Origin of the sequence: Aerococcus agrisoli (assembly GCF_003797145.1) — a bacterium.
In the GTDB taxonomy this organism is placed as follows: domain Bacteria; phylum Bacillota; class Bacilli; order Lactobacillales; family Aerococcaceae; genus Aerococcus; species Aerococcus agrisoli.
Map to the genome: position 1 here is coordinate 1 of NZ_RKMG01000004.1, position 57671 is coordinate 57671.

General features: G+C 37.6%; 54 protein-coding genes and 1 pseudogene (1 of these 55 running past the window's edge). 49 read left to right on the top strand and 6 right to left on the bottom strand.

From position 1 onward, the window contains the following. Positions 1-166 precede the first annotated feature (166 nt). From sppA to EF384_RS01940, 6 genes are all read left to right on the top strand, one after another. Complete coding sequence (gene sppA, locus EF384_RS01915) at positions 167-1192, top strand: signal peptide peptidase SppA (RefSeq protein WP_123779304.1); 1026 nt, start codon at positions 167-169, stop codon at positions 1190-1192. A 1-nt stretch (position 1193) separates the two neighbouring features. After that, positions 1194-1841 (top strand): RDD family protein, encoded by a 648-nt coding sequence (locus EF384_RS01920; protein WP_123779305.1) that lies wholly within the window; start codon positions 1194-1196, stop codon positions 1839-1841. Positions 1842-2073: 232 nt separating this feature from the next. Continuing rightward, positions 2074-2583: a bifunctional pyr operon transcriptional regulator/uracil phosphoribosyltransferase PyrR gene (gene pyrR, locus EF384_RS01925; RefSeq protein ID WP_123779306.1), complete on the top strand. Its 510-nt coding sequence runs from the start codon at positions 2074-2076 to the stop codon at positions 2581-2583. Positions 2584-2739: 156 nt separating this feature from the next. Next, positions 2740-3651 (top strand): aspartate carbamoyltransferase catalytic subunit, encoded by a 912-nt coding sequence (locus tag EF384_RS01930; RefSeq protein ID WP_123779307.1) that lies wholly within the window; start codon positions 2740-2742, stop codon positions 3649-3651. Then, positions 3626-4897, top strand: coding sequence for a dihydroorotase (gene pyrC / locus EF384_RS01935; RefSeq protein WP_123779386.1), 1272 nt, complete (start codon positions 3626-3628; stop codon positions 4895-4897). Before EF384_RS01930 ends, pyrC begins: the two co-directional genes overlap by 26 nt. Before the next feature lie 50 nt (positions 4898-4947). After that, positions 4948-5871, top strand: coding sequence for a dihydroorotate dehydrogenase (locus tag EF384_RS01940; RefSeq protein ID WP_123779308.1), 924 nt, complete (start codon positions 4948-4950; stop codon positions 5869-5871). A 69-nt stretch (positions 5872-5940) separates the two neighbouring features. On the opposite strand, the gene EF384_RS01945 is transcribed toward EF384_RS01940, so the two are convergent. Further along, positions 5941-6771, bottom strand: a complete 831-nt coding sequence (locus EF384_RS01945) for a pyruvate, water dikinase regulatory protein (protein ID WP_123779309.1) — start codon at positions 6769-6771, stop codon at positions 5941-5943. Positions 6772-6961: 190 nt separating this feature from the next. Between EF384_RS01945 and EF384_RS01950 the strand changes: the two genes are divergently transcribed. The 8 genes from EF384_RS01950 (at position 6962) to EF384_RS01985 (ending at position 13376) form a co-directional block, all read left to right on the top strand. Then, positions 6962-7939 carry a ring-cleaving dioxygenase gene (locus EF384_RS01950; RefSeq protein WP_199729698.1) on the top strand — a complete coding sequence of 326 codons (978 nt, stop codon included), beginning with the start codon at positions 6962-6964 and terminating at the stop codon, positions 7937-7939. A 40-nt stretch (positions 7940-7979) separates the two neighbouring features. Then, positions 7980-8411 (top strand): Fur family transcriptional regulator, encoded by a 432-nt coding sequence (locus tag EF384_RS01955; RefSeq protein WP_123779311.1) that lies wholly within the window; start codon positions 7980-7982, stop codon positions 8409-8411. 187 nt (positions 8412-8598) lie between these two features. Continuing rightward, positions 8599-9351 (top strand): formate/nitrite transporter family protein, encoded by a 753-nt coding sequence (locus EF384_RS01960; RefSeq protein WP_123779312.1) that lies wholly within the window; start codon positions 8599-8601, stop codon positions 9349-9351. Positions 9352-9487: 136 nt separating this feature from the next. Continuing rightward, entirely contained in the window at positions 9488-9661 is a 174-nt protein-coding gene (gene rpsU / locus EF384_RS01965; protein ID WP_003142732.1) for a 30S ribosomal protein S21, read from the top strand. Positions 9662-9692: 31 nt separating this feature from the next. Continuing rightward, positions 9693-10136, top strand: a complete 444-nt coding sequence (locus EF384_RS01970) for a GatB/YqeY domain-containing protein (RefSeq protein ID WP_123779313.1) — start codon at positions 9693-9695, stop codon at positions 10134-10136. A gap of 388 nt (positions 10137-10524) precedes the next feature. Next, on the top strand, positions 10525-11724 hold the full coding sequence (locus EF384_RS01975) for an ABC transporter substrate-binding protein (protein ID WP_123779314.1): 1200 nt from the start codon (positions 10525-10527) through the stop codon (positions 11722-11724). Between the two features lie 52 nt (positions 11725-11776). Continuing rightward, positions 11777-12565 (top strand): SDR family NAD(P)-dependent oxidoreductase, encoded by a 789-nt coding sequence (locus EF384_RS01980; protein ID WP_123779315.1) that lies wholly within the window; start codon positions 11777-11779, stop codon positions 12563-12565. 43 nt (positions 12566-12608) lie between these two features. After that, entirely contained in the window at positions 12609-13376 is a 768-nt protein-coding gene (locus EF384_RS01985) for a 2-keto-4-pentenoate hydratase (RefSeq protein WP_123779316.1), read from the top strand. Positions 13377-13569: 193 nt separating this feature from the next. Here EF384_RS01985 and EF384_RS01990 read toward each other — a convergent pair whose 3' ends face one another. Continuing rightward, entirely contained in the window at positions 13570-14523 is a 954-nt protein-coding gene (locus tag EF384_RS01990; protein WP_123779317.1) for an NAD(P)-dependent oxidoreductase, read from the bottom strand. A 153-nt stretch (positions 14524-14676) separates the two neighbouring features. Here EF384_RS01990 and EF384_RS01995 point away from each other — a divergent pair, with 153 nt between their 5' ends. From EF384_RS01995 to EF384_RS02050, 12 genes are all read left to right on the top strand, one after another. Then, positions 14677-15636, top strand: coding sequence for a PhoH family protein (locus EF384_RS01995; protein WP_123779318.1), 960 nt, complete (start codon positions 14677-14679; stop codon positions 15634-15636). 87 nt (positions 15637-15723) lie between these two features. Then, positions 15724-16143: an rRNA maturation RNase YbeY gene (ybeY, locus tag EF384_RS02000; RefSeq protein WP_233570012.1), complete on the top strand. Its 420-nt coding sequence runs from the start codon at positions 15724-15726 to the stop codon at positions 16141-16143. Beyond that, positions 16124-16534, top strand: coding sequence for a diacylglycerol kinase family protein (locus EF384_RS02005; protein ID WP_233570007.1), 411 nt, complete (start codon positions 16124-16126; stop codon positions 16532-16534). Before ybeY ends, EF384_RS02005 begins: the two co-directional genes overlap by 20 nt. 80 nt (positions 16535-16614) lie before the next feature. After that, positions 16615-17559 carry a GTPase Era gene (gene era / locus EF384_RS02010; protein WP_233570013.1) on the top strand — a complete coding sequence of 315 codons (945 nt, stop codon included), beginning with the start codon at positions 16615-16617 and terminating at the stop codon, positions 17557-17559. Positions 17560-17586: 27 nt separating this feature from the next. After that, a complete protein-coding gene (gene recO / locus EF384_RS02015; protein WP_123779322.1) occupies positions 17587-18387 on the top strand; it encodes a DNA repair protein RecO in 801 nt (266 codons plus the stop codon). 256 nt (positions 18388-18643) lie between these two features. Then, positions 18644-19570: a glycine--tRNA ligase subunit alpha gene (glyQ, locus tag EF384_RS02020; RefSeq protein WP_199445740.1), complete on the top strand. Its 927-nt coding sequence runs from the start codon at positions 18644-18646 to the stop codon at positions 19568-19570. Further along, positions 19570-21648 (top strand): glycine--tRNA ligase subunit beta, encoded by a 2079-nt coding sequence (glyS, locus tag EF384_RS02025; protein ID WP_123779323.1) that lies wholly within the window; start codon positions 19570-19572, stop codon positions 21646-21648. The genes glyQ and glyS overlap by 1 nt, the downstream gene beginning before the upstream one ends. Positions 21649-21681: 33 nt before the next feature. Then, positions 21682-23007, top strand: coding sequence for a GTPase ObgE (obgE, locus tag EF384_RS02030; RefSeq protein ID WP_123779324.1), 1326 nt, complete (start codon positions 21682-21684; stop codon positions 23005-23007). Between the two features lie 105 nt (positions 23008-23112). Continuing rightward, positions 23113-24033 (top strand): ribonuclease Z, encoded by a 921-nt coding sequence (gene rnz / locus EF384_RS02035; protein ID WP_123779325.1) that lies wholly within the window; start codon positions 23113-23115, stop codon positions 24031-24033. Positions 24034-24061: 28 nt separating this feature from the next. Beyond that, complete coding sequence (locus EF384_RS02040) at positions 24062-24859, top strand: SDR family NAD(P)-dependent oxidoreductase (RefSeq protein ID WP_123779326.1); 798 nt, start codon at positions 24062-24064, stop codon at positions 24857-24859. Between the two features lie 31 nt (positions 24860-24890). Then, positions 24891-27236, top strand: a complete 2346-nt coding sequence (recJ, locus tag EF384_RS02045) for a single-stranded-DNA-specific exonuclease RecJ (protein ID WP_233570009.1) — start codon at positions 24891-24893, stop codon at positions 27234-27236. Beyond that, the gene (locus EF384_RS02050) at positions 27236-27748 is read left to right on the top strand and encodes an adenine phosphoribosyltransferase (RefSeq protein ID WP_123779327.1); all 513 of its coding nucleotides are present in this window, start codon (positions 27236-27238) and stop codon (positions 27746-27748) included. Before recJ ends, EF384_RS02050 begins: the two co-directional genes overlap by 1 nt. A 201-nt stretch (positions 27749-27949) precedes the next feature. Here EF384_RS02050 and lexA read toward each other — a convergent pair whose 3' ends face one another. Further along, positions 27950-28561, bottom strand: coding sequence for a transcriptional repressor LexA (gene lexA / locus EF384_RS02055; RefSeq protein WP_123779328.1), 612 nt, complete (start codon positions 28559-28561; stop codon positions 27950-27952). 192 nt (positions 28562-28753) lie between these two features. Between lexA and EF384_RS02060 the strand changes: the two genes are divergently transcribed. Genes EF384_RS02060 through EF384_RS02070 form a run of 3 tightly spaced genes read left to right on the top strand, consistent with a single transcriptional unit; the run spans position 28754 to position 31184 of the window. Further along, positions 28754-29677, top strand: a complete 924-nt coding sequence (locus EF384_RS02060) for a diacylglycerol/lipid kinase family protein (protein WP_123779329.1) — start codon at positions 28754-28756, stop codon at positions 29675-29677. 41 nt (positions 29678-29718) lie between these two features. After that, positions 29719-29985, top strand: a complete 267-nt coding sequence (locus EF384_RS02065) for a DUF2087 domain-containing protein (RefSeq protein WP_123779330.1) — start codon at positions 29719-29721, stop codon at positions 29983-29985. Further along, a complete protein-coding gene (locus tag EF384_RS02070) occupies positions 29982-31184 on the top strand; it encodes an MFS transporter (RefSeq protein WP_123779331.1) in 1203 nt (400 codons plus the stop codon). The genes EF384_RS02065 and EF384_RS02070 overlap by 4 nt, the downstream gene beginning before the upstream one ends. A gap of 85 nt (positions 31185-31269) precedes the next feature. Here EF384_RS02070 and EF384_RS02075 read toward each other — a convergent pair whose 3' ends face one another. Both EF384_RS02075 and EF384_RS02080 read right to left on the bottom strand, forming a co-directional pair. Beyond that, on the bottom strand, positions 31270-31935 hold the full coding sequence (locus tag EF384_RS02075; RefSeq protein WP_123779332.1) for an HAD family hydrolase: 666 nt from the start codon (positions 31933-31935) through the stop codon (positions 31270-31272). A 94-nt stretch (positions 31936-32029) separates the two neighbouring features. Next, positions 32030-33685 (bottom strand): NFACT RNA binding domain-containing protein, encoded by a 1656-nt coding sequence (locus EF384_RS02080; protein ID WP_123779333.1) that lies wholly within the window; start codon positions 33683-33685, stop codon positions 32030-32032. 448 nt (positions 33686-34133) lie between these two features. On the opposite strand from EF384_RS02080, the gene trpX reads away from it, so the two are divergent. From trpX to EF384_RS02095, 3 genes are read left to right on the top strand one after another with little or no spacing between them, the layout of a single operon-like run. After that, on the top strand, positions 34134-35201 hold the full coding sequence (trpX, locus tag EF384_RS02085) for a tryptophan ABC transporter substrate-binding protein (protein WP_123779334.1): 1068 nt from the start codon (positions 34134-34136) through the stop codon (positions 35199-35201). A 14-nt stretch (positions 35202-35215) separates the two neighbouring features. Continuing rightward, a complete protein-coding gene (locus EF384_RS02090; protein WP_123779335.1) occupies positions 35216-36106 on the top strand; it encodes an ABC transporter permease in 891 nt (296 codons plus the stop codon). After that, the gene (locus tag EF384_RS02095; RefSeq protein ID WP_123779336.1) at positions 36106-36900 is read left to right on the top strand and encodes an ABC transporter ATP-binding protein; all 795 of its coding nucleotides are present in this window, start codon (positions 36106-36108) and stop codon (positions 36898-36900) included. The genes EF384_RS02090 and EF384_RS02095 overlap by 1 nt, the downstream gene beginning before the upstream one ends. Before the next feature lie 70 nt (positions 36901-36970). Here EF384_RS02095 and nrdH read toward each other — a convergent pair whose 3' ends face one another. Continuing rightward, positions 36971-37192, bottom strand: a complete 222-nt coding sequence (gene nrdH, locus EF384_RS02100) for a glutaredoxin-like protein NrdH (RefSeq protein ID WP_123779337.1) — start codon at positions 37190-37192, stop codon at positions 36971-36973. A gap of 330 nt (positions 37193-37522) precedes the next feature. Here nrdH and EF384_RS02105 point away from each other — a divergent pair, with 330 nt between their 5' ends. The 17 genes and pseudogenes from EF384_RS02105 to EF384_RS02185 form a co-directional block, all read left to right on the top strand. Next, positions 37523-39148 carry a peptide ABC transporter substrate-binding protein gene (locus tag EF384_RS02105; protein WP_158607399.1) on the top strand — a complete coding sequence of 542 codons (1626 nt, stop codon included), beginning with the start codon at positions 37523-37525 and terminating at the stop codon, positions 39146-39148. Between the two features lie 155 nt (positions 39149-39303). Beyond that, on the top strand, positions 39304-40647 hold the full coding sequence (gene gdhA / locus EF384_RS02110; protein ID WP_123779339.1) for an NADP-specific glutamate dehydrogenase: 1344 nt from the start codon (positions 39304-39306) through the stop codon (positions 40645-40647). Between the two features lie 137 nt (positions 40648-40784). Next, positions 40785-41675: an NAD(P)H-hydrate dehydratase gene (locus tag EF384_RS02115; RefSeq protein WP_123779340.1), complete on the top strand. Its 891-nt coding sequence runs from the start codon at positions 40785-40787 to the stop codon at positions 41673-41675. Beyond that, the gene (locus tag EF384_RS02120; RefSeq protein ID WP_123779341.1) at positions 41672-42139 is read left to right on the top strand and encodes an NUDIX domain-containing protein; all 468 of its coding nucleotides are present in this window, start codon (positions 41672-41674) and stop codon (positions 42137-42139) included. Before EF384_RS02115 ends, EF384_RS02120 begins: the two co-directional genes overlap by 4 nt. 415 nt (positions 42140-42554) lie before the next feature. Then, complete coding sequence (locus EF384_RS02125) at positions 42555-43325, top strand: DeoR/GlpR family DNA-binding transcription regulator (RefSeq protein ID WP_123779342.1); 771 nt, start codon at positions 42555-42557, stop codon at positions 43323-43325. Next, positions 43322-44236, top strand: coding sequence for a 1-phosphofructokinase (gene pfkB, locus EF384_RS02130; RefSeq protein ID WP_123779343.1), 915 nt, complete (start codon positions 43322-43324; stop codon positions 44234-44236). Before EF384_RS02125 ends, pfkB begins: the two co-directional genes overlap by 4 nt. Before the next feature lie 24 nt (positions 44237-44260). After that, positions 44261-46186, top strand: coding sequence for a PTS fructose transporter subunit IIABC (locus EF384_RS02135; protein ID WP_123779344.1), 1926 nt, complete (start codon positions 44261-44263; stop codon positions 46184-46186). Positions 46187-46420: 234 nt separating this feature from the next. After that, entirely contained in the window at positions 46421-47923 is a 1503-nt protein-coding gene (locus tag EF384_RS02140) for an MFS transporter (protein ID WP_123779345.1), read from the top strand. 167 nt (positions 47924-48090) lie between these two features. Then, positions 48091-49809: an ABC transporter ATP-binding protein gene (locus EF384_RS02145; RefSeq protein WP_123779346.1), complete on the top strand. Its 1719-nt coding sequence runs from the start codon at positions 48091-48093 to the stop codon at positions 49807-49809. After that, the gene (locus EF384_RS02150) at positions 49802-51538 is read left to right on the top strand and encodes an ABC transporter ATP-binding protein (protein ID WP_123779347.1); all 1737 of its coding nucleotides are present in this window, start codon (positions 49802-49804) and stop codon (positions 51536-51538) included. The genes EF384_RS02145 and EF384_RS02150 overlap by 8 nt, the downstream gene beginning before the upstream one ends. Positions 51539-51853: 315 nt before the next feature. Continuing rightward, positions 51854-52654, top strand: coding sequence for a transporter substrate-binding domain-containing protein (locus EF384_RS02155; RefSeq protein ID WP_123779348.1), 801 nt, complete (start codon positions 51854-51856; stop codon positions 52652-52654). Between the two features lie 33 nt (positions 52655-52687). Next, on the top strand, positions 52688-54022 hold the full coding sequence (locus EF384_RS02160) for an MmgE/PrpD family protein (RefSeq protein ID WP_123779349.1): 1335 nt from the start codon (positions 52688-52690) through the stop codon (positions 54020-54022). Then, on the top strand, positions 54022-55386 hold the full coding sequence (gene purB / locus EF384_RS02165) for an adenylosuccinate lyase (protein WP_123779388.1): 1365 nt from the start codon (positions 54022-54024) through the stop codon (positions 55384-55386). The genes EF384_RS02160 and purB overlap by 1 nt, the downstream gene beginning before the upstream one ends. Further along, the gene (locus EF384_RS02170) at positions 55386-55892 is read left to right on the top strand and encodes a GNAT family N-acetyltransferase (protein ID WP_123779350.1); all 507 of its coding nucleotides are present in this window, start codon (positions 55386-55388) and stop codon (positions 55890-55892) included. The genes purB and EF384_RS02170 overlap by 1 nt, the downstream gene beginning before the upstream one ends. A gap of 16 nt (positions 55893-55908) precedes the next feature. Next, positions 55909-56586, top strand: a complete 678-nt coding sequence (locus EF384_RS02175; RefSeq protein WP_233570010.1) for an amino acid ABC transporter permease — start codon at positions 55909-55911, stop codon at positions 56584-56586. A 12-nt stretch (positions 56587-56598) separates the two neighbouring features. Then, positions 56599-57351 carry an amino acid ABC transporter ATP-binding protein gene (locus EF384_RS02180; RefSeq protein ID WP_123779352.1) on the top strand — a complete coding sequence of 251 codons (753 nt, stop codon included), beginning with the start codon at positions 56599-56601 and terminating at the stop codon, positions 57349-57351. Positions 57352-57551: 200 nt separating this feature from the next. Further along, positions 57552-57671, top strand: a pseudogene (locus EF384_RS02185) (DUF554 domain-containing protein); it runs 616 nt beyond the window's last position.

Consider the following 57671-nt stretch of genomic DNA (forward strand, 5'->3'; position numbering starts at 1 on the left):
TAGAGGTATGAATTATTCAGGACAACAATTGATTTCGACTAATTCTTTTTCAATTAAATAATTAGCAACACTTCATGTTGCTATCTTTTATAAATAGTAAATACATATTGGTATGGTAAAATATACACATATATGTATTTACTATTTTTTTGATGGAGGATGAATAATGAATAAAAAATCATGGATCATTGCCATTGTTGCAGTGATTATCCTGGTACTTGGTGTATTGGGTACCAATTTAAGCCAACAATCCAGTTTGAACGCTTTAATGACAAGTGGTAGTAATCCTTTAACAACAGTACAAAACACGATTGAAACGGGCGATGTAAACCGTCAAATTGCTGTGTTGAATGTTGATGGTACGATTATGGACAATAGCGGATCTGGATCTTTTAGCGAAGGTATGGATTATCAAGGTATTTTGGATGCAATTGAAACAATCAAAGCTGATGACACAGTAAAAGCATTGATGCTAAATGTAGATTCACCAGGTGGTGGGGTATATGAAAGTGTGGAATTGTATAACGCATTAGCTGACCTAAAAGAAACACGTGAAATTCCTATTTATGTATCAATGGGTCAAACAGCTGCAAGTGGTGGGTATATGATTTCAATGGTTGCTGACCAAATCTATGCAGACGTTGAAACCACAACGGGCTCTATCGGTGTCATCATGCAAATCCCTAACTTTTCCGGCTTTATGGAAGAACATGGATTGTCAATGGATACATATAAATCTGGTGCCTTAAAAGATATTGGATCTTCTTACCGTGAAGCATCTGATGAAGAAAAAGATGTATTAAATGATTTAATTACTGAAAAATATAATCGCTTTGTTGAAATTGTGGCCCAAGGTCGTGGTCTTTCAACGGATGAAGTGAAAAAATTAGCGGATGGTCGTATTTATACGGGTCAACAAGCCGTTGATAATGGGCTTGTCGATGCAATTGGATACGAAGATGATGCTTTAGCTGCTTTAAAATCAGACAATAACTTGGAAGGTGCAAGTGTTGTAGACTACACACCATCTTCAGCAACAAGCTGGGTGAATGATTTTGTCGGTATGTTATCAAAAAATAACTTATTTACTGGTAGTGAAGACACAAATATCGCTGATGAAATGACACAAATTTTAGACGTACTTGAATCTACGTCAACACCTCAATTCTATTACATGTACGGAGGTGAATAATATGTTTGGTCGTAAAAAGAAAGAAGCACCAGAATCAGTTGAACTGCCAAAATTGAATAGTCAGGTCTATGAAGGTTCAATTGAAAATGCCTTTGCGGCGGAGCGTACCCAACGCAAAATGAAAAGTTTGCAAGCATCACCACAAGAAATTTTTGCGAACTATCGTCGTAATTTAAAAATGGACATTACAGATGGCTATGCGCGTAATTTATATGCCGGTTTTTGGATGCGCTTGTTTGCTTTCATCATCGACATGATTATGGTATATGCGTTGCAATCCTTAGTAGCAGGCCTTTTAAATGTCCTAACGCAAGGGCAATATGCCTTGTTAGATGCTGGCATTTTATATTTGGTCAAACAAGTGGTGCTTATTTTACACTTCACGCTAGCTAGCTATTTCACAAATGGACAAACGATTGGTAAAGGTTTGCTAGGCTTACAATTAGTGAAAGATAACCAATATAAATTATCATTTATGACATGTTTTGTACGTGAAGGGTTAGGGAAAGTAATTTTAGCAACATTACCATTCCTTGGTTTGATGGTTGTATTTTCTAGTAAACGTCAAAACTTCATGGATTATTTTACAGATACAAATGTAATTTCATTAAATCAGTTTGCAATGTTATACGAAGAAAACGTGATTTAATCAATGTTTTATAAAGGAGCAAGGTAGGATGAATATATTCTGCCTTGCTTTTTTCTTGAAGAGTATTATAATGATTTTAATGAAAACCTTTAACTTGCGTCCAGAGAGGCGAAAAAGGCACAATACGTTTTTGGTCACGAATACTGTGGCTAGGACTGTTTCTTTTTTGCGCGCGCAAGATAGGGACAGTCCTTTTTTGTTTGTTGCAGAGAAAATTTATGGAGGTATCCCCATGGTAAAAGTGATTATGAATGAAAAAGAAATTAGCCGCGCATTAACACGTTTAGCCCACGAAATTATTGAACGTTATAAAGGTATTGAAAACTTAGTACTAGTTGGTATTGAAACACGTGGTGTACCATTAGCAAATCGCTTAGGTGCCAAAATTGGTGAAATCGAAGGTGTTATTCCTGTTGAAGCAATTAACATTGAAGCATACCGTGATGACGCAGAAGGAACAGCTGCGCCCGTTGCGAAAAGTGATGTGGATTTAACAGGCAAAAAAGTCATTCTTGTAGATGATGTACTTTATACAGGTCGTACAACACGTGCTGCACTTGACGCATGTGTTGATTTGGGTCGCCCAGCTGAAATTGCGTTAGCAGTTTTAGTAGACCGAGGTCATAGAGAGTTTCCGATTAAGGCTGATTTTGTTGGTAAAAATATTCCAACTGCCAAAGAAGAAGAAGTTAAAGTGTCATTGAACGAAATTGATGGCGCAGACGAAGTATTAATAAAATAATAGTAGACGATTACTTTAAGTTGGTCCGAGAGACTGCAAGTGATTTTCCTATTTTCTAAGCCTATTTAAAGTAGGCATAGATGATAACCATATGGGAGAAGTGCATGTAGGTCCTCGGACATACATGCACTTTTTTTGATGAAAGTAGGGGAATACATGCGACATTTTTTGACAGTGGAACAATTTACTAATGAAGAGTTTATGATGCTTGTGAAACGAGCATCGGATTTCAAACATGGTCGCGATACGTTTAGAAGTGATCGTACCGTGGTGAATATGTTCTTCGAAAATTCAACACGCACAAAAATGAGTTTTGAAATGGCTGAGCATAAAATTGGCATGCATCAAATGAATTTTGATGTGACCACATCTTCAGTTAATAAAGGAGAATCATTGTACGATTCAGTTTTAACCATGCAGGCAATCGGCGCAGATGTCGTGGTGATTCGACATCCGGATGCCAATTATCCTGATCAATTGGTAAACTTAGATGTGCAAGTTGTCAACGCCGGTTCTGGTACGGGTCAACATCCTTCCCAATCTTTACTAGATATTATGACGATTTATGAAGAGTTTGGGGATTTTCGTGGTCTAAAAGTAGCGATTATCGGGGATATCTTATATTCACGTGTGGCTGTTTCCAATATGATGATGCTGAATCAATTAGGGGCAGAAGTTATTTTCGCCGGACCAGATCAATATTTTGATAAACGTGACGAGAAATACGGCGAGTGGATGTCAGTAGATGATGCTGTGAAAACAGCGGACGTTGTCATGATGCTACGGGTTCAATTAGAACGTCACCCCAATGGCGACAAACCATTTGAAAAAGATGAATATCATCGTCTATATGGTTTAACGCGCGAACGCTATTTAACGATGAAAGACACGGCTATTATTATGCATCCGGCACCAGTAAACCGTGACGTTGAAATTGCGGATGAATTAGTTGAAAGTGAAAAGAGTCGTATTGTACAGCAAATGTCCAATGGGGTTTATGCACGTATTGCAATTTTGGAATGGGTTTTGAAAGGAAGATATGATGAGCTTAGTAGTCAAAAATGGTAAAACGGTAGTAGAAGGCAATCAACTGAAAGCAATTAATCTAAAAATTGAAGACGGTAAAATTGTCGCAGTGAGCGATCAAGATGATATTGAAGTTGCTGATGGCGACCAAGTAATTGATTTAGCTGGGAAATTGGTTAGCCCATCTTTAACAGATGTCCATGTTCATTTTAGAGAACCTGGTTTTGAGGGGAAAGAAACGATTTTAACAGGAAGTAAAGCAGCTGCTCGTGGTGGCTATACGCGTGTCGCTGCGATGCCAAACTTGAATCCAGCACCAGATACACCCGAAAAATTCCAAGCTGTACAAGACATCATTGACCAAGATGCTGTGATTGAAGTACTGCAATATGCCCCAATCACATCTGAATTAAAATCAGACGAATTAGTTGATATGGCACATATCGATGCATTTGCATTTACCAACGATGGGTTTGGCGTGCAAACAGCGGGTACCATGTACTTAGCTATGCAAGAAGCAGCACGCGTAGGTAAACCAATCGTTGCCCACACGGAAGATGAAAGTTTACTATTTGGCGGTGTGATGCACGAAGGCATTAAAAACAAAGAATTAGGTTTGCCAGGTATTTTGAGTGTTACAGAGAGTAGTCAAATTGCGCGTGATATCCACTTAGCTGAAGCAACTGGTGTCCACTACCACATCTGTCATGTATCCACTGAAGCGTCTGTTGCAGCGATTCGTGACGGGAAAGCGCGTGGTATCCATGTTACTGCCGAAGTAGCACCACATCATTTGATATTAAATGAACTAGACATTACCAATGATGATGCCAAATTTAAAATGAACCCACCGCTACGTGGTGAAAAAGATCAAGCAGCATTGTTAGAAGGTCTGTTGGACGGGACAATCGATATGATTGCAACTGACCACGCACCGCATACGGCTGAAGAAAAATCCAAAGGTTTCCTTCATTCACCATTCGGTATCGTAGGGATTGAAACAGCCTTCGCTTTAATGTATACCCATTTTGTGAAAACAGGTATTTTGACCTTAGAAACACTAATTGAAAAAATGGCGATTACCCCAACAAGCGTATTTGGTTTCGACACACCAACACTAGCAGTCGGCGCAGACGCGAATATCGCTGTTTTTGACCTAGATACTGCCTATACAATTGATCCAAAAGATTACTTATCTAAGTCAACGAATACACCATTTAATGGAGAAACAGTTTATGGTATGTGTGCTTTAACCATTTACCAAGGACAAGTAGTATACCAAGCCTAATTCAAGCAAGGTAGCATTATAGCAAACGGCCCGTTTTCAAGGAGGAAATTATGTCACGATTAAGCGTACAATTACCAGGATTATTACTAAAAAACCCAATCATGCCTGCATCAGGTTGCTTTGGTTTTGGGGAAGAATTTGCAGATAAATATGATTTGAGCATTTTAGGTGCGTTAGTAGATAAATCAACTACCTTAGAGCCTCGTGTTGGTAATCCATCTCCAAGATACTTCCACTCAGGAGAACGCATTTTAAACTCTGTAGGTTTGAAAAATCCAGGTGTTGAAGCGGTTTTAGCGGAAAAATTACCATATTTGGCCCAATTTGATGTACCGATTATTCAAAGTGTTGCAGGGTCAACAGTGGAAGACTACGAAGCAGCCGTGGCTGCTTTGTCCAAAGCAGAGAATGTAAAAGCTATTGAACTAAATATTTCGTGTCCAAATGTGAAACAAGGTGGGCTACAATTTGGGACAGATCCTGAAATTGCCGCTGACTTAACGCGTCGTTGTAAAGCTGTAACTGATTTACCGCTTTACGTGAAATTGACACCAAACGTAACGGATATCGTGGCGGTTGCTAAAGCAGTTGAAGCTGCTGGTGCCGATGCATTGGTATTGATCAATACCATCACTGGGCAAACATTCGACCTTGAAACACGTAAACCAGTTTTAGGTGGTGTAACAGGTGGTTTATCAGGAGCCTCAGTGAAATTTGTAGCCCTTCGCATGGTTCGCCAAGTTGCGAGCGCCGTTGAAATTCCAGTCATTGGCGTTGGTGGGATTGAAACAGTAGATGATGTATTAGAAATGATGATTGCTGGTGCAACTGCTGTTCAAATTGGATCTGCAAACTATGCAAATCCTATGGTATGTAAAGAAGTCATTGAAGCTTTACCAGTACGCATGGATGAGTTGAATATGATATCAATCGAAGACTTAATTGCTGAAATGAAAGCAGAAATTCGTGGTTAATGAGATAAACAAAAAGGGCTGTTTCCAAGTATGATTTGGAAACAACCCTTTTTTTCTTTGTATGAAGCTTTACGCGTTAGTTTGTTTAGAATTAAAGAACATCATGATTAGTGTGGCTGTTTCTTCAATTGAACGGTCAGCAACGTTAATAACGGGGCAGTTTAATTTTTCATATAAGTCATTTGCGTATGCCAATTCTTTTTCAATACGAGCATCATCAGTATATGTTGATGCATTTTCAATGCCATATGAACGCATGCGTTCACGTCTAAATTTGTTTAAGACGTTTACATCATTAGTTAGACCAATAATTTTTGAACGGTCGATTTCAAAAATAATATCTGGTACACGTGATTCAGGGACTAATGGTAAGTTCGCCACTTTATATCCCATATTCGCTAAGTACATCGATAGAGGTGTTTTAGAGGTACGAGAAATGCCCAGAAGCACAATATCAGCATCGACAAAACGTTTTGGATGTTGACCATCATCATTTTGAACCGCAAATTCTAAGGCTTCAATACGCTTGTAATACACATCATCTAATTGATGACGAATACCTGGTTTACCAGAAGGTTGCACACCTGTTTGGTCGACAATATGAGACATAATGCGATCAAGCACATTGACATAAAAAATGCCGGCAGTTTCGCAATATTCTAAAGCTAAACGATTTAAATCCTTATCAATAAATGAGGCGATGATACTCGCATTCTCCAAGCGCGCCTGTTTTAATATCGGTAACAACATATCATCATGTTGCACGAAAGGAAAATTTGTCACAGAAAAATCAACACTAGGGAATTGCACTGAAACACTTTGAAAAATGTCGTTTACCAATGAGCCCACGGCATCAGATATTAGATAATATTTAGGTTTTTGATTCTTTTCTCCAGTCAAAAAGACTACCTCCAAATGGCACTTAGGTCCAGTATTTACTGAATATTTTACCATAAACAGAAAAAAATACACTATTTGATCAAATTAGTTTGGATTCGTAATAATATTGTGCTATACTGATATTACGAATTCGAAATATAAAAAATAAATATAAAAATCATATACAAACAAATCAAAAGGAGCGATTATTATGTCAATGGATTTATTAGGTATTCACCACGTAACAGCAATTACCTCTAACGCAGAAAAAAATTATCAATTTTATGCAGGTGTTCTAGGGATGCGCTTAGTTAAAAAAACAGTTAACCAAGATGATATTCACACATACCATACTTTCTTCGCGGATGATGAAGGGAATGCAGGTACAGATTTAACTTTCTTCGATTTCCCAGGTGTCCCAAGTGGTTACTATGGTACAAACTCAATCTCTCGTATTGGTTTACGTGTACCAAATGATGCAGCACTTGAATATTATGAAGCACGTTTAAACGACTTTGGTGTTAAAACTGAAGCTATTCGTGAAATTTATGGTAAAAAAGTACTTCGTTTTGAAGACTTTGATGGTCAACGATTACAAATTTTCTCAGATGAAAATAACAAAGGTGTAGCACCAGGTAAGGCATGGAAAAATGGTCCAGTTCCAGAAGATAAAGCTATCTATGGATTAGGTCCAATTGAAATTACAGTTTCATATTACGATGATTTTGCACAAATTCTTGAACAAGTTTACGGTATGGAAAAAGTATCTGATGATGGACAAGAAGCATTGTTTGAAGTTGGTGAAGGTGGAAACGGTGGCCAAGTGATTTTACGTAAAGATATTGTTTCTGGACGTGGCTTACAAGGTTTTGGTGAAGTTCACCATGTATCATTCCGTGTCGCTGATCATGAAGCTATTGCAGCATGGTTTGATAAATATAGCGAAATTGGCATTCCAAACTCAGGTCTTGTTGACCGTTTCTTCTTTGAAGCCTTATACGCACGTATTGGTGACATTCTTATTGAATTATCTACAGATGGTCCTGGTTTTATGGGTGATGAACCATACGAAACATTAGGTGAATCATTATCATTACCACCATTCTTAGAAGACCAACGTGCAAGTATCGAATCACAAATTAAAATGTTTGATACAACACAACCAAATGATTATGGCTTTAAATCGTAATCAATCCGTGTTAGAATAGGGTGGAATTGGAGTGATCACTATGAGTTTTGTAGATAAATCCATGCAAGTCCTACATGAAGCCGGTTATAAATATACGAAAAAAAGGGCAGACATGTTGAATGTATTTGATCAAGAAGGCGACTACTTTTTAAATGCAAAAGAAATTCAACAACGTTTAGAAACACAATATCCAGGTATCTCGTTCGATACGATTTACCGTAATTTAAAATTATTTGAAGAGTATCATTTCTTGGAAACGTCAGAAATCAGTGGAGAAATGGTTTTCCGAAAACACTGTAATCCAAATATGGGACACCACCATCATTTTATTTGCATCAATTGTGGTAAAACACAAGCGATTCAATCATGTCCTGTATCATTTTTCCAAGAGCAACTACCTGGTTGCCAAATCATGAATCACACAATTGAACTACAAGGTTTGTGTGCAGATTGTCAAAATAAAGCTTCATAAGATAGCGTAAGGACCTAAATGAATGTTTAGGTCCTTTTTTATATGCTTCAACTTAAAATAAACGAACAATAAATACTAAATTACGATATTTGTTAATAAATTGATTTTATTATGTTCAAAAGTTCTTTGTTGTACTATACTTAATTTGTTGGTTTACGAACGATGTACAAAAGTAAGGAGAGAAAGCATGGATATATTAGCTGGAGATCTATTCGCATTAACTGCCGACAAAGGGTTAAAGAAAACACAGACAAGTTTATGGCACACTTTTTTATTAAGTTGTCTCGCGGGTATATACATTGGTTTGGGATATATTGCTTATTTAAAAGTTGTGTCTTCTGTAGATGGACCTTATACGTCATTAATTGGTGCTAGTTTATTTCCTTTAGGGCTAACTTTAGTGATCGTTGCGGGTGCTCAATTATTTACGGGTAATTGTATGGACGTATTTATGGCATATATTTCGAAACAAATTTCTTTAAAAGCCTTAATAAAAAACTGGGCACTTGTCTTTTTTGGTAATTTTGTCGGTTCATTTTTGTTAGCATTTATTTATGGCGAAGGCTTAGGCTTTACTCAATCATTACTAGCAAGTGGTGAACTTGAAACAATCATCAATGGCAAAATTTCTGCAACACCATTACAAATGATCATTTCTGGTATTTTCTGTAATATCCTCGTTTGTTTAGGCGTGTGGTTGGCCAATTCTAGTAAATCGAATGGCCACAAAATGTTGTTATTATGGATGCCCGTAACTATTTTCGTTTATTTAGGTTTGCAACATAGTGTAGCCAACATGTTCCTATTATCAGCAGGTTTATTTGCAGGTGTGAATAGCATAAGTGAACTAGTGATAAACCTTGTTCTTGTAGGGCTTGGTAACATCATTGGTGGCGCATTTGTAGTAGGTGGCATTTACGGGCAAGTCTATCAAAAATAGACCTGCATTTTCTTGCTTGATTGTGAAAATAGCTATTGGATTTGTTTGACTTTTAGTCAATGATGACGTATAATTCATTAGAACGTTTTTTCAAGTATGAAAGAACGATTTGTAGTAACGAGGGGAGGGAAATGTCATGTCAAAAACTGTAGTTCGTAAAAACGAATCACTTGACGACGCTCTTCGTCGCTTCAAACGTTCAGTTTCAAAATCTGGCACAATACAAGAAGCACGTAAACGTGAATTCTACGAAAAACCTTCAGTAAAACGTAAGAAAAAATCTGAAGCTGCTCGTAAACGTAAATTCTAATCGTTAAGTGTTGCTATAAAGGAGGCGAATCATGGCTTTATTAGATCAACTAAATACCGATATGAAGGTAGCCATGAAAGCTAAAGATAAATTTAAGTTATCTGTGATCCGCATGCTAAAATCAGCTGTTCAAAACGCTGAAATAAGCAAGGGTAGCTCTTTGTCTGAAGAAGAAGAAATTGAACTTTTGGCTCGTGAGTTGAAGCAACGAAAAGAGTCGGAAGCAGAATTCCGTCAAGCAGACCATAGTGATTTAGCAGATGACGCGCTTGCTGAAATTGCAATCATTACTGAATATTTGCCTGAACAATTATCAGAAGAAGAATTAGATGCGGGTGTTAAACAAGTTATTGACGAAGTTGGCGCTACATCTATGAAAGATTTTGGTAAAGTAATGCAAACAGCTGTAGCCAAATTTAAAGGCCAAGCTGATGGTAATGCAATACAAACAGTAGCTAAAAAATACTTGAGCTAATTAAGTAAAGAAAAGAAGTCCAAATGGGCTTCTTTTTTTGTTGTTTATTAAAATTAGAAAATAATGATAAAAACATTAAAATTATCCTTGCTATTTTAAACTAACTTTGTTAAATTATAAATAGATTAGAAAAGGAGGAGATACTGATGATGAAAGAAAACCATAAAGACATGCAAATGATGGATAGCTCTTTGATCATTGTAGCTCCTCACGACCAATTATTATTAATTATTATTAGCTAATAGGATTCTTCCAATCTGGAGAGTCCTTTTCCTCGTGTAACGGGCTCTAGCTAATAAGCGACAGCCTTGTTGATGGGTTGTCGCTTTTTTTATTTTAATAAATGGTTTGTTGTTTGTTACTGGGGTTTGAAAAAAGGGGATAATCTATGAAACGTGTAATGAAACGTATGGGACTTGTATTAACATCAGCATTAACATTAGGTGCTTGTGCAAGCGCAACAACTGCAACTAATGCTGCTACAAGTGACGATGCTGAGACAGTAAATATCGGTGGACTATGGGCTTTATCTGGGTCAACAGCATCGTATGGTGTGGTCCAAGACAATGCCGTGAAATTAGCTATTGACCAACGTAATGCAGCTGGTGGTATTGATGGCAAGGAAGTTACCTATACGAATTATGACGACAAAGGTACGGGAGAGGAGTCAGCAGCCGGTACGACGTATTTAGCTGAGAATGGCGCTTCTGTTATTATCGGACCAGCAACGGCAGCTGAAACCTTTGCTGCGCAACCCCAAGCGGAAAATATGAAAGTCCCTATGGTTTCACCATCAATCACAACTGATGGCGCAGAAATTAATGATGCTACTGGTGAAGTATGGGAATGGTTCTTCAAAACTTGTTATGCAGTTACGGATCAAGGGACCTCGTTAGCACAATTCACAGATGACCAAGGTTATGAAACGGTAGCTCTTTTAACAGATAACTCAACAGACCATGGTCAAAACTTAAGCCAAGTCTTCAGTGAAAATGTTCAAGCGGATATTGTGATTGATGAAGATTATGTATCTGGTGATACTGACTTCAAATCAATTCTAGCCAATGTACAAGCGGAAGACCCGGATGCCATTTTCATTGCTGGTTACTATCAAGAAGCTGGTCCAATTATTAAACAAGCACGTGAAATGGGCATCGATGCACCAATCATTGGTGGTACAGGTATTGGTAACCAAGCACTAGTTGATTTGGCGGGTGCTGAAAACGTAACAGATGTGTACTATTCTGCCATGTATGTATATTCAGAAGATGCTGACCAAGATGTGAAAGATTTCGTTGAGTCTTATCGTGAAGCGTATGGTACAGAGCCAGACCAATTCTCAGCATTAGCATATGATGCAGCAAATCTAGTAATGGATGCAATTGATCGCGCCGATTCAAATGATCCAGACGCTATCCGTGCAGCAATTGCTGAAACAACTGATTTTGATGGTATCTGCTATGACTACACAATGAATGCTGATCATACCGTTGATGCACCAGCCTTTATCCAAGAATTACAAAATGGTGAACCAACTGAGACAGCAATCATGATTTCTCCTGAAGGTGAAGTTACTGAAGTAAACTAATGATTTTAATCGTTAATGAAATGGAAGCACTTATATGAAAGAAGGATTTTAAATGGAATTAGGACTAAATGGTAAAGTAGCAATTGTCACAGGTGCAAGTCGTGGTATTGGTTTTGAAACAGCCAAAACACTTGCAAGCGAGGGTGCTCACGTAGTGATTACCGCTCGTCGAGAAGATCGTTTGAAGGAAGCGCAGGCGGCTATTGAAGCTGCAACAGGAAAAAAAGTAGATTATGCCGTAGCGGATGTTACGGATTTACCAGCCGCTGAGCAAGCTGTTGCAAAAACAGTGGAAAAATACGGTACCGTGGATATCTTGGTCAATAATGCTGGTGGTCACCGTGCAGGTTCTTTTGAAGATGTGGACAATGATGCTTGGCGTTTTGACTTAGAGATTAAATTAATCGGTGTGGCGAACTTTACTCGTGCGGTTTTACCGCACATGCGTAATCAACGTTCAGGGTCGATTGTCAGTGTAGTATCTAATTCAGGTAAGACACCAGGACCCAAATCTATTCCTACATCTCCGGCTCGTGCTGCAGGTTTAGCTGTAATTAAGGAATTAAGTAAAGAATATGGAGAATTTAATATACGTGCCAATGCGGTATGTATTGGTTATATTCGCAGTGAACAAGTTGAAAAAATGTGGCAAAATGATCCAGCCAAACCAACTTGGGAAGAATTTTCAAAACAAAAAGCTGAAGCGACACATACACCAATGGGACGTGTGGGGGAAACGGATGAAGCAGCGCGTGTGATTACTTTCCTTGCTTCAGATGCAGCTTCTTATGTTTCTGGTACGGCTGTAAATATCGATGGTGGGGCCTCTGATGCAATGTAGATGGAAAATCTTTTAAATATACTATGAAAGGAAAGGGTTGGTTATGTTTGATGTAGAAATAAGGAAATCGGCAGAGATGTTATTTGATGCCTATAAGGAAAGTAAACCAATTGCTTATGGTAGGTTGCCAATTATTACGGAGCAAGATGGCTATGATGTGCAAGATGCAGTGAATTATCTAAAGTTTCGTCACGGTGAAAAAGTAGCCGGTTATAAAATTAGTTTGTCTGGTAAATTACAGCGTGCATTTTTTAACACAGATACACCGCTGTATGGTGAAATGACGGATGCTAGTGTAGTAAAAGGTGAAATTTCATTACAGGATTATATCGAACCCTTGTTGGAATTTGAACTTGTCTTTCTGGTAGATGAAACGATTCATGTAACAGATAGTGCCGAGACAATCATGCGCAAATGTCGTATTGCGGCTGGTTTTGAAATTCCAGATAGCCGCTTTGCTGATTGGTATGGGAATATTTCTAAGTTTGAATTGGAAGCCGATGGCGCTGCAAATGCGGCCCTTGTTTATGGCGAAGGGCGTTCATGTAGTTACGATGATATCGATAATCTTTTTGGTCAGGTAACACACAATGGTGAGGCCTACGCTGAGGGATCATCTATTGAAATTATGGGCCATCCCGTAAATGCGGTACAATGGTTAGCTGAAATATTAGATGAACGTGGTAAGGAAATTCAAGCGGGTATGTTTGTATCTTCGGGTGCTGTAAATATGCCCAAAGTAATTACACCAGGGCAATATGTAGGCCAGTTTGAGGGTTTACCAAGTGTATCATTACAAGTAAATGCATAAAAAAAGAAACAGGGACAAAAGGATAAAATCTTCGTTCACGGCATAGGAACTACACTTACAGTCCTCATATCGTGTATGAATAAATATTTTGAACATAGCAAAAGACGAGAACATTTCTTTTATGATTTGTTCTCGTCTTTTATATTGTATTTTGTCCCAGTCATTTTTTTGTTTGTTGTCATATAACGGTTTTTTAATAGCCCTTTTCTTTGGATACTAGGTTTACAGGTAGTTCATTTTTTGCTAGATAATCCGTAATGTTGGCATGGAAAATTTTGTAAGTTTCATCAGCAAAGTGTTCTACTTGTCCCGTCATGTGAGGGGTAACATCGATTTTTTCATGTTGCCAGAATGGATGGTCACTTGCTAGAGGTTCAACATCAAAGACATCTAATGCTGCATATGATAAGAATTCTTGATCAAGGGCAGCAATTAAATCCTCATCTACCACAGCATTACCACGTCCTACATTGATAAAGATGGGTTGGGCAGTTTGGCGTGAGAAGAAATCTAGGCTGAAAATATTATTGGTTGCATCAGTAGCTGGTAATACGTTGACAATAATATCTGCGTCAGTACTTTCAGCTAAGGCGGTATCTGTATCGACTGTAGTATCGAAATATTCGACGGCACGACCAGAGGTATTCACCCCGATGGTCACCATTCCGAAGGCTTTTGCAAGACGTGCAATTTCACGACCAATATTACCAGCACCGAATACAATGATTTTTTTATCAGTTAGTGAACGATGATTTGCTTCTGCTTGCCAGGTACTAGATGCTTGACGGGTTTTATATAAAAGTAAATGGCGATACTGGTTTAGGATATAGCCAAATACAGTTTCAGTAATTGGTATCGCATGAATACCACTCATATTGGTGATACGGATATTGTCATCGGATAAAATTTCACTAGGCAATTGATTCACGCCTGCAAATTGTACTTGAATCCATCGAAGGCTATCATATCCTTGTGTTAAAAATTGGTCTGCAAATTCATTTTTCCAACCATACAAGATTTCAATATTTGGAAAATCTTCATCTGTAAGGTCGCTAGCTAGGCGTACAGTGTATTCCTCTGCTAATGCTGAGATTTCTGCCACTTGCCAGTCCTTAATGGTGGTTGCAATTGCTAATAATTTGGACATAGTAACCCTCCTAAAAACATTTTCTCTATTGTATCATTCTTGAAGTTTTCATGCGAAAATGAGTACTTTCTCATAAAGCAACTGCCGGTATATTCGTAATTGTTACATATTTTTGCTATAATTTATTTAATAATTAAAGGGGGAAGTTTTCATTTGACAGAATCTGCAATCAGTAAAAGTATAGCCTTGATGAACCCTGCATTAGCGGTCCAACTATTTGGCACGGAAGATAAGCATTTAGCCCTAATTGAACAAGCCTATGAGGTGCAAATCTTTGCGAAAGATGAACAAATTGAAGTGACCGGTGAGGAAGAAGCTGTCGGACAATCGATTGCCTTGTTAAAAGAACTACAGATCGTAATGCAATCAGGTATTGTGATTGGTGAACGTGATGTAGTTACTGCAATTAAGATGTCGAAGAATGGTACGTTAAGTCATTTTGCTAGCTTGTATGAAGAAGAAATTGGCCGAACTGCTGAAGGGAAAGCGATTCGAACAAAAACAGTCGGTCAACGCCAATATTTACATGCAGTAAAGGATAATGCGATTACTTTTGGTATTGGTCCAGCAGGTACCGGGAAAACTTTTCTAGCAGTTGTGATGGCTGTCCAAGCTTTAAAACAAGGTCGTGTGAAACGCATCGTTTTAACACGTCCAGCCGTTGAAGCTGGTGAAAGCCTAGGTTTCTTGCCTGGTGATTTGAAGGAAAAAGTTGATCCGTATTTAAGACCGATTTATGACGCTTTATATACGATTTATGGGCGTGAACATACTGAAAGACTACTTGAACGTGGTATAATAGAGGTTGCGCCATTGGCATATATGCGTGGTCGTACCTTGGAAGATGCATTTGTCATCTTAGATGAGGCACAAAATACCACAGTTGCACAAATGAAGATGTTTTTAACACGTTTAGGTTTTGGTTCAAAAATGATTGTAAATGGTGATAAAACACAAATAGATTTACCTCGTGGGGCCAAATCAGGTTTAATCGATGCAGAAAGACAATTGCAAGGTATTAAAGATATTGCTTTTGTTAACTTTAACGCGGCTGATGTTGTACGTCATCCAGTTGTTTCTGCTATTATCAAAGCCTATGCAAATGAAGACTAGGATACATTATATATAGAAAAGGGTGGTAAGGTGTTAGACTTACTTTTCGAAGACAAAACCGGCGAATTAACTGCCGAAAATGAAAAGATGTTACAAGATTTGTTGACGTATGCAGCAAATTATATGAAATTAGAGGGCGAAATCGAATTATCATTAACAATCGTTGATGATAAAGAAATTCATGCTATTAATAAAGAGTACCGTAATATTGATCGCCCAACAGATGTAATTTCGTTTGCAATTGAAGATCAAGGTGAAGATGAGATGGAAATCTTGGGCTTGCCGGATGATTTGCCACGTGAATTAGGTGATTTATTCATTTCAATTGATAAAGTGAGAGAACAAGCTGTTGATTACGGTCATTCTTTTGAACGTGAGTTAGGCTTCTTAGCTTTACATGGATTCTTGCATTTAAATGGTTATGATCATATGGAAGAAGCTGATGAAAAAGAAATGTTTGGCTTACAGAAAGAGATTTTAGATGCTTATGGCCTTAAAAGAGACTAAAGAACCAGTTACCGTACACAAGGTAGATAAGAATCATTCATTTATGGAATCTCTAGGCTATGCCTTGAGCGGTATTCGTTTCACACTTGTGAACGAACGCAATATCCGCTATCAAACGATGGGATTCGTATTGGTGATGCTTGCAGCCTGGTTCTTTCAACTACCAATGGAAAAATGGTTAATTTTGATTTTAACGAGTGCGATTGTGGTGTGTATGGAAATTACCAACACCATTGCGGAATGGACGATTGATTTGATTACCAATCATCATTACCACCCAATTGCTAAGAATGTGAAAGATGTAGCCGCAGGTGGCGTATTGATTTCATCAATGGTAGCCATTATTGTCGGTGTAATGATATTTTTACCAGAAATACTTGCTTTATTCTAAAGCGCAAAATAAGGGAGACAAATTTGAATATAGAAGATTTTAATATCAATGATTTTGATAATATCGAGGACTTAGAAAAACTGCTTGAAGGTGACGAAGAAGAAACAGAAGAAGATGGTTTCCAAGGCTTTAAGTCTGGTTTCGTAGCCATCGTTGGACGACCAAACGTTGGGAAGTCAACATTCTTAAACCGTGTTGTCGGTCAAAAAGTGGCCATTATGTCTGATAAGGCACAAACAACACGTAACAAGATCCAAGCTGTGTATACTTCTGACGAAGCCCAAATCGTATTTATTGATACACCAGGTATCCATAAACCACATAACGAACTTGGGGAATTTATGAATACATCTGCTTATCAATCTTTAGATGAAGTAGATGCTATTTTAATGTTGGTGAACGCAGAAGAACCAATTGGCCCTGGTGACAAATTTGTCATTGAAAAAATTAAAGGGAAAAAGACGCGCAAGTTCTTGGGCGTGAATAAAATTGATAAAGTATCGCCAGAAAATCTAGCGGAATTTATGCAATCTATTCCAAACCAAGAAGTATTTGATGGCATCATTCCTTTATCTGCTTTAAATGGTAATAATGTTGAAAAACTAGTGGATACATTGGTTGACCTATTGCCTGAAGGACCACAATATTACCCAAGTGACTTCTTAACAGATCATCCTGAGTACTTTGTTGTTTCAGAATTAATTCGTGAACAAATTTTGAAAAACACATTTGATGAAATCCCTCACTCTGTGGCGGTTCAAGTGGATTCAATGCAAAAAGATGAATTGGACAAAGTCCATGTATATGCAACCATTATCGTTGATCAAAAGAGCCAAAAAGGTATTATCATCGGTAAAGGTGGTAAGATGATCAAGAAAATTGGTGTGGAAGCACGGAAAGAAATTGAAGCTTTACTAGGTTCAGGTATTTATCTAGAATTATGGGTAAAAATTATCAAAAACTGGCGAAATAATAAAGCTGATTTAGGTAATTTAGGCTATAACAGCAAAGATTACAAAAATTAATCAATCATAATAGAAGGGGGCAAGGCCATGCGAAAGGATTATTACGCTCGTTTCGATGGGATTGTCCTTTTTACGCGTAAATACAGAGAAAATGACCTGTTGATTAAGATATTCACCAAAGAATTTGGTAAACGGATGTTTTTTATCCGCAATGTGCAACGGGCAAATAATGGTCTACGTGAAATTGCATTTCCCTATTTGCGCGCAAATTTTGTCGGACGAATTAATGATAAAGGTTTTTCCTTCCTAAGTGATGTGGGGGAGCGTCATTTTCCCAAAACAACCATTCAAAATATCGAGGCCAATGCCTATGCAGCTTACATGGTCGGTTTGACGGATGCGGCATTTGAGGATTTTATTCCAGAAGACACCTTGTTTGACTTGTTATGGCAGGGCTTGGAAAAAATAGAGGGCGGCGTCGATCCAACTGTTGTCGCCAATATATTTGAAATTCAAATTTTGCCGAAATTTGGGGTTACGCCAAACTTTGTGTCATGTGCGATTTGTGGTGAAACTCAGGGTAACTTTGATTATTCGATGAAATATGCCGGTGTACTTTGTGAACGACATTTCCATATGGATGAACGTCGTTTACATTGGTCACGTCGTGCAAGTTATTTTATCCGGATGTTCAGTCAAATTCCTTATGCAAAATTAGGCACAGTTTCACTAGGCCAACAAACAAAAAGTGAATTACGCAAGGCATTAGACATGCTATATGAAGAGTACGTGGGGATTCATTTGAAGAGTCACCATTTTATCAGTCAAATGGAAAGTTTTATCAATCCGCTTGACGATAAACAAGAAAAAACGTATGATAATAGCTGAATAAAAGAAGTGCAATGAAGATAACAAGTAGATGTGTGAACCCACTCAAGCGAGGTCGAATGGTGTAAGCGACTGTGGTCTAGCATTTTGAAGGCATATTGGAGCACTTAACAATAAAGCGCTAGTAGCAAGAGCTGCTAGAAGTAGGGTGGAACCGCGATATTATCGTCCCTATGTGTTTGGTCTTTTTCAAATACATAGGGGCTTTTTCATGCCTATTTGTGTATTTGAGCAAAATTTTATAGAGAATAAGGATGTGAATATTTTGGCAACTACGCACAAAACATTTCAAGAGATTATCTTAACACTTCAAAACTATTGGGCAGAACAAGGTTGTTTAGTTTTAAACGCCTACGACACTGAAAAAGGTGCCGGTACGATGTCACCATATACTTTCTTACGTGCCATTGGTCCAGAACCATGGAACGCATGTTATGTAGAACCATCTCGCCGTCCAGCAGATGGTCGTTACGGTGAAAACCCTAACCGTTTGTACCAACATCACCAATTCCAAGTAGTGATGAAACCAAACCCTGACAACATTCAAGAATTGTATATCGAAAGTTTAAAACAATTGGGTATTGATCCATTGAAACATGATATTCGTTTCGTTGAAGATAACTGGGAAAACCCATCATTAGGTTGTGCCGGTTTAGGTTGGGAAGTTTGGTTAGATGGTATGGAAGTTACCCAGTTCACTTATTTCCAACAAGTAGGTGGTTTGGAATGTAAACCTGTAACATCTGAATTAACATATGGTCTAGAACGTTTAGCATCATACATTCAAGAAGTAGACTCAGTTTACGATATTGAATGGACTGAAGGTGTTAAATATGGTGAAATCTTCGGCCAACCTGAATATGAACATTCAGTATACTCTTTTGAAAAATCAAATGTTGATATGTTATTTGAAGCCTTCAACCAATATGAAGCTGAAGCACTAAAACAAATTGACAACGAATTAGTGCACCCTGCATATGACTACATTTTAAAATGTTCACATACATTTAACTTGTTAGATGCACGTGGTGTCGTATCCGTAACAGACCGTGCAGCCTACTTAGCACGTATTCGTAACATGGCACGCCGTGTTGCCAAAATGTTTGTGAAAAAACGTGCTGACCTTGGTTACCCATTGTTAGACCGTGAAACAGCAGAAGCATTATTGAAGGAGGAAAAATAATGAGCCAACATACATTTTTATTTGAAATTGGTTTAGAAGAAGTACCTGCTCAATATGTACGTGACGCTGTAAACCAATTAGATAGCCTAGTTTCAGCATTCTTGAAAGACAATCGATTAGCATTTGACACCATTGAAACATTTGCGACACCTCGTCGTTTAACTGTACGTGTAAATGGTTTAGCTGAAAAACAAGAAGATTTTTCTGAAGTAGCCAAAGGTCCTGCAAAACGTATTGCACAAGACCAAGAAGGTAACTGGACAAAAGCTGCACAAGGTTTTGCGCGTGGTAAAGGGGCATCTGTTGAAGATATCTACTTTGAAGAAGTGAAAGGTGAAGAATATGTCTTCATTAATATCTCTAACCCGGGTAAAACAGCTCTAGAAGTCCTACCTGAAATTGCATGTGTCATTGAACAAATGTCATTCCCAGTATCTATGCATTGGGGTGCAAATGATGTCAAATACATCCGTCCAATTCACTGGTTAGTTGCTTTATTAGATGAAACAGTTGTACCTGTATCATTCTTAAACATCCAATCAGACCGCATTTCTCGTGGTCACCGCTACTTAGGTTCACAAGCCGTAACGATTGCTTCAGCAACATCTTATGAAGATGATTTAGCAAAAGAATTCGTTGTGGTGAACCAAGATACACGTAAAAACATGATCAAGGACCAAATTGCAGCATTAGCAGCTGAGCACAACTACCAAATCGATATCGACGAAGATTTACTTGAAGAAGTAACCCAAATCGTTGAATATCCAACAGCCTTCATCGGTGACTTTGATGAAAAATACTTGGCCTTACCAGACGAAGTATTAATTACATCAATGAAAAACCACCAACGTTACTTCTACATCAAAGACCAAGAAGGTAAATTATTGCCGCTATTCTTGTCTGTACGTAACGGTAACGGTGAACACCTAGATAACGTGCGTAAAGGGAACCAAAAAGTTCTTACAGCGCGTCTAGAAGATGGTTTCTTCTTTGTTAACGAAGACAAAACAAAATCTATCGAAGACTTCACAGCCCGTTTAGCGAAAGTTACTTTCCATGCCGAAATCGGTTCATTAGCTGAAAAAATGACACGTACAGGTCAAATCGCGGCTTACTTAGAAAATAAATGGTCAGGCCAATTAGCTGGCATCGACCACGCCGACATCGACCGCACTGCCGCAATTTACAAATTCGACTTAATGACAGGTATCGTTGACGAGTTCTCAGAATTGCAAGGTATCATGGGTGAAAAATATGCCCTTGAAGCTGGTGAAACACCAGCAGTAGCTACAGCTATTCGTGAACACTATATGCCAATTTCAGCAGATGGTGACTTACCAACAAGCCCATTAGGGAAATTATTCGCGATTGCAGACAAATTAGATGCAGTAATCTCATTCTTTAATATTGACCGAATCCCTTCTGGTTCTAACGATCCATTCGCTTTACGTCGTCAAACTTCCGGAATTGTGAGAATTCTAATCGAAAATGAATTAACATTAGACTGGAAAACTGATATCATTAATATCTTGCAGTCCGTTTACGGTATTGAAGATCAAGAAAGCTTAGCCAAATTGCAAACTGCTTTGAATCAATTCGTAAATGACCGTTTGAAACCTATTTTTAATGACAATGGTATCCGCTATGATATTGCAGATGCAGTCTTAAATGCGAACAGCTACGATGTCTTGACCAAAGTACAAGCAAGTCAAGTCTTACAAGCAGCTAGCAGCAAAGATAACTTCAAAGCAACAATTGAAGCTTGGAACCGTATCTTAAACTTAGGTGAAAAAGCACGCGAATTAAATGTAGCTGACGTTACAATTGATGAAGCAATTTTCGAAACTGATTCAGAAGCTACTTTATATGAAGCTGCCAAAGGGTTAGAGATGACAAATGACCTTCAATCCAATTATAATCAATTAGAAGCATTGACCCCTGCCATCACAGCATTCTTCGATAACAACATGATTTTCGCTGATGATGAAAACGTTCGTAACAATCGATTGGCCATTTTAAGTTTAATTGCGCAACCGATTTTAATAATTGCAGACACTAATCGCATTAATACAAAATAAATACAAATTTAAAAACGAAAGGAGGGGTAACACATGTCTACATTTTTTGATTATGCAAAAATCTGGGTAAAAGCAGGTAAGGGTGGCGATGGTATGGTTGCCTTTTTACGAGAAAAATATCGACCTGATGGAGGTCCCGCTGGTGGAGATGGTGGTCGCGGAGGCGACATCATCTTTAAAGTGGACGAAGGTCTAAGAACTTTAATGGATTTCCGTTATAATCGTCACTTCAAAGCGAAGCCCGGAGACAATGGTATGTCTAAAGGTATGTATGGTAGAGGGGCACAAGATATGTATGTATCTGTACCACCTGGAACAGTTGTCAAGAACTTTGACACTGGCCAAATTATCGGAGACCTTGTCGAAAATGGGGAAGAACTAGTTGTTGCCCATGGTGGTCGCGGTGGTCGTGGAAACATGAAGTTTGCTACGCACAACAACCCGGCGCCAGAAGTTGCTGAAAACGGAGAACCAGGAGAAGAAATAACTTTACAATTAGAATTGAAATTGATTGCCGATGCCGGCTTAGTTGGTTTCCCTTCAGTTGGTAAATCTACTATTCTATCTGTCGTTACCGCAGCAACACCAAAAATTGCTGATTACCACTTCACAACCATTACCCCTAACTTGGGTGTGGTAAATACCCGTTCAAATGAATCATTTGTACTAGCGGATTTACCAGGTTTAATTGAAGGTGCAGCGGACGGTATTGGACTTGGTTTCCAATTCTTACGCCACGTTGAACGTACAAAGGTAATCCTACATGTTATTGATATGGGTGGTTTTGAAAACCGTGACCCATTTGATGACTATGTAGCTATCAATAAAGAATTAAAGAACTACGATGATCATTTGATGGAACGTCCAACCATTATTGTTGCCAATAAGATGGATATTCCGGAAGCTGAATTATACATCGAAGAATTCAAGGAAAAAATTGCAGCCTACTTTGCTGAAAATTTCCCTGAATTAGAAGTGCCAGAAATTTTCCCAATCTCAGCATATACAAAAGAAGGTTTAGATCCATTAATGGATCGTACAGCTGATCTGATTCGTCAAGAAGAAGAACGTATTGCTGAAGAAGGTAATAAAGCAACTGATGAACAAGTTGTTTATGAAATGCCTCAAGACGAAGAACCACCATTCTATGTTGGTCGTGAGTCAGATGGTACCTTCTACCTATATGGTGAAAAAATTGAGAAAATGTTCAAGATGGCCAATTTGGATTACGACGAATCTGCATTACGTTTTGCCCGCCAATTGAAAAATCTTGGTGTTGACAAAGCTCTATTAGAGCGTGGTGCACAACAAGGCGATATTATCCGAATCGAAGATTACGAATTTGAATTCCAAGAATAGACAATTTCTGTGTATTCACGAGCGTACATTTCACCAATATCTTTTGGAGGAAGGGTACGCTCTTGGTTTTTGATGTCCAACTTTATATAGAAATGAGCGGAAAAAGTGGAATTAACTTTTTTGGGAACTGGTGCCGGTGTACCGAGTAGAAATCGAAACGTCACGAGTATCATGTTAAAATTATTAGATGAAAGTAACGAGATGTGGATGTTTGACTGTGGTGAAGCAACCCAACATCAAATTTTAAAAACAACTTTGAAGCCGCGTAAAGTAAGCAAGGTCTTTATTACGCATTTACACGGGGACCATATTTTTGGTTTACCAGGTTTCTTGTCTAGTCGAAGCCATCAAGGTGGGGATAGCCTATTAACTGTCTATGGACCAAAGGGAATTAAAGAGTATATTCAAAGCTTTTTACGCCTTACTAAGACAACCTTAGGCTATGAGTTACGTATTGTTGAGCTAGACCAAGAAGGTATTGCTTTTCAAACAGACCAATATCAAGTCATTTATCACACCTTAGATCATGCAATCCAATCATATGGATTCCGTATTGTAGAAGCTGATCAAACGGGTGAATTATTGATTGATAAGGCGCGTGAAGATGGTGTGCCAAATGGTCCGCTTCTAGGACAATTGAAAAAAGGTCAAATTGTTACCCTTGAAGACGGTCGTCAATTAAATGGTTTAGACTATATTGGTCCGGATAAAAAAGGCCATATCGTCACCATTCTTGGTGATACCCGTTATAATGAGCATGCAATTACGCTTGCTAAAGATGCGGATGTACTTGTACATGAAGCCACTTTTGCGGCCGGTGAAGAGAAGATGGCTAGAAACTACTTCCATTCAACAGCTAATCAAGCGGGTAAAGTAGCCAAATCTGCTGGGGTTAAGAAATTAGTGATTACACATATTTCTGCCCGTTATGTAGGAAAAGCTGCTAGTCAATTAGAATTAGATGCACAAAAAGTTTTTGCTAATACGCAAATCGTGAAAGATTTTGATTCAATAGCAATTGATTAATGGATTCAACCATATAGGAGTGATTCAAATGTCTCAAACATATACAGTCATTACAGGCGCATCAAGTGGTATCGGACAAGCCTTTGCTTACAAAATGGCTAGTCAGGGTCATGCATTGATAATCAACGGACGAAACAAAGAACGTTTACAAGCAGTAAAAGACCAAGCCTTAGCACTAGGCGCAGACCAAGTTTTAGCGTATAATGCTGATTTGGCTGATGGTGATAAAGCAGAAGCCTTTGCGAAATTTTGTTTTGAACAAGGGGATATCGATCATTTTGTGCATTGTTTAGGCTTCGGTGATTTTTCTTATATTCAAGACCAAAGCTATGCGCAAATTCAAAAATTGACGCATACGAATTTATTGTTAACAATGTTCTTATCCAAACGCTTTGCTGCTGGTATGTTAGGTCAAGCAACTGTGAAAACAAACATTACCTTGATTGCTTCAGTAGCTGGTCTTATACAAACACCGCAATCTGCAGTATATGCGGCTACCAAAGCTGGTGTGCATGCATTTGCCAATGGTTTGCGTCAAGATTTGTGGAATACCAAGATTACTGTGACATGTATTTTACCAGGACCTGTAGACACACCGTTCTTTGATGTAGCCGATAAAGACGGTGCATATTTTGAGAATGTTAAAGCTTTCTCAACAACACCGGAAATCGTTGCAGAAAAAATGGCGAAAGCTATCGAAAAAGATCAGTTAGAGGTTGTTGTGCCGGGATATTATGGTTTGATGAGCCGCGTGCTTGGTTTAGCGCCAACGCTTGGATACCGTTTAATACATTTGGCATATGAAAAGGGTCAATTTAGAGATTAAGATACTTTCTGACTAGAAATGAGGACTTATTTTGTTGCAATCAGTTTATGAATGGATTACGCCTGATCATAGGGATGAGAATGATGCTCAGGTTGAGGTTTTGATTCAGTCGGTTTCTGAGGATTTGTCGCTACCTAAGATGCTTATTCGAGTGGTTTATGATAAAGGGTATCAAACGCGTGAAGCGATGGAAAGTTTTCTGCAAAAAGAAGCGATTTTTCATGATCCTTTCCTATTTCATGATATGGAGAAGGCAGTTCAGCGGTTATCAAGGGCCATTGAGGATTATGAAAATATTCTGATATATGGTGATTATGATGCTGATGGGATTAGCTCAACAACCATCCTCTATGAAACGTTGGAGTCTATGGGGGCTAATGTCCAATTCTATCTGCCAAATCGTTTTGATGATGGCTATGGTCCAAATAAGGATGTGTATGCCTACTACATTAAGCAAGGTGTGCAGTTGATCCTGACGTGCGATAACGGGGTGGCTGGCCATGAGGCGATTGCTTATGCCAAGAGTCAAGGTGTAGATGTCATTGTGACAGATCACCATGAAATTGGTGACAGTTTGCCGGATGCCTATGCCATTGTCCACCCACGTCATCCAGAGGGACATTATCCTTTTGGTGATTTGGCTGGTGCAGGGGTTGCTTTAAAAGTTGCGAGTGCTTTACTTGGTGAAACGCCAACTGATTTGTTGGATGTAGCTGCCATTGGTACAGTGGCTGACCTAGTGTCCTTAACTGGTGAAAATCGCGTGATTGTGTCACTGGGACTTGAGCAAATGCGGCATACGGAACGTTTAGGCTTACAAACCTTTTTTGACAAGGAATCTATTAGTGAGCATCAAATTGATGAGCGAACAATTGGTTTTATCCTTGGCCCACGCCTAAATGCCTTAGGTCGTTTAGGTGATCCAAATCCGGGTGTACGTTTCCTAACATCTTTTGATGATTTGGAAGTTGCAGAATTGGTTGACTTGCTTGATGAACAGAATATTGCGCGTAAGGGAATTGTTGAGGATATTGCTACTGAAGCATTTGCTTTGGTCGATGCCGAGTCTTCCCTACCAAATATCATCATTTTAGGTCGCCCCGGTTGGCACGAAGGTGTCCTGGGCATTGTAGCGAGTCGGCTGGTTGAAAAATATCACCGACCAACAATCATGTTGGGATATAATCCTGAAACAGCAAGTTACAAAGGGTCTGGCCGATCTGTTGAAGGTGTTGATTTGTTCAAAGTTTTACAGGCGGGTAAAGCATTCGCCCAAAAATTTGGGGGACATGAAATGGCTGCCGGTATGACGGTAAGCGAAGCGAATTTTGACGCTTGGCGTCAGGCACTGGTTGACGAAATGGTTCAATATGCACCAATTTTAAACCGTAAAACGCCATTACACATTGATTCTGAAATTGATTTATCTGCAATTACACTGGAAAATGTGCAAGCATTAGCACCCTTAAAACCATTTGGTACGGATAACCAACAACCCTTATTTTTATTGAAGAATTTACCAATTCAACAAATCCAAGTGATCGGCAAAAATAAGGACACCATGAAATTAACGATTGCTGAAGGGGATATCAAGGCATCAATGATTGCCTTTAAATCAGCTGAAACGGCTGAAAAATTGACAACCAATGCACCCGTTGATGTGGTCGTAACGTTATCAATTAACAGTTGGAATGGTAGTCAAGAACCACAAGCCATCATTCAAGATATCCGACAAGATGGACCGAGTGTCTTTGATATGCGGGGAATGAAAGAACGCGATCAAATCATGTCCGTACAGAATGCCCTATATCTTTTTGAGGAAAATTTGTATTTTAATCATTTTGCGGAGTTGGTACCATATAATAGTCTTGGATTAAAAACGGCTGATATACCCGATTTATTAGCGGGTAAAGAAATTGGCTTTGTGCCAGAATCAATTGTGATTTTTGATATACCGTTAGATATACCGAGCGTAAAAACATTAGTCGCTCATTTTGACGTGAAGAATGTTTATGTCTATGCATATTCAGCGAAGAATGCCTTCATGGTTGGGAAACCGACTAGGGAAGATTTTGCCGCTGTTTATAAGTACATGCTTGGTCATGGCGCTATCCCACTAAAAGGGAAAGAGCAAGCCTTAGCTGATTATTTCAAAATGCCAAAGCTTAGATTAGACGTTATCGTTGAAGTAATGATTGAAGCTGGTTTAGTGCAGTGGCATAAGAATGACCTAGTGACAATACCAGTCACCGAAAAGGTTGATTTATTGAAAACAAATACAATGGAAAAATGGCATCTACGCATCGAAGGCGAACGCTTTTTACGATATAATGATGTTGAGAAAATTAAAGATTACTTTTTCACAGGAGGAAAATAATGGATTTTAAACAATATGTAGCAGACGTACCTGATTTCCCAGAGGAAGGTATTTTATTTAGAGATATCACACCTTTAATGAGCAATGGACCAGCTTTCCACGCTGCTATTGATGAAATTGTTGCGTTTGCACGCGAAAAAGAAGTAGATGTTGTTGTTGGACCAGAAGCACGTGGTTTTATCGTGGGTTGTCCAGTTGCTTACGAATTGGACAAAGGTTTTGTACCAGCACGTAAAAAAGGTAAATTACCTCGTGAAATCGAATCAATCGATTACGGTTTGGAATATGGTCATTCAACGCTACAAATCCATAAAGATGCCATCAAACCTGGCGACAAAGTCCTAATTGTAGACGACTTGTTAGCTACTGGTGGTACAATCGAAGCTTGTGTTTCATTAGTGAAACAATTAGGTGGGGATGTTGTAGGTGCTGCATTCATTATCGAATTAGATGAATTTGCTGCAAGAGATAAAATTGCAGATACTGAAATCTTCTCATTAATGCATTATTAATATATACAAATGCGATAGTCATCTGTTTAGTCAAGGTGACTATCTGTAAACGAGGCTGGGACAATTGTCCTTGTCTCGTTTTTTTGGTTCTATAATAAATAGTGTTGGTGAGATTCAATTGAGTCTCATCGGCACTATTTTTGTGTACGCAAAAAAGGTTGAGCGCGAGCTCAACCTTTTGTTTTGAAAATCGTATGAATATTAATACGTATGCTCACGATATAAACTGATTACTTTACCTAAGATTTGGACATCAGGTAAAATAATTGGTTCCAGGGTGTCATTTTCGGGTTGTAAACGAATATGACCTTTTTCTTTGAAGAATCGTTTACATGTTGCTTCGCCTTCTTCTGTCATAGCGATAACAATGTCCCCATTTTTGGCTGTAGCTTCTTGACGTACAATTACGTAGTCACCATCTAAAATGCCTGCTTGGATCATGGAATCTCCGCGAATTCTCAACATAAATAAAGTCTCAGATTGATTCTTCAACATTGGTGGAACCGGGAAATAATCTTCGATATCTTCCACAGCAGTAATCGGTTGACCGGCTGTAACGGTACCAATCATTGGAATACCATGGACATTTACACCTAAAAGATCAAGACCTTTATCGGTGATTTCCATTGCTCTAGGTTTGGTTGCATTTCTTAATAAGTAGCCATTTTTTTCAAGTTGTGATAAATGTCCGTGAACAGTCGATGTTGAAGAGAGGTTAACGGCTTCACAAATTTCACGAACAGTAGGTGGAAACCCTTGGCTTTGAATGTTTGAATAAATAAACTGTAAAATTTGTAATTGGCGTTCTTTCATTAGCTTTGCTCCTTTGTTGGATGTGAAATCTAACTTTGCGCTGTATTTTTAATAAGTATAGCACATACGTTCGGTATACACAAACATACATTCGATAAGGAAAGTATTTGCCTTTTAGATAGGTAAATTCCTTTTATTTGCCTAAATTTTGTTATAATGAAAATTAATAAGAACAGGAAATTAGGTGGAAATATGTCAAATCGCGGGTATTTATTTATTTTTAACCAAGCTGCCGGTAAACGCAAGAAAAATGATATCAGTCAGATGATCATTAAAGAAGCTGAGCACAATGGCATTCACAAAGAAAATCTCTTCCTCGTCTATTCAACATCAATTCAATCGAGTCAATTCCTGATTGAACGTTTTGCTGATCGTTATACCGATGGGGTGGTCATCGCATGTGGTGGTGACGGCACGGTCTTATCTATTGGTAATTTAGTCATGAATACCTCACTCATTTTCGCCATCCTTCCTTTGGGCACTGGAAACGATTTGTATAGTGGTTTATATGGAAAAAGAACGATACCAGATCAATTACGTCATATTTTTGCTGGCGCGACTGCAGCGACTGATGCAATCTTCATCCCAGAAATAGACCAGTATGTCTTAAACATCGCAAGCGTAGGTTTGGATGCTTCCGTTGTAGAAGCTGCAAACAGTTTTAAGGATAAGGTGAAATTGTTTCAAAAGTATGCTTATATGGTATCCATTCCCAACGCCTTGAAGGGTGGAACTGCTTTTCATATTGATATCAAAGCAAAATTTGGTCAAGAAGTGCTTATGGTGGAACCTAGTCCTTATATTCTAGCGGCTATTTGTAACGGCACCATGTATGGTGGTGGTTTCAAGGTAAATCCAAACGGAGAAATTGATGACGGCATTTTAGAATTAGTTTATGCTGACCATTTACCGACACGAAAAATTTTGCCATTAATCATGAAATTCTTTTCTGGTAATCATGAAAATGTGGATGCGATTCACCATTTGTCTTGTGACTGGGTCCATTACGCGAGTAAAGATGGGTCAGATATGGTTGTAAACTGTGATGGTGAAATTTATCATTTACCCGCTTTTACAGCGCAAGTGAAAAAACATGCATATAGAAGGATTGTATAAATATATAGATAAGTTTTTGCTTTTTTGTAGGAGGTAGAAATTTGGACATAATCAATAATTATATAGATCAGCAGGGGAAAATTAACATCATACCGAGAAAACAAAAGGGTAAAATTGTTGTGTTCGAATATATGATGGCGTATATCTCCCAAAATGGTACACATTTCACAGAAAAAGAATTAAATGACACTATTCAGGAAATTTACACCGATTTTGCAACGATGCGACGATATCTCATCGACTATCAATATTTGGAAAGAGACCCTTATGGCAAGTGCTATGCGGTTATCGAGCGTAAAGAATCATGAAAAAAGAATTTATAAAATACTACTGGCTTGTGTTTAATGCTGTGTTAATTACCGCTTTTTTTAATCCAATATTATATTTATTTTTACTACGTACCTATACAATGAGTATAATTGGACTATATTTATCCATATTTTGGTTTACTTCATTTCTTACTGAAATCATGTGTGGTGCCATCACCGATAGGATTGGTGAAAAATATGCCCTTATTTTAAGTGGTATTTTTAGAATATTAGGTCTAATATTCTTGATACAAGGGAATATAGGTCTTCTATATTTATCCGCAGTATGTTCAGGGATAAGTGAGTCTTTTTATTCGGGTTCTTTATCAAGTTGGATTATTAATAGGGCAAATTTATTAAAAATAGACATGAACACGGAAAAACTATTTTCTAGGGCATCATTAATAGGGCTTTGTACTTCACTAGTTGTGGGCTCATTGTCCATTTACTATCTCTACCCATTTTCCACTCAACTGCCTTTTTATTTAAGTATTTTTGCGACATTAATCTTTATCGTTTCCGCCTTCAGTTTGAATGGACGACATCAAATGGAAACAAGCGATATGAAAACCTTTGTTAAAAAAACCTATAAGGAAACCATCAATACCTTTAAGCAATTATTCAGTGTAAAAACTGGTTTTCTCATGATGTGTTTTCTTTTACTACCAGAGATTTTAGATGTAGGGCCATCAAACCAATGGCAGGCAGTATTTTCCAGTATCGAAAACAATCAGAATGTGCTGTCAGTGTTGTGGATTGTGATTACAGTCAGTGGTTTATTTGGAAGTCTTATCTCTAGTAAAGTATTGAGAAAGGCAAAAGATATAGATGCTTTCTCAATACTGATTACGATTGATTGTATCTTAATTCTAATAATTTGCCTTGTTCCTGCTATTTGGATCAAAGTGTTGTCTTTTGGTCTGCATGTCATGATGAACACAATTACCAATATTAAGGCAGATGTCATCTTGCACGCTAACATTGTCAAATCCGATGCCGGAAGAAATACAACAGTTTCCACCTATTACAGTTTTCAATCTGTCTTCATATCATTCATGTTGGTAATAAATGGTTTTTCTTCTGAAAAGCTAGGTATCATTGAAACCTGGATAGTTACTTTAGTTGTCGTATTTTTCCTATTAATTATATTGCGCTTTTACTTAGACAGGCAAAAACAATTTTATCATGATGAAATTTAACCCATCTAATATACAAGTTAGTTTGAAAAAAATAGTTAATAAAAAACCACAGCTTCATCAATTTGATGAAGCTGTGGTTTTTGTGTTAATCGAAATAAGCTAGGGCATCTTCTAAAGTATCTAAGACGGCGATGATTTTATCATTTTTCGCGATATCTTCATCAGGAATAGGTTCTTCAGGTACCAGTAAAATATCAATATGGGCATTTTTCCCAGCTGTTGCACCTGTTAAACTATCTTCAAAAATGATTGCTTGTTCTGCTGGAACTTGAGCCAATTTCAGTGCTTTAAGATAAATATCGGGCGCTGGTTTTAAATTTTCTACATGGTCGCCCATGATGATTTGGTCAAAATATTTAGCAAGATCGTGTTTAGCCAGAATGAGCTGCCCGCGATTTGATGGTGTATTTGAGGCTAAAATAAGTTGGATATCAGGTTTCGCCTGTAGGTATGCGAGTAACTCCTTGGCATAGGGGAGCAAAGGTACATGGCCTACATTTAATTCATCGATGAAGTATTGATCACGCACAGCTTTTACTTGTTGAGTGAGTGACCAGTCATTAACATAACGATTGATAGTAGCCAGGTTACTTGCACTAGAAGCGCCACGCATATAAAAAAGCTCCTCTGACGGCACTAAATGATCAAGGCCAAGGGATTTCAAAGCATATTGCCAACCGCTGGCATATACATGCTCAGATGAAACTAAAATGCCATCCATATCAAATATTGCTAATCGTTTTTCTTTCAATCTTCAGGCCAACTTTCTGTTTTTAAATTTTAAATAAAAAACCAGCTTGTGGCATAAATGCTAGAACAAGCTGGCATGTAAAAGTGATTCTTGCCTATTTTGGTGTTACAAACACGGTTTTTTGTTCGAAATAATTGACGAATCCAGGTTTGCCACCATTTGGTTTCTTCACATGTTTTACTTGAGTGTAATCTACCGGTACATTTGAAGCGTGTCTATATTTAGAATAAGCAGCGGCTAATTCAGCGGCTTCAACGATTTCTTCATCCGTAGGGTTACTGGTTTCAAGTATGACGTGTGAGCCCGGAATATCTTTGGTATGGAACCAATAATGATCTTTATGGGCCGTACGCATGGTTAATTGGTCATTTTGTTTATTGTTACGACCAACTAATATACGATTGCCCGCTGATGATTCAAATTCACGTGGTTTTGCAGAATCATTTTTTGAACGTTTTTTATTGTCTTGTTTTTGTTTGCGAATATAACCTTGTTCAACCAATTCATCACGAATGTCTGCCAATTCATTAGGTTCAGCCATCTCAATTTGTGTTTGTACGGATTCTAAATATTGAATTTCGTTTTCTGCATCCAACTTTTGTTTTTCAATATGGTCGATAGCAGCGCGTAATTTATTATATTTATGATAGTACTTTTGCATATTTTGTGATGGTGTTAAAGAAGGGTCTAAGCTAATCGTAATTGGTTCATCATTATCATAATAATTATTCAAGGTGACTTCATTTTGACCTTTTTCTATTTGATAAAGGAAGGTTGTTAATAATTCACCTTTTAATCTGAAGGTATCTGCCTTGCTTGATTTCACTAAATCTTGATTTAGATTATCTAAACGTTTATGTTGATGGGTTAGATTTTTTTCGACAACTTGAATAATTGCATTACCGACTTGGCGCACATAATCATGCTTGCTCTTTTCAACGTAATAAGTGGTTAATAAAACACTTAGGCTTTCGAAGTGTGTTTGTTCACCAGCTACACTTTGATAGGGGAAAGCAAAGAATGCTTGTTTCTCACCATCTTGAACCATGGTCGGATTTGGTTGATCAAAACCTTTGGTGAAGTTTTGAATCACTTGATAAGGTTTCAAATCAGAATGTTCAATTAAGTATGCTAACTCAACTGCCGAATCCTTCCCTAATCCCATTAATTGGCTTTGTAAGAATTTTGGTGTCATCAAGGATTTATCTGATTCAAAATTCTCCCCAATTTTAAATGGGTTAATTTGGTTTTGATGGGGTGGTAATTGATAAGTTGCCCCAGGTAATATGGTCCGGAATGTATTTTGATACATAGGGACATGTTTGATGGCATCAATAATTTTTGCATCTTGATCCAACAAGAAAATATTTGAATGGCGACCCATAATTTCAACAACTAACTGTTGTTTACTTTCGTCCCCTAATTCATCGCGTCGAATTAAGTGAAAGATAATGATACGGTCATTATCGTACTGTTCAATATTTTCAATAATGTTACCTTCAACATACTTGCGCAATACCATTGTAAAGTTTGGTGGTGTCTCAGGATTATTGTAAACTTGCTCAGTTACTTGTAGACGCCCAAAGTTTGGATGGGCTGAAATTAATAATTTGTGATTTTTACGATTCGCTCTAATTGTGAGTACCAATTCCATGTCGTAAGGTTGCTGTACTTTGTGGATACGGCCACCTTGAAATTGTGTATTGAGTTCTTGAATCATTGCATGGGTAAACATACCGTCAAAAGACATGTTAGCACCACCTTCCTAACTTTATATTATAGGGGTTTTCTCTCATTTAAGCAAAAATAGTGGTTGACGAGGCTGAGGGCCGTAGCAAAAGGGCAGTTTTGGCTTAAATGAAAAAATGTTATATTTGGGCTTGTCATTTTTCTCATGATTTGTTAATATTTATATATAGAATAATGAATCAATTGAAGGGAGTAACTCAAATGTTTTCTGTAACACGTACAATGAAATATTGGCAAAGCCACATGAATTAGTTGTATCTGCCTTCGTGCGCATAGATACAACTTCAGTTTTCTGGACTGTATCTATGTGGTGAAACATATTTGAGTACTTCAAAATAAACGCCCACATAGACATGATAGTGATTTTTAGGATCATTTATGTGGGATGTCAACGTCCTACAGTCTAAGATGGGGCGTTTTTTTATTGCATTAATATTAGGAGGAATAACATGAAGAAGATTTCAGGATTAGGGGCATTATTGGTTATTGCGTTATTTGCAGTTTATCTAGCAATGCCATCATTGATTGCACGCCGCGATGCGGAAAACACAGAGAGTGAAACGGTTAGCGAATCAAATTTAGTCGAAACAGATGAAGATATCTTAATTGGTCTATTACAATTTATTCAACATCCTTCATTAGACTTAATTAATGAAGGGATTTATGATGGTTTAGCTGAACGAGGTTACGTAGATGGTGAAAATATTACGATTGATTATCAAAACGGCCAAGGGAATCAGTCAGACTTAGCCATGATTGCAGACTCATTTATCGCTGAGGATGCGGATATTTTGGTTGGGATTGCGACTCCAGCGGCACAAGCATTGGCGAATGCAGCCAACGGTGACCGTCCTGTAATTTTATCAGCGGTATCTAACCCCGTTGGTGCGGGCTTTGTAGCTTCTGATGAAGAGCCGGGTGCTAATATCACGGGTGTAACAGATTTAGCGCCAGTTGATAAGCAATTTGATTTGATGCAAACCTTATTACCGGATGTACAAAAGGTAGGAATCATTTATAACTCATCAGAAACAAACGTAGCACAAACGGTTGAGGCGGCGAAAGCAGAAGCTGAAGCACGTGACTTAGAAGTTGTTGAATTAACGATTACTTCAACCAATGATTTAGCTTCAGTTGCAGAGCAATTAGCTGGTCAAGTAGATGCTATCTTCGTACCAAATGACAACACAATTGCCAGTGCCATGGATACGTTAATCCAAGTAACGGATGCACATCAAATTCCAGTTATCCCAGTAGTAGATGCGATGGTTGCTGATGGTGGGTTAGCTACAGTTGGTATTAACCAATATCAATTTGGTATTGAAACAGCAAAAATTATTGCAGATGTCATTGAAGGTGCTGACACAGCAACTTACCCAATTATCTACAATGAAGCAACCGATACATTCGTGAACACAGAAAAAGCTGCTGAATTAGGTATCGAAATTCCGCAAGAAATTTTAGATGCTGCAATCGATGTGAATAGTGATGAATACGCTGAATTAGTTGGCGCATAAGGAGGGAAGATTTTATGGAAATGATTATTAGTGCGATTTCGCAAGGGACAATCTGGGCTGTCATGGGCTTGGGTATCTATATTACATTTAGAATTTTAAATGCACCTGATATGACGACAGAAGGATCTTTCGTTCTAGGTGCTGCTATGGGTGCGCAAATGTTATCCTTTGGTATTGACCCTTTTACCAGTTTATTACTTGCTTTCTTAGCCGGAATGGCAGCAGGGGCAATTACAGGATTCTTAGTAACTCGCTTGAACATTAATCCATTATTGTCTGGGATTATTACCATGACAGGGATTTATTCAATCAACTTGAAAGTCATGGGTAAGGCAAATATGTCTTTATCAGGCTTGGATACCTTGAAAACAAGCATTGCAGGATTAGGTCTACCGCGAAATGTTGATACAATCCTAATTGGTTTTATCGTTGTTGCTGTGATTACATTACTGTTAACTTACTTCTTTAAAACGGAGATGGGCCAAGCTTTAATCGCTACAGGTGATAACATTCAAATGGCCAAATCTTTAGGGATTCAAACTGGCGAAATGAAAATGTTAGGTTATATGTTAGCAAATGGTTTAATTGCTATTTCTGGTTACATTGTCGCTACTGATAATGGTTATGCAGATATCCAAATGGGTGTAGGTACAGTGGTAATTGGTTTAGCTTCTATTATCATCGGTGAAGTATTATTTAGAAATGTGAAGTTAGGTGTACGTTTTATCACAATCTTAGCGGGTTCTATCATTTACCGTTTACTGTTAACAATCGTTTTAATGTTAAACTTCGATGCTAACGATTTCCGTTTATTCTCAGCGGTGATTGTCGCAATCTGTTTATCTATTCCAACAATTCAAAATAAATTAGCTGATTACCGTGAATACAGAAAGGTGGCTAAATAATGACTTCATTATTAGAGATTTCGCAAGCAAGTAAGATTTTTAACAAACGCACACCGGATGCCTTTGCGGCCTTAGATGATTTATCTCTGACAGTTGAAAAAGGCGATTTTATCACGATTGTCGGTGGTAATGGGGCAGGTAAATCAACCCTATTAAATGCGATTGCAGGTACCTTTTTACTGGATTCAGGTAGCATTCAATTAAACGGTCAAGATATTACACGTACGGCTGAAGAAGATCGTGCAAAATTAGTATCACGTGTTTTCCAAGATCCTAGCATGGGGACTGCACCACGTATGACAGTTGAAGAAAACTTATCTTTAGCCATGAAACGTGGTCAAAAACGTGGATTTGGTTTAGCTTTAAAAGATGGCAATCGTCAATTGTTCCAAGAGGCTTTAAGCCAGTTGCATCTTGGTTTGGAAAATAGATTGGATGCTGAGATTGGTTTACTATCAGGGGGGCAAAGACAGGCAATTGCATTGTTGATGGCAACGATTGTGAAACCAGAAATTTTACTCCTAGATGAGCATACAGCTGCGCTTGATGCAAAGACTTCAAAACGCATTCTAGAAATTTCATCAGAACAAGTAGATGAGCACAATTTAACGGCTTTAATGATTACCCATAACTTACAAGATGCACTAATTTATGGTAATCGCATGATTTTATTACACCATGGTAAAATTATCCGTGATTTCTCAAAAGCGGAAAAAGATGCGCTAACAGCTGCTGATTTATACCAATTGATGGCTGATTTAGCTGAATCAGATTATCAAGATACAGCAATCTAATAACCGCCAAAGAAAAATCCCCTTCAGGTTCACTCATTATTGAATGACCTGAAGGGGATTATTTTTTTTATTATGCTAATTTAGCTAAACGATCTGGTTGGAAGCCATAGAAAGCTTCTTGATCTTCAGCTACGATAACTGGTACAGCTTGGAAGCCCATGTCTTTTACTTTTGCTAAAGCTTCAGCAGATTCAGTTACATCGATTGTTTGGAATTCAATTTCTTTTTCAGTTAAATATTTTTTAGTGAAGTTGCATTGCATGCAATTCGGTTTTGTATATACGGTTACCATTTTCATCCTCCTAAATTACCAACATGTAGTAATATTTATGTTTGTTACCACAATATATAGGGTATTTTTCAAACAGTCAAGGAGTTGCCTCTAATTTGCCAAGAGAAATTTTGATGAACATCTGAGAACCCTTGTAGGCCAAATACTTTGCTAGGTGAAAAATATTTTGGTCTGATGTAAAAGTGCAAATTTAGTTTTTTGTACCTTTCATTTTTAAAAATGTACTTTTGCTATAATAAAAGTCATAATACGGGCAGAAAATTGTTAGGGTTCAGGGTAAAAAGGTATAATGACATGAAACGTAAAAATTTTCAAGGAGGAAATCAAGTAATGAAGAAATTTGGCTTGGGTTTGGGTATCAGTTTGGCATCGGCAGTGGTATTAGCAGCCTGTGCAAGTGATCAGTCGGCAGAAGAAAAAATCATTAATGTTCAAAGTACAGATGAGATTCAATCAGTCGATACAGCATTTTCAGCTTCAAATATCGCAACAATCACTGCGAATATGAATTTTTATAATGGTCTATATACTTATGACATGGACAATCAGTTAGTGGCAGCAGATGCGGAAGCATTGCCGGAAGTATCAGAAGATGGCAAGGTTTATACCATTAAAATAAAGGCAGATGCAAAATGGTCCAATGGTGATCCAGTAACCGCAAATGATTATGTCTATGCTTGGCGTCGCATGGTGGATCCGGAACTGGCAGCACCCTATGCCTACATGTTTGATGGCATTATTGAAAATGCAACGGCAATTTTAGCAGGGGAAAAAGCCCTGGAGGAGTTAGGTGTGCGCGCAATTGATGACCAAACATTGGAAGTCACGCTTGCAAATCCAACTTCTTATTTTGCAGATTTACTAACTGTGCCAGCATATTATCCTCAGAACCAAGCAGTTGTTGAGGCTGCTGGTGATCAATATGGCGCTACAAGTGAAGATGCTGTATATAATGGACCATTTGAATTAACCAATTGGGACGCAGCAAGTGGAAACACATGGACATTTACTAAGAATGAAGATTATTGGGATGCGGAAAATGTGGCAGTGGATACCGTAAACTTCCAATATTTACCAGAAACAGCAACTGCTTTAAATTTATACGATTCTGATGAATTAGGTGTCATTGAATTAACAGGTAGTTTTGCTGTTCAAAATAAAGAAAATCCAGATTATCAAACATATCCAATTCCAAGAACGAATTACATTGAAATCAATCATGAAAGTGAAGGATTGGATAACGTAAATATCCGGAAAGCAATGTATCAAGCAATCGATCGTGAATCCTTTGTTGACAATATTTTACAAAATGGTTCGATCGCAACAAATGGTTTTGTGTCACGTGAAGTGGCATGGAATCCAGAAACAAAGGCAGACTTTAGAGATGATGCACAAATAGCTCTGGATTATGACTTAGAAGCCGCACAAGCTGCGTGGGAGACTGGTTTAGCAGAAGCTGGTCTAGATACCTTAAGTTTAAATATGGTGGCGGCAGACGACGAGGAGAGCCAAATTTTCGCGGAATATGTACAATCTCAATTAACTGAAAATTTACCAGGATTAGAAGTCACAATTAATACCATGCCTTCGTCTGCACGTTTTGCTGCCCTAAAAGAGGGGAATTATGATTTAGGTATAACCTTCTGGCAAGCAGACTTTGGTGATCCTATTAACTATTTAGAACGTTTTGATTCAGAAATTACACGTGGTAATTATCAATTTGAAGACATCGATACCTTAGTCGCATTAAGCCGGGAACAAGCAAATGATCCGCAAGCACGTTGGGCCACATTGATTGAAATTGAAAGATTAGGATTAGATGAATATGCTGTTCAAATTCCAGTTTACCAATCCTATCAAGCAATCTTGCAAAAACCTGAAATAACAGATATTAATCGTCCAGGTCAGTCTTATGTCAACTATCGTTGGGCAAAAGTAAGCAATTCAGCAGAATAATGCCAAAAACCTCACAATTTATGTGAGGTTTTTCTTAAGTTTTTTAAATTTGTTATCAAATCTCACAAAAAAACTTTGCATATTTGTATTTTTTGGATATAATATAACTGTTCTCATTATATTATAATAATTAAGGACGGAAAGTAGGAATATACATGAACGCACAAGAATATATTAAGACTACTCAAGAAAAATGGCATACACAATATGCTGCTGAACCAGAATTTCTTCAAGTATTGGACGAATTCGTGGAATCAGTTGCACCTGTATTCGAAGAACATCCAGAATTTGTAGAAAAGAACTTATTACAAATCTTGGCTATTCCAGAAAGAATTATTTCTTTCCGTGTGCCATGGACAGATGATGAAGGTAATTTCCGTGTAAATACTGGTTACCGTGTTCAATTCAGCTCTGCGCTTGGACCTTACAAAGGTGGTCTTCGTTTCCATCCTACAGTTAACCAAAGTATCCTTAAATTCTTAGGTTTTGAACAAATCTTCAAAAACTCACTTACTGGCCAACCAATCGGTGGTGGTAAAGGTGGTTCTGACTTTGATCCAAAAGGTAAGTCAGATAATGAAATTATGCGATTTGCTCAAAGCTTCATGACTGAATTACAAAAATTCATTGGTCCTGATTTAGACGTTCCAGCTGGTGACATCGGTGTTGGTGGACGTGAAATTGGTTTCTTATTTGGCCAATACAAAAAAATTCGCGGTTTTGAAAACGGCGTTTTAACTGGTAAACCATTATCTTACGGTGGATCATTAGCTCGTACAGAAGCTACTGGTTACGGTGCTGTATACTTCATCAACGAAATGTTGAAAACAAAAGGTGAAGATATTGCTGGTAAACGTGCAATCATCTCTGGTGCAGGTAACGTTGCAATCTATGCAGCTGAAAAATTACAACAATTAGGTGCTACTGCAATTTCTGTATCTGATTCAACTGGTTACATCATTGATGAAACTGGTATTGATGTTGCATTATTGAAAGATGTTAAAGAAGTTCGTCGTGAACGTTTAACAGCTTATGCTGAAGCTAAAGAAACAGCAACTTACTATGAAGGTTCAGTTTGGGATCACGACATTCAAGCAGACTTAGCAATTCCAGCTGCGACTCAAAATGAAGTGAAATTACCTCAAGCAGAACAATTAATCAAAAATGGTGTGAAATTCATTTCTGAAGGTGCAAACATGCCTTTAGATGCACCTGCTACTGAAAAATTATTAGCTGCTGATGTTTACATCGGCCCTGCAAAAGCAGCAAATGCCGGTGGTGTAGCTGTATCTGCTCTAGAAATGGCGCAAAACAGCCAACGTCAAAGCTGGTCATTTGAAGAAGTTGACGGTATGTTACAAGATATTATGAAAGATATCTACAACAATGCTGAAACTGCTGCACGTGAATACGGTAAAGAAGGCAACCTAATTGCTGGTGCTAACATTGCTGGTTTCAAAAAAGTTGCGGATGCAATGGTATCTCAAGGTTTAGTTTAATCTTAAGGCAATACAATCTTCTCAATTCAACCTGGGGCAGTGATGCTCCAGGTTTTTTGTTGTTCGATAAGAAGCACTTCTATTCATTTGGGCTTATACAATGAAAGTGCTAAAATAAATGAAAAGGGGTGTCTAATATGGTCTTGAAAACGATGAATATTGATTTACCATATGCGGCGCAATTGATTCCAGATCGAGCTAGTGATGCTTATAAAAATCAATTTGGCCATATACTTATTATTGCCGGTAATAGGGAAATGGGTGGCGCTGGACAAATGGCGGCCCTTGCAGCCGTGCATGCAGGTGCTGGTCTAACGACAATTGCTACTGATCCAATAAATATTGCTGCCATACATAGTGTGTTACCTGAGGTAATGATTTGTGATTGGATGGATGAAGGTAAATTAATTCAAGCAATTATGAAAGCAAATATTATTCTAATTGGTCCCGGTATGGGTCTAGAAAATCCAGTTCAGTGGCACATATTAAAGCAAACTTTATCAGAAGTAGATCAACAAAAAACGGTTGTGATTGATGGAGATGCATTAACTTATCTCTCTCAAGAAATAATTGCAGATTCTCCATTTATTCAATTTATGAAAAATACGGTACATGATTTTGTATTAACACCTCACCGAGGAGAGTGGGCTAGGTTAACCGTGAAGAAGATTAATCCGGATGATGATGTTGCTGTACAAAATTGGGGGAATCATTACGGTGTCTATCTTGTGCTAAAAGGTGCACCTACACGCATATTTCAACCAGGAAGTGATACCGTCAAGGTCAATATTCAAGGTAATCCAGGTATGTCAATAGGTGGCATGGGCGACACGCTAGCGGGTATGGTAGCAGGTTTGTTAGGGCAGATAAAAGAGATTGCTAAAGGTTTAGAATTAGCTGTTTTCTTACATACTTTTATCGCTGATGACATATATGCAAATGAATATATTGTCATACCAAGTGATATATCAAAATTAATACCGGCAACTATGAAAAATTTACAAAGAAATCGAGGAAACAATCATTGAGCGAAGAGAAACACTATGCAAACCCTTCAGCAGGAATCCTGTTGTTAACACGTGAAAACAACGAAGGCAAACAAATACTTTTGCAATATCGAGGAAATACTAAAATGTTACCGAATGTATGGGATTGTATCTCGGGACATGTTGAGCAAAACGAAAGTGTAAGACAAGCGATTGTGCGTGAAGCTATGGAAGAACTTGGTATCACAGTATTAGCAGATGATTTAGCCTTTGTTGGGGTGACGCATTTGCAATTGGATGCATCGACTACATACTACAATTTCTTTTTTACCACCGATGTGTTTAAGGGCACACCTGAAATTTTAGAACCACAAAAACATGATGATTTAGCCTGGTTTTATATTGACGAGTTGCCGAACATGGCGGATCAAATGGCAGACAATCGTTTAGATGCCATTATGCACTTGGAATCAGGTGTATTTTATCGAGAAGTAAATTTTTCATAATGAAATATAGAAGAGACAGGGATTGAATTTATATTAAATTGCCGCGAACAATTCGTTAAAAGAGTTGTTCGTGTTTTTTTGTTGTAAACAAAAACTGATTATTTATTTTCACATCCTTTGAATTTATGTTCAAACTGCAACCTTTTACTCAGCTCAAAATGGTTTGCTTCACACTACTTGTTTTACGGTACTATTCTTCTACTGATTGAGGGATGAATGCTTTTTCTCCCATTCTCTTTTTCCTTTTTCTGCTGTATGGGCTTGCATCAATGATACATGTTTAGTAAAATTGCAAATGATTTGATTGAAATTGGTTGCTTTTGGTAGTTTTTGCGTGTATAATTTGAAATGCGAATCGGTAAGCGTTTGCATTTCAGTGTTACCGCTATATCTTATAGGTAAAGGAGGCTATCGCGTGCTATTAGTAGAACGTAAAAAAATCATAGCTGATTATTTAAAACAGCATCATATGGTGGATTTACAAACATTAGTAAGCCTGACAGGTGCTAGTGAGTCAACCTTGCGTCGAGATTTGGACAGCATGGAAGAAGAAGGCGTGCTCGTACGTGTACATGGTGGTGCCAAAATTAAAAAAGCACCTAACTCTGTTATTGGTGATGAGCCTCGTTTTAGCGAGAAGGTAGCTAGTAATGCCCAAGAGAAACGTGTAATTGCTAAGGCTGCTGTTGAAATGGTTGAACCCAGTCAAACGATTTATTTAGATGCAGGGACTTCGTCATTATTGATGATTGATTTCATTGAACCTGCTATGCGTTTGAATCTCGTAACGAATGGGGTAGATCAGGCGATTGCAGCTAGTAGTAAGGGGTTAAATATTCAGTTATTAGGGGGAACCTTAAGAGCGAATACCCAGGCTATTGTGGGCCAAACTGCACATAAGCAATTGGCTAAATATCATTTTCATCATGTCTTTTTAGGGATGAATGGTGTGGATATTCATGATGGGTTAACTACTACTGATGAAGCGGAAGCTTTCTTAAAGGAACAAGCTGCTAATCAAAGTAAGAATGTTCATCTTTTAGTCGATCAGACAAAATTTGAAAAAACTTATCCAATCAATGTCGCGATAGATGGCAAATTTGATTTGATTACCAATAGTTTTGAAGATCGTCAAATGAAAGCAAAATATAGTGAAGTTTACAAAATCAAGGAGGTAAAGAATTGATTTACACATTAACGTTAAATCCCTCAATCGATTATTTAATGTATATCGATGAAATTAATGTAGGGAAAACAAATAGAGCAAGTCGTGAACAAATGTTACCAGGTGGTAAAGGGATAAATGTTTCGCGTATTTTAAACCAATTTGAAGTCAGTAACATCGCATTAGGCTTTGTTGGTGGTAACTCAGGTGAGTTTATCAAGCAATGGTTACAAAAAGAAGGTACAACTACTCAATTTATCGAAATTGAAGGAAATACTCGTATCAACGTGAAGACTAAAGGACATCAAGAAACTGAAATTAACGGTGCTGGTCCTGTGATTAGTGAAGAAGCGACCAATCAATTGCGTCAACAAATTCAAGCTATGACTAGTGATGACTTAATCGTTTTATCTGGATCAAAAGCACAAGGTTTGCCTGATGATTTTTATATTAGTTTGATTACATTATTAAAAGAACGCAATATTCCATATATTTTCGATACTGCAAGCCAAGAATTACTTGAAGCTTTACCAATGTCTCCATTATTGGTAAAACCAAATCAAGATGAATTAGGCGAATTATTTGGTACAGAAATCAAGAGTATTGATGATGTTGTCACTTATGGTAAGAAATTACATGAAATGGGTGCACAAAATGTCATTGTATCGCTTGGTGGAGACGGCGCATTGTTCATCGATGGTGAACGTATTATTAAAGCAGATGCACCTAAGGGCAACGTAATTAATACAGTTGGTTCTGGTGACTCTATGATTGCTGGATTTATCGCTGGATTAGAACAAGGTTTACCAGCCTCTCAAGCTTTTGTTTTAGCAGTACAATCTGGTTCTGCCACTGCCTTTAAGGAAGATTTAGCTGAAAAAGCTGATATTGATGCCTTAAATGGTGCCGTTAAATTAAACTATTTGCACTAAAATTTTATATAAAGGAGCATATATATGAAAATTACAGATGTTGTACGTGAGGAATTAATGATTCTTGACGTTAAAGCGAATACAAAAGCTGAAATTTTAGATGAAATGGCACAAAAACTAGTTGATGCTGGTGCTGTGAACAATTTCGATAGTTTCCGAGCTGATATTCAAAAACGTGAAGACACAATGTCAACTGGTTTAGGTAACGGTATTGCAATGCCGCATGCGAAAAATGAATCAGTAACAAAAACTTCAGTAGTATTTGCGAAAAAAGAAGGCGGCTTAGATTTTGAATCTTTAGATGGCCAACCAGCAGAATTATTCTTTATGATCGCTGCTGAAGGTGGATCTGCTGATACACATTTAAAAGTTTTAGCTGAATTATCTAAATTATTGATGAACGAAGACTTTATTTCAGCGCTTAAAGGTGCTGAAACGACATCAGCAGTTACAGGTATCATTAAACTTGCTCAAGCGCAAATTGATGCTGAAAATCGTGCGGAAGAAGCTGCGAGCCAATCACCAGTTGTGACTGAAGTTGACGAGAAAAAACCTTATATCGTAGCTGTAACAGCCTGCCCTACAGGTATTGCACATACGTATATGGCTGAAGATGCTTTGAAGAAAAAAGCAGCTGAATTAGGCTACCAAATCAAAGTTGAAACACGTGGTTCTGAAGGTGTGAAACATGCACTAACAGCTGAAGATATTGAAAAAGCAGATGGTATCATTGTTGCTGTAAGTAAAAATGTACCAATGGGTCGTTTCAATGGTAAAAAAGTTGTTGAACGTCCAGTTGCGGATGGTATCAACAAAACTGAAGAATTAATCAACTTATCATTATCTGGTGATGCACCTGTTTACCATGCAAAACACCAAGATGACGATGAAAACACTGCTTCTGACGATCAAGGTGCAGGCTCAGGTAAATTCAACTTCAAGTCTCTATACAATGACTTGATGAATGGTATCTCAGCTATGCTTCCATTTGTTATCGCAGGTGGTATTATTTTAGCTATCTCATTCTTAGTTGAACGTTTTTCAGGTAGTGAATCATCATTATTCTTAGGCGTTAATGCTATTGGTTCTGCAGCATTCGCATTCTTAATTCCTGTATTTGCGGGTAACATCGCGCGTTCAATTGGTGGTCAACCTGCTTTAGTAGCTGGTTTCTCAGCAGGTGCTTTAGCTAACTCAGCTGGTGCTGGTTTCCTAGGTGGTTTAGTTGGTGGTTTCCTTGCTGGTTACGTTACATTATTAGTAATTGAAAGCTTGAAAGGTTTACCAAAATCACTTGCAGGTACTCGTTCAATCTTGTTCTATCCAGTATTCACTTTATTCATTACTGGTATTATTATGTACTTCATCGTTGGACCAATCTTTGCGGGTATCAATACAGCAATGATTAACTTCCTAGAAGGTTTAGGTACAGGTAACTTAGTATTATTAGGTGCAATTTTAGGTGGTATGATGGCTATCGACATGGGTGGTCCATTCAATAAAGCTGCATATGCATTCTCAATTGGTATCTTTACTGATACTGGTGATGGTAAATTCATGGCCGCTGTAATGGCTGGTGGTATGGTACCACCATTGGCTATCGCTCTAGCATCAGTTATCTTCAAAAACAAATTTACCGATAAAGAAAAACAATCAGGTTTAACAAACTTCATCATGGGTCTTACATTCATTACTGAAGGTGCTATCCCATTTGCAGCGGCTGATCCGCTACGCGTAATCACTTCAAGTATCATTGGTTCAGCTGTAGCGGGTGGTTTAACTCAATACTTCGCTACTAACGTACCAGCGCCTCACGGTGGGGTAATTACAATGGTAGCCTTAGGTAACCATCCGTTACTATTGATCTTATCTGTGGCAATTGGTTCTATTATTGCAGCCATCATTTTAGGTTTATGGAAAAAACCTGTTGTTGAAGAAGCAAAAGCATAATATATAAAAATGCAAAAAAATACACGATTCCTTTTTGAAAGGGTCGTGTATTTTTTTGCCTTATTTTGAGAAAATATTGCAATTTTAGTTTGTAATTCAATCGAATTAGTGAAAAAATCCACAAATATTCCTAAAAACGCTTGCATTTTTATCCGTTTATTGTAAAATTGAATTATCATTTTGATAAAGCGCTTTCATATATGAATAACTCAAACTCGTTTGGAGGATTTAATCATGGCAAATATGCAAGAAAATCAAGTCGTAAATCATAAGGATAAATACCATCGCGCTAAATTGTGGCAAATTGGTTTATTCTCATTAAACAATGCGGCGACCAACTTATATTTATTTGGTTTTGGTTTCGTTTCTTTTTATTCAACAGGTTTATTAGGACTTACTGCTTTAATTATTAGTCAATTACTAGGTTATATTCGTATCTTTGATGGATTTATTGATCCAGGTTTAGGTGCATTAATCGATAAGTTTGATTCTAAATTTGGTAAGTATCGTCCTTTAATTGTTATTGGTAATATTATTACTGCAATTTCTTTTATCATTTTATTCCAAACACACTTAGTGAGTGATGGCTGGAAATTCCCTGTGTTGATTTTGGCATTAATCGTGCATAAAATTGGGTATTCATTACAAGCGTCAGTTACAAAAGCAGGGCAAGCTGCCTTAACAAGTGACCCGAAACAGCGCCCAATTTTCTCAATGTTTGATGGTATTTTCACAGCTTTAATTTTTACTGGTGGACAATACTTTGTGACAAACTTTATTTATCCTAAATTCAACGAATATAGTTCTGCATTCTTTGCTGAGTTTATTCCGATGATTATTGTTACGTCTGCCGTTTTAACAGTTTTAGCAGTTATTGGTATTTCAGCTAAGGATAGAATCGAGTACTTTGGTATTGGTGAAAATAATGCTGAAATCAAATTAAGAGACTACTGGCCAATCATTAAGAATAACCGACCATTACAAACATTAGCAATGGCAGGGGCTTTTGTAAAATTGAATACGCAATTATTCTCTGATCAAGTAACGCAAATGTTAATCTTTGGTATTTTATTCGGTTCTTATCAATTATCAGGTCAAATCTCATTAATTATGGTTGTGCCTAATATTTTAATTTCTATGGCAGCTTCTGCGGTTGCGCGTAATAAAGGTTTGAAATGGTCTTATGTTACTTGGCTTAAAATTGGTACCGCTTTCCTAGTTGCTTTAGGTTTCTTAGTTTGGCAAGCACAACCAGGTATGCTAGATTTTGGTAATTTAACCTTTTATAGCGTTTCTTTTGTAATCGCATACATGTGTGGTCGTCAATTCTCAACTTCACCATCTGGTTTAATTTTAACTATGGCTGCTGACGTTTGCGACTATGAAACAAGTGAATCTGGGCACTATGTATCTGGTATGATGGGGACAATTTTCTCACTTACAGATTCAATTGCATCATCATTGGCGCCAATGTCTATTGGGTGGGTATTAGCTGCCTTTGGTTATGGTGCCGCTTATCCTGATGAAACAACTGCGTTAACACCAGAGTTACGTTGGGTTGCTTTAATTATCTTGGTCTTGATTCCGTTAACAGCAAATATTCTAGCTTTAACATTTATGAAATTCTACACATTAGACCGCGAAACAATGGAAAATATTCAAACTAAGTTGAGTGAAATGCGTGACGCGAAAGATGCTAAAGAGGCAGAACTTATCGCTGCTACTGAAGAAATTTAGTAGAAAATAAGCGGTTTTCGCTAACAATATATTGATAAATTGTTTAATTGATAACCCAAATGTGATGGAAATTACGTTTGGGTTTTTTGTTGGGCATTTGTATGACTTTGCATTTGATTTAATGATATGATGAAGGCAATGATAATGAAAGTTGGTACATATAGCCTATGCGAGTAAAAGATATACTGTTAAAAAACAAAGGTCCGGCATTTTTTGCCTTTGTAGCTAAAGTTGTAGAAGCAATTTTAGAATTATTAGTGCCGATTGTCATGGCAACTTTAATTGACAGAGGAATTAATATGCAGGATCGTTCAATGATAATACGACAAGGGATTTTATTGGCTGTGTTACCAATACTAGGCTACTTGTCTGCCTTGGTGTGTCAATATTTAGCTTCTAAAGTTTCCCAAGATATCGGGACAGCTGTCAGAAAAGAAATGTTCTCACAACTAAATCGAATTGACCGTAAGCAATTGGATCAATTAACTGCATCTTCAGTGGTATTACGAATCGAAAATGACACACAGAACTTACAATTAGCTGTTGCTTTAATGATTCGATTGGGGTCACGGGTACCCGTATTATTGATTGGGTCAATTTTGATGGCCTTTTATGTTAGCCCAGAATTAGCGCCCATTTTTATCGTCGGCGGATTCATTATTGGTGCCATCCTTATTTTTATTACTTTTTACAATAATAAACAAAATGGACGTATCCAGAAAAAAATGGATCAATTATCCCGTATTGTGCGTGAGAATTTTTCAGGGATTCGTGATATTCGGGCCTTCGCTAATGAAGCACATGAAATCGATCGCTTTGAAGAAGAAAATATTCAATTAAGAAGCGAACAAATGAGAATGGGGAGTTTTCAAGCTTTGGCTAATCCCTCAAGTCTATTGTTAGTGAATATTACGATTGGATTCATTTTGTTCTTTGGTGGTCGATTAGTGAACAACGGACAGTTTATGCAAGGGGATGTGGTTGCCTTAGTCCAATATATGAACAATATCTTACTTGCATTGAATGTATTAGTAAATATTTTGCTTGTATTTAGTCGAGGTATAGCTGGTATTCGCCGTATTGATGAAGTGTTAGATTTAGAACCTACGATAATTTCGGGGACAGCTACTGTTGATCAGAATACACCAATGGCTTTGTCGTTTGATAATGTAACTTTCGCTTATGGTAGTCGCAATACAATCGAAAATATATCTTTTGAGATTCAACTGGGTGATTTTTTCGGTATTATTGGGGGGACAGCATCAGGTAAGTCTACATTAGTTAACCTAATGCTACGCAATGATGATGTAAATGCAGGTGCTATTTATGTCAATGGCGATAGTTTGCAATCACTTGATTTAAAGCAATATCGTCAAGCAATTGGGTTAGTACCGCAAGCAGCTACATTATTTTCAGGCACACTTAGGGAAAATCTATTGATGGGTAAAACAAATGTTTCTGATGAAGCACTATGGGAAGCTTTAGCAATTGCCCAAGCTAAAGCGTTTATCGAGAAAAAAGATGAAGGCTTAGACTTAATGGTGAGTGAGGGTGGTAAAAACTTCTCCGGAGGCCAACGTCAACGTCTAACGATTGCTAGAGCTTTAGTAGGTAAACCACGTCTCTTAATTTTGGATGACTCATCGTCAGCTTTAGACTTTGCAACTGAAGCTAAATTGCGTGCAGCCTTAAATGCCTTGAATACAACAGTTGTGATGATTTCACAACGGGTATCTTCTGTACAACATGCTGATCAAATATTAGTGATGAATAATGGTCGTAACGCAGGAATTGGTACACATGATGCTTTACTAGAAAACAGTGAAATTTATCAAGCAATTGTGGATTCACAATTACAAAAGGAAGGAGGAGAAAGTCATGAATAATAAGACTTTTTCTTGGTTATTAAACTACATTAAGGATTACCGTTTATTAACAATCCTACTTTTTGTATTTTCCACCATTACAGTGGTATTCCAGGTTTTGATTCCTATTCAAATTGGACGCGCCATTAATGAAATTATTGGGTTCGGCCAAGTAGATTATGACAAATTGTGGACGGCTATTTTATGGTTAGGCATTTATGCTTTCATTGCGGGTATCGCTCAGTACTTGCAAAACATGACATCAAATAAATTAACCTATCATATTATTGCGGATTTACATCGTGATTCTTTCCATAAAATCCAACGCTTACCGTTGCGATATGTTGATGGTCGCTCTTTGGGTGACCTAGTTAGTCGCGTGATTAATGACGTTGACCTGGTAGGTAACGGTTTACTACAAAGTTTTAACAACCTATTCTCTGGGGTAATTTTGATACTGGGTGTTATCATCATGATGTTATCACTCGATGTGAAAATAGGTTTAATCGTTATTTTCCTAACACCTATATCAGTGATTGTGTCATATTTTATTGCTAGTCGTACATATAACCGTTTCACTGAACAAGTAAACTTACGAGGAAAGCTAGGCGGTTTTGTTGATGAAATGGCACATGGACAAAACATTGTGCGAGCCTTTACCTTTGAAGATGCAGCCGTTGAAAAATTTGCTGGCATTAATGCCGAAGTACATCAATCTGGTTTATGGTCACAATTTTATGGGGCATTAATTAACCCAACATCTCGTGTTTTAAACTCGGTGATATATGCTATTGTGGGTGTTGTCGGTGCCTTTACGGTATTGAGTGGCCAATTAAGTGTTGGTATTTTCTCTTCCTTTTTAACTTATGCCAACCAATACAACAAACCTTTTAATGATATTTCTTCTATTATAAATGAAATGCAAACGTCTTTAGCTGCGGCAACACGTGTATATGAATTATTGCATGCAGAAGAAGAAGCACCTTCACGGAATCAACTACAAGCTGATACTACAGATGGAGATGTAGACTTTAAGCATTTAACGTTCTACTACGACGAAAAAAGACCGTTAATCGAAGATTTAAACGTCCATGTAGCTGCCGGAGATACGGTCGCAGTTGTTGGGCCAACAGGTGCTGGGAAGACAACGCTAATTAATTTATTGATGCGATTCTATGATCCAATCGCTGGTGGCATCCATATCAATGGCGTTAATACTTTGGATATGAAACGTGCTTATTTACGTCAAAAATTCGGCATGGTTTTACAAGATTCATGGATTTTTGAAGGGACAATTTTCGAAAATATCGCCTATGGTAAAGCAGGCGCAAGCATGGATGAAGTCGTTGCTGTTGCCAAAAAAGCACAAATCCACGATATGATTATGCAGATGGATAATGGTTACGATTTCCAATTAAGCGAAAACGGGACGAATATTTCTAAAGGACAACAACAGTTGATTTGTATCGCGCGTATCATGTTGACTAGTCCAGAGATGTTAATTTTAGACGAAGCAACATCGTCGATTGATACGATGACTGAAAAAGGCATTCAAGTAACCTTTGATACCATGATGAAAAATCACACAACCTTTATTGTGGCACATCGTCTATCTACGATTGAAAATGCTGATCAAATATTATATATGGAAAATGGTCATGTATTAGAACAAGGGAATCATCAAGACTTGTTAGCAAAGAAAGGTAAATACTATCACTTATACCAATCACAATTTGAACATCAAGTATAAATATCTATTTGCGAAACTTAGTGAAAAGACGACTGGAAAATATTTTTCTAGTCGTCTTTTTTTTCGAAAATTCTGTAATATTAAGTGATATTGACCGCGTGCACTACGTAAGTATATATTTTCACAAAAAAGGCAAAAAAAAAGTTACGATTTATGAGCAAAAAGATAGCATAATCCACATAAATCCCTTAAAATACATGTTTGTAGTGATATGGGTTTCCTATTACGTACTATCGTAAATGGATATAAGCTTTCAACCAGTTTCAGTGCTATTATAGAGTTCATATTTGAATACAGTTTTTAGGAGGATTTTTAATGAAGAAATATCTTAAATGGTTAGTTTTTGCAGCAGTTGCTTTATTGGTAGCGGCATGCGGAAATACAGGTTCTACAGAAGAATCTAGTTCAGCGGCAGAAGCTGAAAAAGTAATTAAAGTAGGGGCAACAGGTCAATCATTCCCTAACTCATACCAAGAAGATGGTGAATTAACTGGTTTTGATGTAGAAGTTTTTGAAACTGTTGCTGCAAACTTAGGCTACACTGTTGAATGGACAACTGGTGGTTTTGATGGTTTAGTAACACAATTAAACACTGGTAAAATTGATACAATCGCAAACAACTTTGCTGCGACTGAAGAACGTGCAAAAGTTTACCAATTTACAGAACCATATGCATACGCACATACAGCTTTAGGTGTGTTAGCAGATTCAGATATCCAATCAATTGAAGATCTTGAAGGTCAAACAATTGGTGGGGTTGCAGGTTCAAATAAAGTCGATATCATCACAAAATATATCGAAGATAACGGTTTAGATATCGAAATCCGTACTTATGAAAACCGTGAAGGTCCAGAATTAGACTTAGAAAAAGGTCAAATTCAAGCATACGTACAAGATTACGCGATTATCCAATCATCAATCACGTTGAAAGACAAACCATTCCGTACTTTAGAACAAACATTCTCTGATGATGAAGTTGTTTTCCCATTCGCACAAGACGAAGCAGGTACAGCTTTGAAAGAAGAATTTGATGCTGAATTGGAGAAATTACGTGAAGATGGTACTTTAGCTGAATTATCAACTAAATACTACGGTGAAGATATTACACAACCATAATTAAGACATCTTTCATCTTTAGGAGGAAGCAATATGAATGAAAACCTTTGGATCAATAGCTTAATTGATGCCAAGCCACTAACTAACCACGTAGCTGTTAGGGAGGCAAAAAAGGGGATACAGGATTATCTTGCTTCCTCCTTTTTTGCGGTTAAAAATCCTAACGTATTAGCATTAAATAATGAACAAGCTATCGTATATGGCCAAACTGAAACGTCTAAACGTTTCAATCTAGAAACAAGTCATCAAGCCCTTGTGTATGGGTTTGCCGCCCACTATGAAGACCTTGATGACACACAAAGTAATTTGCGCGGTCATCCTAGTGCTGTTATCTTATCGGCTTTATTAGCGGTAGCAAAACCACATGATGCAGGTGAAAAATTCCTGGATGCTTATATTTCGGGAATTGAAATTGCAGGTCGTTTGGGTCAGGTTTTTAATCCAACCATTTACAACAAGGGATGGCATTCAACCGGTTTTATTGGAATTTTTGGTGCTACGGCTGCTTTAATAAAATACTTAAATATCGATGCAAGCATCGCAAATCAAGCTTTCTCACTAGCAGCCAGTCAAGCAAGTGGCTATCGTTTCCAATTTGGCTCTGATGCTAAACCGTTACAAGCGGGCATTGCCGCTAAGCATGCGATAGATGCGGTTGATTGGGCACTAAAAGGTATGACGGGTTCTGCTAACTACTTATCCGGTAAAAATGGCTTAGTGCATATGTTTGACTTAGATGAAAACAAACTGCAAAGTGTTTTATCTGCACCATGGACAGAATCTTTGGAAATTGTTTCACCGGGTTTATGGTTTAAAGCATATCCATTTTGTTCAGCTGCATTTCGCTTAGCCGATGCATCGCTTGAAATCCATGAGAAACAAGCAATTCAGTTAGACGACATTGAAAGCATTGATATTTCCTTTAATCCAGGACGAGATGCCGCGTTGATATATACTAATCCAGTAAATGGATTACAAGGTAAATTTTCAGGTGAATATGTGACTTTGTTAGGTTTAACGAAAGGGACATTTGATCCTAAAGATTTTACAGATGCATCACTGGATGATGAAGTCTTAGCAAATTTAGACAAAGTGAAACGTGTCTATTATCCTGAAACAGAAAAAGGATTATCTTCACAAATTTATGTTAAACTGAAAGATAAAACGACTTTTCATGCAGAGGTTTTTGATCCATATGGCTCACCGAATAATCCCCTAAGTAATGCTGATATCAAGGATAAGTTAGCAAATGGGTTAGGAAATGAAAAACAAGCGAATGTTATCGCACAGACGATTGAAAATTTAGAAAAGAATACATTAAAAGAATTTTTGCAAGCAATTAATAGAAATGAAAATGGAGGCAAATGATGGGATCACATGCAATAGATTTAATCACGATTGGCAATAACTTTGGTACCGCAGAAATGCGTGCCCTATGGGATGATAAAGCCCGTATTCAAAAACATTTGGACACTGAAGCTGCTTTGGCTTTAGCAGAAGGTAAATTAGGTTTAATACCACAAGAAGCAGCAGAAAAAATTGCAGCAGCTGCTGATGTGAATTTATATAATATTGAAGATATCGCAGCCGAATCTGCACGCTTACGTCATTCTTTGATGGGGACAATTAACGCCTTAGAACGTCAATCTGGTGATGCTGGTGAGTATGTGCATTTTGGCGCAACAACTCAAGATATCGTAGATACAGGTATGATGCTTCAAGTAAAAGATGCCTATGCGATTATTGAACGTGATGTACATATTATTATGGAAGAATTAGCATCATTAGCAAAAGCACATCAAGATACGGTTATGATTGGTCGTACACATGGGATGCATGCTTTACCAACAACCTTTGGCTTTAAAGTAGCCGTATGGTTAGATGAGTTCATTCGTCATGCTGAACGTCTTGCAGAAAGTAAAGCCCGTATTTTTGTCGGTAATATGAATGGTGCTGTTGGTACTTATGCTTCATTCGGTCCTAAAGGTGCAGAAGTAGAAACGGAAACAATGGCTCATTTAGGCTTAAATACAGCAAACATTGGCTGGCAGTCTGCCCGTGACCGTTTTTCTGAATTTGGGAACATCGTAGCCTTAATTTCAGGGACTGCTGGAAAAATTGGTAACGAGTTCTACAATTTGATGCGTACTGATATCGGTGAAATTGAAGAACCATTTACAGAAGGTGAAATCGGTTCTTCAACAATGCCACATAAACGTAATCCAGCATTATTTGAAGGTTTAGCATCATTAACACCACCAGTCTTAAAAGCTGTTAGCCTTTTACATGAATCAATGGGGACTGAACATGAACGTGATGCAATGCACTGGCGTCAAGAATGGGTTGCATTACCAGAGATTTCAATTTATATTTCTGGTCAATTATCAATCTTGAAAAATGTTTTAGATGGTTTAACGGTGCGTAAAGACCGCATGGCTGCTAACTTAGACCGTCAAGCAGGTTTAATTATGTCTGAAAAAGTCATGTTTGAATTAAGCGACAGCTTAGGGAAACAAACTGCACATGCTAAAGTCTACAAATTAGCGATGACATCTTTTGAACAAGGTTTGAACTTTGGTGATGTGTTAAAAGCAGATCCAGAAATTGCCGCAAATCATTCAGATGCTGAAATTGATCAATGGTTAAATCCAAGTGAATACACTGGTTTAGCTCATGAAAAAGTGGACCAAGTATTGAATGCTTATGCAACGTACTTGCAAGGTGAAGCCTAATGGGTAACAATGAACACGTAACATTTCGCCAACTAACGATGGCAGACCAACCAGAATACCAAGCACTAATCCATTCTGCGTATGGCTCCATTGATACGAATCAAGTAAGCTTTGATGCAGCAAATGAAACTACTGAGGAAAATATTGCTTGGTTAGAAACTATCCCTACTTATGGTTTATTCAATGCTGAAGGTGATATGGTTTCAGCTGTATCCTTGCGTTTTCCATGGGGGCCAGAACCTGGTCCTCAAGTTTTTCCACATATTGGTCGTTTAGCAACACATAGTGATCATAAAGGTCATGGTTATGCTAAAATGGTTTACCAACATGTTGAACAAGTGCTCAAAGACCAAGTGAAAACGCCACAAGTTACATTGGGGACAGCTGACCAACTACCATGGTTAGTAGACATGTACAAACGTTGGGGCTTTGTTGAATATGAACGTAAACAGTTACCTGGAAAATTGCATACAACTGTTTACTTAGCGAAAAAATTATTAGATTAGGATTTTACGAAAGGAAGTGTCAACTTTGGATTTTCAATATATGATCGAAATATTTCCAGAAATAGCGAAATATATTCCTATTACATTATTTCTAGCAATTGTTTCTATGTTCTTTGCCGTGATTATTGGGTTAATTGTTGCATTTGGACGCAGAAGTAAAAATGGCTTTATTTCTTGGTTAGCGGGTGCTTATATTTCCGTATTCCGTGGTGTGCCAACTGTTGTTCAATTATTTATTATTTATTTTGGGTTACCGCAATTTTTCCCATCAATGTCTATGCTAAGTGCATCGACAGCTGCTATTATCGGTTTTTCATTTAAAGAAGCTTCATACTTAGCTGAAATTTTCCGTGCAGGTTTGGATTCAGTTGATACTGGGCAGATTGAAGCAGGACTTTCTGTAGGTATGAAACCATGGAAAATCTATCAAACAGTTATTATCCCTCAAGCAATTGTGAATGCTGTTCCTGGTACCTTAAATGTATTTGTATCTCTAGTAAAAGAATCGTCAATCGTCTTTACTTTAGGGGTTACTGAAGTTTTCGCTTCTGGTAAGTTATTGGCTTCATCTTCAATGCTATACTTCGAAACTTATGTAGTTGTTGGTTTTGTATATTGGGTAATCATTGTTTTGATTTCATGGTTGCAAACCAAATTAGAAGGCAAACTTTCAGCACCATATAAACGTAGTTAAGGAGGGAAACGTATGATAACTGTAGAAAAATTAGTGAAAAAATTTGGCGATAATACGGTCTTAAAAGGCATTGATTTACAAGTGAATGAAGGCGAAGTTGTCGCAATTATCGGTCCCTCTGGATCTGGTAAATCAACACTGTTGCGAAGTTTAAACCTATTAGAATCGCCTGAATCTGGTACCATCGAAATTAACGGGGTAAAAGTTACGGCGCCAAAAATTTCAAAAGAAGAAGCTTACCAATTGCGTCAACAAACAGCAATGGTATTCCAACACTATAATTTATTTAAGAATAAAACCGCTTTGGAAAATGTGACGCTATCGTTGATTTCAAACAACGTGATGTCAAAACCGGATGCAGAAAAATTAGGCTTAAAATTATTAGATGAAGTTGGATTATCGAAACAAAAAGATCAATATCCGATTACTTTATCAGGTGGGCAACAACAACGTGTATCCATCGCCCGTGCATTAGCGGTGAATCCAAAAGCTATTTTACTTGATGAGCCAACCAGTGCTTTAGACCCAGAATTGGTCAATGAAGTATTGGAAACCATTGAAAAACTTGCTAAAGGGCAAACTACTCTAGTAATCGTGACACATGAAATGAGTTTTGCGCATAAGGTTGCGGACAAAGTAATTTTCATGGACAATGGTGTAGTCGTTGAGGCTGGTAAACCGGATGACATTTTTACCAATCCTAAAGAAGCACGAACAAAACAATTCTTAAAAGAGTACCTACATACAGATGACTATGTTATCTAAATAAAAGATTAAAGCGTCAAAATCGATGAATCGATATTTTGACGCTTTTTTTGTCTGAAAAGTTGGTGATTCTTTGCTATATTAGTATTATGGGAATAATTCTTACGGGTTTTTAATCATTTTTCACTGGAAAAGTTATATACTGTAAGAGTTGCCCGTATTTTAGGCAAAAAATTATGAAAATAGGAGGAGAGTTATATATGCCGGTAGGTATTATTGTAAATGTTTTGTCTGTTATTATTGGCGGTATTGTAGGTGGTCTGTTTGGTGAAAGACTGACTGAAAAATTTAAAGTAGAAATCAATATGATTTTTGGTGCC

Excerpts from the sequence above, each read along its gene's own strand:
- sppA (WP_123779304.1), top strand. The coding sequence starts at position 167 with ATGAATAAAAAATCATGGATCATTGCCATTGTTGCAGTGATTATCCTG.
- EF384_RS01920 (WP_123779305.1), top strand. The coding sequence starts at position 1,194 with ATGTTTGGTCGTAAAAAGAAAGAAGCACCAGAATCAGTTGAACTGCCA.
- pyrR (WP_123779306.1), top strand. The coding sequence starts at position 2,074 with ATGGTAAAAGTGATTATGAATGAAAAAGAAATTAGCCGCGCATTAACA.
- EF384_RS01930 (WP_123779307.1), top strand. The coding sequence starts at position 2,740 with ATGCGACATTTTTTGACAGTGGAACAATTTACTAATGAAGAGTTTATG.
- pyrC (WP_123779386.1), top strand. The coding sequence starts at position 3,626 with ATGAGCTTAGTAGTCAAAAATGGTAAAACGGTAGTAGAAGGCAATCAA.
- EF384_RS01940 (WP_123779308.1), top strand. The coding sequence starts at position 4,948 with ATGTCACGATTAAGCGTACAATTACCAGGATTATTACTAAAAAACCCA.
- EF384_RS01950 (WP_199729698.1), top strand. The coding sequence starts at position 6,962 with ATGTCAATGGATTTATTAGGTATTCACCACGTAACAGCAATTACCTCT.
- EF384_RS01955 (WP_123779311.1), top strand. The coding sequence starts at position 7,980 with ATGAGTTTTGTAGATAAATCCATGCAAGTCCTACATGAAGCCGGTTAT.
- EF384_RS01960 (WP_123779312.1), top strand. The coding sequence starts at position 8,599 with ATGGATATATTAGCTGGAGATCTATTCGCATTAACTGCCGACAAAGGG.
- rpsU (WP_003142732.1), top strand. The coding sequence starts at position 9,488 with ATGTCAAAAACTGTAGTTCGTAAAAACGAATCACTTGACGACGCTCTT.
- EF384_RS01970 (WP_123779313.1), top strand. The coding sequence starts at position 9,693 with ATGGCTTTATTAGATCAACTAAATACCGATATGAAGGTAGCCATGAAA.
- EF384_RS01975 (WP_123779314.1), top strand. The coding sequence starts at position 10,525 with ATGAAACGTGTAATGAAACGTATGGGACTTGTATTAACATCAGCATTA.
- EF384_RS01980 (WP_123779315.1), top strand. The coding sequence starts at position 11,777 with ATGGAATTAGGACTAAATGGTAAAGTAGCAATTGTCACAGGTGCAAGT.
- EF384_RS01985 (WP_123779316.1), top strand. The coding sequence starts at position 12,609 with ATGTTTGATGTAGAAATAAGGAAATCGGCAGAGATGTTATTTGATGCC.
- EF384_RS01990 (WP_123779317.1), bottom strand. The coding sequence starts at position 14,523 with ATGTCCAAATTATTAGCAATTGCAACCACCATTAAGGACTGGCAAGTG.
- ybeY (WP_233570012.1), top strand. The coding sequence starts at position 15,724 with ATGTTACAAGATTTGTTGACGTATGCAGCAAATTATATGAAATTAGAG.
- EF384_RS02005 (WP_233570007.1), top strand. The coding sequence starts at position 16,124 with ATGGCCTTAAAAGAGACTAAAGAACCAGTTACCGTACACAAGGTAGAT.
- recO (WP_123779322.1), top strand. The coding sequence starts at position 17,587 with ATGCGAAAGGATTATTACGCTCGTTTCGATGGGATTGTCCTTTTTACG.
- glyS (WP_123779323.1), top strand. The coding sequence starts at position 19,570 with ATGAGCCAACATACATTTTTATTTGAAATTGGTTTAGAAGAAGTACCT.
- obgE (WP_123779324.1), top strand. The coding sequence starts at position 21,682 with ATGTCTACATTTTTTGATTATGCAAAAATCTGGGTAAAAGCAGGTAAG.
- EF384_RS02040 (WP_123779326.1), top strand. The coding sequence starts at position 24,062 with ATGTCTCAAACATATACAGTCATTACAGGCGCATCAAGTGGTATCGGA.
- EF384_RS02050 (WP_123779327.1), top strand. The coding sequence starts at position 27,236 with ATGGATTTTAAACAATATGTAGCAGACGTACCTGATTTCCCAGAGGAA.
- lexA (WP_123779328.1), bottom strand. The coding sequence starts at position 28,561 with ATGAAAGAACGCCAATTACAAATTTTACAGTTTATTTATTCAAACATT.
- EF384_RS02060 (WP_123779329.1), top strand. The coding sequence starts at position 28,754 with ATGTCAAATCGCGGGTATTTATTTATTTTTAACCAAGCTGCCGGTAAA.
- EF384_RS02070 (WP_123779331.1), top strand. The coding sequence starts at position 29,982 with ATGAAAAAAGAATTTATAAAATACTACTGGCTTGTGTTTAATGCTGTG.
- EF384_RS02080 (WP_123779333.1), bottom strand. The coding sequence starts at position 33,685 with ATGTCTTTTGACGGTATGTTTACCCATGCAATGATTCAAGAACTCAAT.
- trpX (WP_123779334.1), top strand. The coding sequence starts at position 34,134 with ATGAAGAAGATTTCAGGATTAGGGGCATTATTGGTTATTGCGTTATTT.
- EF384_RS02090 (WP_123779335.1), top strand. The coding sequence starts at position 35,216 with ATGGAAATGATTATTAGTGCGATTTCGCAAGGGACAATCTGGGCTGTC.
- EF384_RS02095 (WP_123779336.1), top strand. The coding sequence starts at position 36,106 with ATGACTTCATTATTAGAGATTTCGCAAGCAAGTAAGATTTTTAACAAA.
- nrdH (WP_123779337.1), bottom strand. The coding sequence starts at position 37,192 with ATGGTAACCGTATATACAAAACCGAATTGCATGCAATGCAACTTCACT.
- EF384_RS02105 (WP_158607399.1), top strand. The coding sequence starts at position 37,523 with ATGAAGAAATTTGGCTTGGGTTTGGGTATCAGTTTGGCATCGGCAGTG.
- gdhA (WP_123779339.1), top strand. The coding sequence starts at position 39,304 with ATGAACGCACAAGAATATATTAAGACTACTCAAGAAAAATGGCATACA.
- EF384_RS02115 (WP_123779340.1), top strand. The coding sequence starts at position 40,785 with ATGGTCTTGAAAACGATGAATATTGATTTACCATATGCGGCGCAATTG.
- EF384_RS02135 (WP_123779344.1), top strand. The coding sequence starts at position 44,261 with ATGAAAATTACAGATGTTGTACGTGAGGAATTAATGATTCTTGACGTT.
- EF384_RS02140 (WP_123779345.1), top strand. The coding sequence starts at position 46,421 with ATGGCAAATATGCAAGAAAATCAAGTCGTAAATCATAAGGATAAATAC.
- EF384_RS02145 (WP_123779346.1), top strand. The coding sequence starts at position 48,091 with ATGCGAGTAAAAGATATACTGTTAAAAAACAAAGGTCCGGCATTTTTT.
- EF384_RS02150 (WP_123779347.1), top strand. The coding sequence starts at position 49,802 with ATGAATAATAAGACTTTTTCTTGGTTATTAAACTACATTAAGGATTAC.
- EF384_RS02155 (WP_123779348.1), top strand. The coding sequence starts at position 51,854 with ATGAAGAAATATCTTAAATGGTTAGTTTTTGCAGCAGTTGCTTTATTG.
- EF384_RS02160 (WP_123779349.1), top strand. The coding sequence starts at position 52,688 with ATGAATGAAAACCTTTGGATCAATAGCTTAATTGATGCCAAGCCACTA.
- purB (WP_123779388.1), top strand. The coding sequence starts at position 54,022 with ATGGGATCACATGCAATAGATTTAATCACGATTGGCAATAACTTTGGT.
- EF384_RS02170 (WP_123779350.1), top strand. The coding sequence starts at position 55,386 with ATGGGTAACAATGAACACGTAACATTTCGCCAACTAACGATGGCAGAC.
- EF384_RS02180 (WP_123779352.1), top strand. The coding sequence starts at position 56,599 with ATGATAACTGTAGAAAAATTAGTGAAAAAATTTGGCGATAATACGGTC.